Annotated in this window: 54 protein-coding genes and 2 pseudogenes; 21 read left to right on the forward strand and 35 right to left on the reverse strand. The window is 62.8% G+C overall.

Going from position 1 to position 56,172, the window contains the following annotated elements:
• Positions 1–456 precede the first annotated feature (456 nt).
• From AB0313_RS18620 to AB0313_RS18665, 10 genes are all read right to left on the reverse strand, one after another.
• Complete coding sequence (locus AB0313_RS18620; RefSeq protein WP_366307413.1) at positions 457–735, reverse strand: HPr family phosphocarrier protein; 279 nt, start codon at positions 733–735, stop codon at positions 457–459.
• Positions 736–795: 60 nt separating this feature from the next.
• Positions 796–1,644: a PRD domain-containing protein gene (locus tag AB0313_RS18625; protein ID WP_366307415.1), complete on the reverse strand. Its 849-nt coding sequence runs from the start codon at positions 1,642–1,644 to the stop codon at positions 796–798.
• 82 nt (positions 1,645–1,726) lie between these two features.
• On the reverse strand, positions 1,727–3,175 hold the full coding sequence (locus AB0313_RS18630) for a glycoside hydrolase family 1 protein (protein ID WP_366307417.1): 1,449 nt from the start codon (positions 3,173–3,175) through the stop codon (positions 1,727–1,729).
• Between the two features lie 16 nt (positions 3,176–3,191).
• The gene (locus AB0313_RS18635) at positions 3,192–5,162 is read right to left on the reverse strand and encodes a glucose PTS transporter subunit IIA (RefSeq protein WP_366307419.1); all 1,971 of its coding nucleotides are present in this window, start codon (positions 5,160–5,162) and stop codon (positions 3,192–3,194) included.
• Positions 5,163–5,366: 204 nt separating this feature from the next.
• The gene (locus tag AB0313_RS18640) at positions 5,367–6,698 is read right to left on the reverse strand and encodes an MFS transporter (RefSeq protein ID WP_366307421.1); all 1,332 of its coding nucleotides are present in this window, start codon (positions 6,696–6,698) and stop codon (positions 5,367–5,369) included.
• A 173-nt stretch (positions 6,699–6,871) separates the two neighbouring features.
• Positions 6,872–8,065 (reverse strand): MFS transporter, encoded by a 1,194-nt coding sequence (locus AB0313_RS18645; protein ID WP_366307423.1) that lies wholly within the window; start codon positions 8,063–8,065, stop codon positions 6,872–6,874.
• Positions 8,066–8,101: 36 nt separating this feature from the next.
• The gene (locus AB0313_RS18650; RefSeq protein WP_366307425.1) at positions 8,102–8,794 is read right to left on the reverse strand and encodes an NAD(P)-binding domain-containing protein; all 693 of its coding nucleotides are present in this window, start codon (positions 8,792–8,794) and stop codon (positions 8,102–8,104) included.
• A gap of 24 nt (positions 8,795–8,818) precedes the next feature.
• Entirely contained in the window at positions 8,819–9,226 is a 408-nt protein-coding gene (locus AB0313_RS18655) for a DUF2255 family protein (protein ID WP_366307427.1), read from the reverse strand.
• A gap of 8 nt (positions 9,227–9,234) precedes the next feature.
• Positions 9,235–10,257: a zinc-dependent alcohol dehydrogenase family protein gene (locus AB0313_RS18660; protein ID WP_366307429.1), complete on the reverse strand. Its 1,023-nt coding sequence runs from the start codon at positions 10,255–10,257 to the stop codon at positions 9,235–9,237.
• A 5-nt stretch (positions 10,258–10,262) separates the two neighbouring features.
• Positions 10,263–10,598, reverse strand: coding sequence for a carboxymuconolactone decarboxylase family protein (locus AB0313_RS18665; RefSeq protein WP_366307431.1), 336 nt, complete (start codon positions 10,596–10,598; stop codon positions 10,263–10,265).
• A gap of 283 nt (positions 10,599–10,881) precedes the next feature.
• Between AB0313_RS18665 and AB0313_RS18670 the strand changes: the two genes are divergently transcribed.
• The 4 genes from AB0313_RS18670 to AB0313_RS18685 all read left to right on the forward strand — a co-directional run bounded on the left by AB0313_RS18670 (position 10,882) and on the right by AB0313_RS18685 (position 14,832).
• Positions 10,882–11,790, forward strand: a complete 909-nt coding sequence (locus AB0313_RS18670) for a helix-turn-helix transcriptional regulator (RefSeq protein ID WP_366307433.1) — start codon at positions 10,882–10,884, stop codon at positions 11,788–11,790.
• Positions 11,787–12,209 carry a cupin domain-containing protein gene (locus AB0313_RS18675; RefSeq protein ID WP_366307435.1) on the forward strand — a complete coding sequence of 141 codons (423 nt, stop codon included), beginning with the start codon at positions 11,787–11,789 and terminating at the stop codon, positions 12,207–12,209. The genes AB0313_RS18670 and AB0313_RS18675 overlap by 4 nt, the downstream gene beginning before the upstream one ends.
• Positions 12,210–12,212: 3 nt before the next feature.
• Positions 12,213–13,199, forward strand: coding sequence for an aldo/keto reductase (locus AB0313_RS18680; RefSeq protein ID WP_366307437.1), 987 nt, complete (start codon positions 12,213–12,215; stop codon positions 13,197–13,199).
• Between the two features lie 583 nt (positions 13,200–13,782).
• Positions 13,783–14,832 (forward strand): Swt1 family HEPN domain-containing protein, encoded by a 1,050-nt coding sequence (locus tag AB0313_RS18685; RefSeq protein ID WP_366307439.1) that lies wholly within the window; start codon positions 13,783–13,785, stop codon positions 14,830–14,832.
• A gap of 62 nt (positions 14,833–14,894) precedes the next feature.
• On the opposite strand, the gene AB0313_RS18690 is transcribed toward AB0313_RS18685, so the two are convergent.
• Entirely contained in the window at positions 14,895–16,304 is a 1,410-nt protein-coding gene (locus AB0313_RS18690) for a hypothetical protein (RefSeq protein ID WP_366307441.1), read from the reverse strand.
• Between the two features lie 552 nt (positions 16,305–16,856).
• Between AB0313_RS18690 and AB0313_RS18695 the strand changes: the two genes are divergently transcribed.
• Positions 16,857–17,915: a hypothetical protein gene (locus tag AB0313_RS18695; protein WP_366307443.1), complete on the forward strand. Its 1,059-nt coding sequence runs from the start codon at positions 16,857–16,859 to the stop codon at positions 17,913–17,915.
• Positions 17,916–18,095: 180 nt separating this feature from the next.
• On the opposite strand, the gene AB0313_RS18700 is transcribed toward AB0313_RS18695, so the two are convergent.
• From AB0313_RS18700 to AB0313_RS18735, 8 genes are all read right to left on the reverse strand, one after another.
• Positions 18,096–18,527, reverse strand: a complete 432-nt coding sequence (locus AB0313_RS18700; protein WP_366307445.1) for a DUF4913 domain-containing protein — start codon at positions 18,525–18,527, stop codon at positions 18,096–18,098.
• Positions 18,520–20,283 carry a TraM recognition domain-containing protein gene (locus tag AB0313_RS18705; protein ID WP_366307447.1) on the reverse strand — a complete coding sequence of 588 codons (1,764 nt, stop codon included), beginning with the start codon at positions 20,281–20,283 and terminating at the stop codon, positions 18,520–18,522. The genes AB0313_RS18700 and AB0313_RS18705 overlap by 8 nt, the downstream gene beginning before the upstream one ends.
• On the reverse strand, positions 20,283–21,920 hold the full coding sequence (locus AB0313_RS18710; RefSeq protein ID WP_366307449.1) for an ATP/GTP-binding protein: 1,638 nt from the start codon (positions 21,918–21,920) through the stop codon (positions 20,283–20,285). The genes AB0313_RS18705 and AB0313_RS18710 overlap by 1 nt, the downstream gene beginning before the upstream one ends.
• On the reverse strand, positions 21,920–23,431 hold the full coding sequence (locus tag AB0313_RS18715; RefSeq protein ID WP_366307451.1) for an SCO6880 family protein: 1,512 nt from the start codon (positions 23,429–23,431) through the stop codon (positions 21,920–21,922). The genes AB0313_RS18710 and AB0313_RS18715 overlap by 1 nt, the downstream gene beginning before the upstream one ends.
• A 2-nt stretch (positions 23,432–23,433) precedes the next feature.
• Positions 23,434–24,687 carry a hypothetical protein gene (locus AB0313_RS18720; RefSeq protein WP_366307453.1) on the reverse strand — a complete coding sequence of 418 codons (1,254 nt, stop codon included), beginning with the start codon at positions 24,685–24,687 and terminating at the stop codon, positions 23,434–23,436.
• Between the two features lie 90 nt (positions 24,688–24,777).
• Positions 24,778–25,503 carry a hypothetical protein gene (locus AB0313_RS18725; protein ID WP_366307455.1) on the reverse strand — a complete coding sequence of 242 codons (726 nt, stop codon included), beginning with the start codon at positions 25,501–25,503 and terminating at the stop codon, positions 24,778–24,780.
• Between the two features lie 12 nt (positions 25,504–25,515).
• Positions 25,516–25,803 carry a hypothetical protein gene (locus tag AB0313_RS18730; RefSeq protein WP_366307457.1) on the reverse strand — a complete coding sequence of 96 codons (288 nt, stop codon included), beginning with the start codon at positions 25,801–25,803 and terminating at the stop codon, positions 25,516–25,518.
• A 14-nt stretch (positions 25,804–25,817) separates the two neighbouring features.
• Positions 25,818–26,411 carry a DUF6668 family protein gene (locus AB0313_RS18735; RefSeq protein ID WP_366307459.1) on the reverse strand — a complete coding sequence of 198 codons (594 nt, stop codon included), beginning with the start codon at positions 26,409–26,411 and terminating at the stop codon, positions 25,818–25,820.
• A gap of 167 nt (positions 26,412–26,578) precedes the next feature.
• On the opposite strand from AB0313_RS18735, the gene AB0313_RS18740 reads away from it, so the two are divergent.
• The 6 genes from AB0313_RS18740 to AB0313_RS18765 all read left to right on the forward strand — a co-directional run bounded on the left by AB0313_RS18740 (position 26,579) and on the right by AB0313_RS18765 (position 33,856).
• On the forward strand, positions 26,579–26,848 hold the full coding sequence (locus tag AB0313_RS18740; RefSeq protein ID WP_087874229.1) for a helix-turn-helix domain-containing protein: 270 nt from the start codon (positions 26,579–26,581) through the stop codon (positions 26,846–26,848).
• Between the two features lie 30 nt (positions 26,849–26,878).
• Positions 26,879–27,961 carry a CHAP domain-containing protein gene (locus AB0313_RS18745; RefSeq protein WP_366307461.1) on the forward strand — a complete coding sequence of 361 codons (1,083 nt, stop codon included), beginning with the start codon at positions 26,879–26,881 and terminating at the stop codon, positions 27,959–27,961.
• Positions 27,958–28,473 (forward strand): hypothetical protein, encoded by a 516-nt coding sequence (locus tag AB0313_RS18750; RefSeq protein WP_366307463.1) that lies wholly within the window; start codon positions 27,958–27,960, stop codon positions 28,471–28,473. The genes AB0313_RS18745 and AB0313_RS18750 overlap by 4 nt, the downstream gene beginning before the upstream one ends.
• Before the next feature lie 9 nt (positions 28,474–28,482).
• Positions 28,483–29,922 carry a chromosome partitioning protein ParA gene (locus AB0313_RS18755; protein ID WP_366307465.1) on the forward strand — a complete coding sequence of 480 codons (1,440 nt, stop codon included), beginning with the start codon at positions 28,483–28,485 and terminating at the stop codon, positions 29,920–29,922.
• 643 nt (positions 29,923–30,565) lie between these two features.
• On the forward strand, positions 30,566–32,200 hold the full coding sequence (locus AB0313_RS18760) for a hypothetical protein (RefSeq protein ID WP_366307467.1): 1,635 nt from the start codon (positions 30,566–30,568) through the stop codon (positions 32,198–32,200).
• Between the two features lie 885 nt (positions 32,201–33,085).
• On the forward strand, positions 33,086–33,856 hold the full coding sequence (locus tag AB0313_RS18765) for an AAA family ATPase (protein ID WP_366307469.1): 771 nt from the start codon (positions 33,086–33,088) through the stop codon (positions 33,854–33,856).
• 698 nt (positions 33,857–34,554) lie between these two features.
• On the opposite strand, the gene AB0313_RS18770 is transcribed toward AB0313_RS18765, so the two are convergent.
• From AB0313_RS18770 to AB0313_RS18785, 4 genes are all read right to left on the reverse strand, one after another.
• The gene (locus tag AB0313_RS18770; RefSeq protein WP_366307471.1) at positions 34,555–35,784 is read right to left on the reverse strand and encodes a GAF domain-containing sensor histidine kinase; all 1,230 of its coding nucleotides are present in this window, start codon (positions 35,782–35,784) and stop codon (positions 34,555–34,557) included.
• Between the two features lie 278 nt (positions 35,785–36,062).
• Positions 36,063–36,293, reverse strand: coding sequence for a hypothetical protein (locus AB0313_RS18775; RefSeq protein ID WP_366307473.1), 231 nt, complete (start codon positions 36,291–36,293; stop codon positions 36,063–36,065).
• A 9-nt stretch (positions 36,294–36,302) separates the two neighbouring features.
• Complete coding sequence (locus AB0313_RS18780; RefSeq protein ID WP_366307475.1) at positions 36,303–36,557, reverse strand: hypothetical protein; 255 nt, start codon at positions 36,555–36,557, stop codon at positions 36,303–36,305.
• Positions 36,558–36,815: 258 nt separating this feature from the next.
• Positions 36,816–37,238 carry an Hpt domain-containing protein gene (locus AB0313_RS18785; protein WP_366307477.1) on the reverse strand — a complete coding sequence of 141 codons (423 nt, stop codon included), beginning with the start codon at positions 37,236–37,238 and terminating at the stop codon, positions 36,816–36,818.
• 434 nt (positions 37,239–37,672) lie between these two features.
• Between AB0313_RS18785 and AB0313_RS18790 the strand changes: the two genes are divergently transcribed.
• Both AB0313_RS18790 and AB0313_RS18795 read left to right on the forward strand, forming a co-directional pair.
• Positions 37,673–38,545, forward strand: coding sequence for a polysaccharide deacetylase family protein (locus AB0313_RS18790; protein ID WP_366307479.1), 873 nt, complete (start codon positions 37,673–37,675; stop codon positions 38,543–38,545).
• A 156-nt stretch (positions 38,546–38,701) separates the two neighbouring features.
• Positions 38,702–38,995, forward strand: coding sequence for a DUF3040 domain-containing protein (locus AB0313_RS18795; RefSeq protein WP_366307481.1), 294 nt, complete (start codon positions 38,702–38,704; stop codon positions 38,993–38,995).
• Between the two features lie 121 nt (positions 38,996–39,116).
• On the opposite strand, the gene AB0313_RS18800 is transcribed toward AB0313_RS18795, so the two are convergent.
• The 3 genes from AB0313_RS18800 to AB0313_RS18810 form a co-directional block, all read right to left on the reverse strand.
• A complete protein-coding gene (locus AB0313_RS18800; protein ID WP_366307483.1) occupies positions 39,117–39,305 on the reverse strand; it encodes a hypothetical protein in 189 nt (62 codons plus the stop codon).
• Entirely contained in the window at positions 39,295–39,894 is a 600-nt protein-coding gene (locus AB0313_RS18805; RefSeq protein WP_366307485.1) for a recombinase family protein, read from the reverse strand. Before AB0313_RS18805 ends, AB0313_RS18800 begins: the two co-directional genes overlap by 11 nt.
• Positions 39,895–40,402: 508 nt before the next feature.
• On the reverse strand, positions 40,403–40,831 hold the full coding sequence (locus AB0313_RS18810) for a hypothetical protein (protein ID WP_366307487.1): 429 nt from the start codon (positions 40,829–40,831) through the stop codon (positions 40,403–40,405).
• Positions 40,832–41,258: 427 nt separating this feature from the next.
• Here AB0313_RS18810 and AB0313_RS18815 point away from each other — a divergent pair, with 427 nt between their 5' ends.
• Complete coding sequence (locus tag AB0313_RS18815) at positions 41,259–41,486, forward strand: CopG family transcriptional regulator (protein ID WP_366307489.1); 228 nt, start codon at positions 41,259–41,261, stop codon at positions 41,484–41,486.
• A gap of 1,020 nt (positions 41,487–42,506) precedes the next feature.
• Positions 42,507–42,803 carry a hypothetical protein gene (locus AB0313_RS18820; protein WP_366307491.1) on the forward strand — a complete coding sequence of 99 codons (297 nt, stop codon included), beginning with the start codon at positions 42,507–42,509 and terminating at the stop codon, positions 42,801–42,803.
• 255 nt (positions 42,804–43,058) lie between these two features.
• On the opposite strand, the gene AB0313_RS18825 is transcribed toward AB0313_RS18820, so the two are convergent.
• From AB0313_RS18825 to dcm, 3 genes are all read right to left on the reverse strand, one after another.
• Positions 43,059–43,382 carry a hypothetical protein gene (locus AB0313_RS18825; RefSeq protein WP_366307493.1) on the reverse strand — a complete coding sequence of 108 codons (324 nt, stop codon included), beginning with the start codon at positions 43,380–43,382 and terminating at the stop codon, positions 43,059–43,061.
• Positions 43,383–44,106: 724 nt separating this feature from the next.
• A complete protein-coding gene (locus tag AB0313_RS18830) occupies positions 44,107–44,916 on the reverse strand; it encodes a GIY-YIG nuclease family protein (RefSeq protein ID WP_366307495.1) in 810 nt (269 codons plus the stop codon).
• Positions 44,916–46,076 (reverse strand): DNA (cytosine-5-)-methyltransferase, encoded by a 1,161-nt coding sequence (dcm, locus tag AB0313_RS18835; protein WP_366307497.1) that lies wholly within the window; start codon positions 46,074–46,076, stop codon positions 44,916–44,918. Before dcm ends, AB0313_RS18830 begins: the two co-directional genes overlap by 1 nt.
• Before the next feature lie 120 nt (positions 46,077–46,196).
• On the opposite strand from dcm, the gene AB0313_RS18840 reads away from it, so the two are divergent.
• On the forward strand, positions 46,197–46,652 hold the full coding sequence (locus AB0313_RS18840) for a very short patch repair endonuclease (protein WP_366307498.1): 456 nt from the start codon (positions 46,197–46,199) through the stop codon (positions 46,650–46,652).
• Here AB0313_RS18840 and AB0313_RS18845 read toward each other — a convergent pair.
• The 6 genes and pseudogenes from AB0313_RS18845 to AB0313_RS18870 form a co-directional block, all read right to left on the reverse strand.
• Complete coding sequence (locus tag AB0313_RS18845; protein WP_366307514.1) at positions 46,623–46,766, reverse strand: hypothetical protein; 144 nt, start codon at positions 46,764–46,766, stop codon at positions 46,623–46,625. The two genes, AB0313_RS18840 and AB0313_RS18845, sit on opposite strands and share 30 nt — an antisense overlap.
• Positions 46,767–46,865: 99 nt before the next feature.
• Positions 46,866–47,195, reverse strand: coding sequence for a hypothetical protein (locus tag AB0313_RS18850; protein WP_366307500.1), 330 nt, complete (start codon positions 47,193–47,195; stop codon positions 46,866–46,868).
• A 36-nt stretch (positions 47,196–47,231) separates the two neighbouring features.
• A complete protein-coding gene (locus AB0313_RS18855) occupies positions 47,232–48,512 on the reverse strand; it encodes a Y-family DNA polymerase (RefSeq protein WP_366307512.1) in 1,281 nt (426 codons plus the stop codon).
• A 10-nt stretch (positions 48,513–48,522) separates the two neighbouring features.
• Positions 48,523–48,972, reverse strand: a pseudogene (umuD, locus tag AB0313_RS18860) (translesion error-prone DNA polymerase V autoproteolytic subunit).
• A 270-nt stretch (positions 48,973–49,242) separates the two neighbouring features.
• Entirely contained in the window at positions 49,243–49,386 is a 144-nt protein-coding gene (locus AB0313_RS18865) for a hypothetical protein (protein WP_366307502.1), read from the reverse strand.
• 51 nt (positions 49,387–49,437) lie between these two features.
• Positions 49,438–49,716, reverse strand: coding sequence for a hypothetical protein (locus AB0313_RS18870; protein ID WP_366307504.1), 279 nt, complete (start codon positions 49,714–49,716; stop codon positions 49,438–49,440).
• Positions 49,717–51,993: 2,277 nt separating this feature from the next.
• Between AB0313_RS18870 and AB0313_RS18875 the strand changes: the two genes are divergently transcribed.
• The 5 genes and pseudogenes from AB0313_RS18875 to AB0313_RS18895 all read left to right on the forward strand — a co-directional run.
• Entirely contained in the window at positions 51,994–52,422 is a 429-nt protein-coding gene (locus AB0313_RS18875) for a hypothetical protein (RefSeq protein ID WP_366307506.1), read from the forward strand.
• A 74-nt stretch (positions 52,423–52,496) separates the two neighbouring features.
• Entirely contained in the window at positions 52,497–52,847 is a 351-nt protein-coding gene (locus tag AB0313_RS18880; RefSeq protein WP_366307508.1) for a hypothetical protein, read from the forward strand.
• Positions 52,848–53,438: 591 nt separating this feature from the next.
• On the forward strand, positions 53,439–54,425 hold the full coding sequence (locus AB0313_RS18885; RefSeq protein ID WP_366307510.1) for a DUF4192 family protein: 987 nt from the start codon (positions 53,439–53,441) through the stop codon (positions 54,423–54,425).
• A gap of 211 nt (positions 54,426–54,636) precedes the next feature.
• Positions 54,637–54,792: a hypothetical protein gene (locus AB0313_RS18890; RefSeq protein ID WP_366307516.1), complete on the forward strand. Its 156-nt coding sequence runs from the start codon at positions 54,637–54,639 to the stop codon at positions 54,790–54,792.
• A 613-nt stretch (positions 54,793–55,405) separates the two neighbouring features.
• A pseudogene (locus tag AB0313_RS18895) lies at positions 55,406–56,113 on the forward strand (DNA-processing protein DprA); the annotation flags it as partial.
• Between the last annotated feature and the right edge of the window lie 59 nt (positions 56,114–56,172).

Here is a 56,172-nt window from a genome sequence, read left to right on the forward strand (position 1 = left end):
GACACGCAACTCCAACCTCGACTGGGCAGACGCCAAGGCATAACAGCGCCATGAAGAGGATTCAAGGCACCAACCGCGGAAACGACAAACCGCTCACGCCCTCTGTCCTCACCATGCACGGTCCCCGCGGCGTGTACTAAGCTCTCCCAGGGGGCCTGACGCGAAAGCGGTACGGATGTGGGCGGCTGTGGGCGGCTGACAATGGCATCCCGGTGATCACCTGCGTGCGGATTCAAACGAAAGTAGCGGCGAAGTACGAAGCCGTTCACTAAAAGCAGCAAATAACAAATCAGGGCCGGAATTGATCGCTAATTCCGGCCCTGATTTTAGTTTTGCAGCATCCTTAACCTGACTTGGTTCATTTCCTGAAACGATATGAAGGGGAACGGATCACCTGGTCCGCCGGGGATCGGCGATAAGGGCATTTCGTGACATCTGGCACCGGCCAACTCCGCCTCATCCAGCGTCCAAGTCCGTTTCAAGAAGTGCGGCCAACTGCGCCAAGGCTTCTTCGGCACCATGGCCTTCGGCGCGGAGCACGACCCTGTCACCGCTTTTGGCACCTAGGCTCAGCACGGACAGGATGCTCGAGGCGTCGATCGCATCCTCACGCGGGGTGCCGTCGTGGGTGATGGTTACCTCGGTGTCGAGGGCGGCGGCGGCTTCGGTGAATATGGCGGCGGGGCGGGCGTGGAGGCCGGAGGTGCTGGCGATGGTTGCTTCGCGCTCGGGCATGATTGCTTCCTTTGATAGTGCTCGTTGGTGAATCGGGGACGCCTTGGGCGTGCCAGTCAGTCAGCCGGGTACTTTGACGTCCGTGACGAGGCGGGCGATGTGGAGGGCGAGGTATGCGACTTCGTCGCGGGTGAGGGTGGTGTTGAGGCCCATTTCCAGGAGGTACTGGATTTTGGCTGCGCACACGACTGCTTCGGGGTGGCTTTGGATGATCGCGTCAACCAGCAGGGAGGACTCTTCAGAGATTTGCTTGCCGGAGGCCACCCGGCTGAACAGGTAGCGCAGGTGCGTGACGAAACGGGCGGCGTTCATGGACTGCTGGTCTACGTCGATACCGAAGGTCCGGTCGACGAGTTGAAATGCTTGTTGTATGACGCCTGTCATTTGCATGGTTTTCTCCATGCCTTGGGTGGCGAATTGGGCGTTGACGAAGTGCATGGCAAGGGCGACTGCTTCGTCGTCGGGCAGGCGGATACCCAGCGAGGTGGCAACGAGGGCCAGGGCTTCCCGGCCTGTGGCCAGTTCCTTGGGGTAGAGCTGGGATACCTCCCAGGCGAGGGGAAATTGGGCAGGAATGCCTTCCTCAAGCCGCTGCACCGCGAAGTGAAGGTGGTCAGCCAGGGGTACAACCAGCGCCTGGCTGACCCGCAGCCCGAGCAGTTCCTGCGCAAGTGCGGCAACGTCGCCGGCAGCGCTGAGATAGTCGAGCGGGATGTCGTTGAGGAACCGCGCCAATCGGTCCATGTTGGTGTTTTCCGCGGCCACGAATACCTGGTCGGCGGCCTCACGGCCAATGGCATCCCCGGGTTTCCGGCCGTGCCCGAGTCCACGGCCGATCGCCACAAGGTCCTTGCCGTCGTCATCGACGGCCAGCACGGCGTTGTTGTTGAGTACGCGCTTGATCTGCACGCCTCACCATTCCTTCCTAAAAAAGTCGGTTGCTTGATGGTGCGGGGCCACGTGCCCCGCACCATCAAGTGCTGCCCGCCAGTTAGCCGGCGGCTTGAGCCGCTGACGCGGCCGTGGCTTCCAGGCGCTCCCCACCGGAGGCGATGACGTCCCGGTACCAGAAAAAGCTGTCCTTGCGGACCCGTGTCAGGTCCTTGAGATCATTCTCTGTCCGGTCCACAAAGATAAAGCCGTAGCGCTTGGAGATTCCCTGGTGCGTGGAGACCAAGTCGATGGCAGTCCACGGGCAGTAGCCAAAGACCTCCACGCCGTCGGTGATCGCCAGCCGGATCTGTTCCAGGTGCAGGCGAAGGAATTCGATCCGGTAGTCGTCATGGACGCGGCCGTCAACGAGTTCGTCGAAGGCGCCCAGTCCATTTTCGGTGATGATGAGCGGCAGCCGGTACCGGTCCCAGAGCCGCCGCATGGTGGTACGGAAGCCTACGGGGTCGATTTCCCAGCCGAAGGCGTTGACGGGCAGGTGTTCGTTCTTCTCCGCCCGGTACAGCCCGACCTCGCCGCGTGTTATCTGCTGGTCCCCGCCGCGGATCTGGATGTCGGAGGCGTCCCCCCGGGACGCTCCCACGGTCTGGGTCGAGTAGTAATTAAAGGCGAGGAAGTCCGGCCTGGCACTGGCGAGCAGCTCCAGGTCGCCGTCCAGGATTTCCGGGTCCCAGCCCTTGGCCTTCAGGTACGTCCACGCCAACGGGTGGTAGCTGCCTCGGATGGACAGGTCCGTGTAGAGCAGGTTCCGAATAGCGTCCCAATCGTCCGCAGCGACCACGTCCTCCGGTGCGCATGTCGCCGCATAGACCGAGACAATGTTCGGCGCGGGCCCGATCTTCGCCCCGGGCAACATCTGGTGGCACAGGACCATGGCCTTCGCCTGGGCGAGGAACATGTGGTGGTTCTGCTGGTACAACTCCCGCCCGGAAACCTGGCCACTGCGCCCGGTGGTGCCGATAGCCCGCCCGTGCAGGATCATCATGTTTTGTTCGTTGATGGTGAGCCAGTACTTGACCTTGGAACCGTACTCCTCGAAGAGGATGCGGGCGTATCGTTCGAACGCGTCGATGGTGCTCCGCCGGGACCACCCGCCGCGCTCATCGAGCGCTGCGGGCAGATCGAAGTGGTACATCGTCACCACCGGTTCGATCCCCCGGGCAAGGAGCGCGTCGATCACGTGGTGGTAGTGCGCGATGCCGGCAGGGTTTACCTCTCCGTCGCCGTCCGGCACGATCCGGGTCCAGGCGATCGAAAACCGGTACGCCGTGAGCCCCAGTTCGGCGAAGAGTTCCACGTCCTCCTCGAAGCGGTGGTAATGGTCGGCCGCGACCGTGAAGTCGGTGACTCCTTCCGGCCGGTGCATGTGGATATCTATCACGGACGGACCCTTGCCGTCCTCGTCCCAGGCGCCCTCCACCTGGTAAGCAGAGGTGGACGCTCCCCAGAGGAAATCGGTGGGGAACGGGGTGAGTTGTTCGTGCTGCATGTGGTGCTCCCTTCTTCTAGCGTCCGACCGCGGCGATCAACGTACCGGGGGTGACGGCGCCTTGGGCCAGTGGCTGGACCGGGGCGTCTTTCGGTCCGTTGGTCACCACGAGGAGAACGGTGGCGGGATGGCCGGCCTCACGGATGGTCTTGAGGTCGGCGGTCACGAGGCGCTGGCCGGCTTCAACCCGGGCGCCGCGGGCGAGCGGATTATGGAAGCCTGCCCCCTGCATGGTGACGGTGTCGATGCCTACGTGGACCAGGACCTCTGCTCCGTCGTCGGTTTTGATGCCGAAGGCATGGCCGGTCTTCATGGCTACCGCTATGGTGCCGCTGACCGGGGAGACGATGGTGTCCTCGGATGGTTCCACAGCGATGCCGGGGCCCATGGCGCCGGAAGCAAACACCGGGTCGCTGACCTGGGAGAGCGGTACCACGGAACCTGCGCAGGGCGCGGCCAGCTGGATGGTCTCGGTCCGTACCAGTGTCGCGGTGGTGCCGGAAGCTGCAGCCGATCCGTGGCGACCCGAAGACGAGAAGGCTTCCTCCTCCAAGGATGGGGCCGCCTCGGTGGCTGGGTTGTCGACTGTGGGCTTTTCGAACTTGAAGGACAGGAGGAAGGTCAGAGCACCGGACACGACTGCGGCGATGACCAGGGCGATGATGATGTTGATCATGTTCTGCAGGGAGTTATCGCCGATGTAGAGGAGCACGGCGGGCAGTCCGGAGGAGCCGGTGGCGAAGCGGTGCGTCTGGGTCAGGCCGGCGTACAGGCCGCCGGCGCCGCCGCCGATCATGGCCGCGATCAGCGGGTAGCGTTTGGGCAGGGCAACGCCGTAGAGGATGGGTTCGGTGATGCCCATCAGGCCGGTGATGCCGCCGGCGGTGGCGATCTGGCGGGTCTTCTTGTCCCGTACCCGGAAGGCGACGACGAGGGATGCGACGCCCATGGCGATGTTGGATACCAGGGCGCCCGGGCCGAAGATGCTCTCCTTGCCGGTCTGGGCGAGCTGGAGGACGCCCAGGGGTGCCACACCGTTGTGCAGGCCGAACATGACCATGACGGGAAGGGTGGCGCCTATCAGCAGGGGCGGGGCCCAGGCTGCGTTGGTGCTCAGGAACCCGAAGAAGGAGCCGAGGTAGCCGCTGAGGATGCTGCCGATGGGGCCGAGGACAACCAGGGCCAGGGTGCCCATGATGAGGAATGTCAGCATGGGTACGAAGACCAGGTTCACGGACTTGGGCACGACACGGGTCAGGAAACGCTCAACGTAGGCCTGGGCGAGGATCACCAGGATGATCGGGATCACCGCGCCGGAGTAGGTGGCCAGCGGGACCGGCAGCACGTCGAAGAAACTAACGGGGTCCTTCTTTGCGACCATCGCCGTCCACACCGGGTGAAGCATCATGGCCGCTACCGCTGCGGCCAGGATCGGGCTGATCTTGAGCTTCTGCGCGGCCGTGAACGCCAGGAGCACCGGAAGGAAGTAGAAGACGGCGTCGGCGAACATGTTCACCAGCGCATAGGTCTGCGATTCCCGGGACACCAGGTTCAGGACCACCAGCAATGCCAGCAGCGCCTTCACCATGCCCGCGCCGGACAGTGCGGGGATCACCGGCTGGAAGACGCTGGCGACGAATTCGATCACAGCGGTGCCGGGATTCTTCTTCTTGCCGGCCGAGGCTTCATCGGCCGCGGCAGCAGCTCCGTTGTGGGCGGCCGCGTTGGTTGAGAGGTCGCCGAGTTCGCGTTCGACCTCCTCGAACACGTCCTGGACGTGCGTCCCCACCACGACCTGGAAGACGCCGGCATTGGACAGGGATTTGGCGACGCCGTCGGTGGCGTTCAGTTCGTCGACGGCGACAGCGGACTCGTCCCGCAGCACGAAGCGGATCCGGGTCTGGCAGTGGTAGGCCTCGATGATGTTGGCTTTGCCGCCAACCAGCCGCACGATGTCGGCGGCCAAGGGAGCATATTTGGTGCTCATGATTTTCCTCGCGTTCTTCGGACTGCTCAAAGGAGCAGTCGGGGAAAGGCAACGCGGCTCGGGAAGCTTTTTTTGGGCACAAAAAAAGCTCAAGCCGGTTGACCAATGAAGGTCGAAGAGCTTGAGCCTTGCCCCGCCTGAAGCGGGTTACATACCCAGGTCTCGAAAGAACCAAAAACAGTGTGACAGGTGATTCCCGTCACGTCAAACCCCTACATTGCGGGGTTGAGGGATGAAAAGGCTTCCGGCGGCCGCAAGAAGCAGGGCGGCCGCGGCAGCGCCGAAGCCTATCTGCAGGCCGGGGATGAAACCCATGGGCGATGCGAGGAGGCTGCCGAAGACCGCGATGGCCACAGCCCCGCCGACCTGACGGAAGGTGTTGAAAATGGCGCTGGCGGTGCCGGCCTGTTCCCCCGGGACGCTGGCGAGGACGACCGAGGTAATCGGCGGCATGGCCGTTGCCCCGCCCATCCCGTTGAGAATCATCAGCGCTGCCACCAGTGGAGGCGCTCCGAGGGGCGCGGTGAGGAGCAAGGCGACCATCCCGGCGGCCATGGAGCTCAGTCCGAGTACTGCAGGCAGGCGTGGGCCGAACCGGTTCGCGAGCCTGCCGCTGACGACGTTGCCCAGGATGCTGAACGCCGAGGACGGAAGGAACACCAAACCGGCGGCAAGCGGGGGCAGGCCAAGGTGTTGCTGGAGGAACAGACTGAGGGTGAACACGCTGCCGAAATTTCCGACCATGAACGCGAAGCCTGCCACGAGTGCGATCCGCATCCCGGCAGGGGCGAAAAGTCGCAGTGGCATCATCGGATGCTTGGCGCGAGCCTGGATACAAATGAACACGGCGATCCCTGCGGCTGCAAGAACCAATGCGGTGATCGGCACGCCGCTGAAGCCGTGCGCCCCGCCCATAATGAGCCCGTACATCAGGGCCGTCAGGGCGATCAGTGAGGCCATCTGGCCGCCCCAGTCGAAGGGCGCCGGGCGTCTGGGTGACGGGGCGACGTTACGCACGAGCACCAGCATGGCGATGCACACCGGCAGATTGATCGCGAAGACGAACCGCCAGTCCCACGTGGTCAGCAGACCACCGAGGGCCGGGCCGACGGCGCCGGCGACAGCCCCGCCCACTGCCCAGATTCCCAAGGCACGGGTTCGTTTCCGGGCATCCGGGAACGCCTCACGGATCAGGGCCATGGATGCCGGCAGCATACCTGCCGCGCCGGCGCCTTGAAGGACCCTGGCCGTGATCAGGACGCCCAGAGAGGGAGCGGCCGAGCAGCCGATCGAAGCCAGCAGGAAGAGCAGGATGCCCCAACTGAAAGCGCGCTTGGCTCCAACCCGGTCGGACAAATTCCCGGCGAACAGCAACAATGCGGCAAAGGTCAGTGTGTATCCGTCGATGACCCACTGCTGCCCGGAGATGTCTCCTCCGAGGTCTTCTCTGATGCTCGTCAGGGAAACGTTGACAATCAGGATGTCCAGCGTGATCAGGAAGAAGCCGAGCGAACCCAGCAAAAGCGCTATCCGCACACCAACCGGCTCCTTCTCCCCCGCGCTGGTGGTGGATGGTCTTGTCGTCCTGGGCGTGGGCCGCTGCAAAGGTGTCCTCTCAAAAATTCGAAAACGAAAGTGTCGGGCCCAGGCATTTTCAGGCCTGCGATCCGTGGGAAAGCGGACGCCAGCTGCGAGCAGCCGGCGTCCGGTCACGTGTGAGCGAGGCGATCCCGCGACGTGAACCAGATCAGCAAGGCTGCAAGGGTAAGAGCGATGGCTGCACACATGATCGCTGCCCACCCTCCCGCAGTCCAGAGGGGACCTGAGACAGCGGACCCCAGCGCGCCACCGATGAAGTTACTGACGACCAGCGCCGTGTTGAGCCGGCTGCGTGCTGAACCCGGCAGGGTCAGGAGGCGCGTCTGGCCGAGAACTGAGTTCGCCTGCGCTGCGGCATCGAACAGGATCACGAGCACAACCAAGGCGGTGATTGAGCTGCCCGCAAGCAACGCGCCCACGAGGGTGAAGGCGAGCAGCACCAGGGCGATCCCCGAGGCGGGGACGGACCAGCCACGGTCGTGGACTGCGCCGGCCCTCCTCGCCGCGAGGGCACCGGCCAGCCCGGCCAGGCCCACCAGGCCGATCTGCCCGACGGAGTACGAGAACGGTGGCGCCGCCAAGAGGAACGTCAGCGACGTCCAGAACAGGGAGAAAATCGTGAAGCCCAGTGCGCAGATCAGAATGGTCGGCAGTGCAGCCGGATACTGACGGACCGTGGTAAACACGGAGGCCAGTAACCGGGGGTAGGGAACCCGCTCCCGTGGCTCCAGATGCGGAATGAGTGCGTACAGCACGACGGCAAGGACGACGGTGAGGATGGCGGCGATGACATAAATAGCGCGCCAGCCAAAGGCTTCGGCCACCAGGCCGCTCACTGTCCGGGACAGAAGGATGCCGGTCAGCACCCCTGAAGCAATCGTTCCCACAATCCGGCCACGCTGCTGGGGTGCAGCGAGCTCGCTGGCCAATGGTACGAGGAGCTGGGCAGCAATGGTGGTGAAGCCAACTGCGCCCAGGGCAGCCAGGAGAAGAGAAAAGGTGGGTGCGGCGGCCGCCCCGAGGAGCATGACCGCGGAAAGGCCGAGGACGGTGGGAATGAGCCGGCGGCGGTTCAGTACATCTCCGAGCGGAACCAGGAGGAAGATGCCCAAGGCGTAGCCGATCTGGGTTGCGGTGACCAAGGCGGCTGCGATCGAACGGGAGACACTCAGCGAGCTGGCTATCTCTTCGATTAACGGCTGTGCCCAGTACAGGTTGCTGACGGCGAGCCCACCGGCGATGGCAAAAGCAAGTGTCCGGGGCCGGCTCATGCCGGCAGTCGCAACGGCAGGGGCAGTAGGCATGTGCGCTTTCATTTCAGTAGTTCAGGCCGCCGGCCTTTAGTGGGTTCCACGGATGACCTGGATATTTAGCTCGAAAGTGCCCAGGGCACCAACGAGGGTGAAGTACAGCCGTGAGTACATCTCGGCGCCGCGGGCACCGGTGATATCGCCAAGGTCAAGAATTGACCCTTCGGACCAACCAAAGCCGCCCAGCAGGCCCCGGACCGTTTTCTTGGCTTCCGAGTCATTGCCTGCAACAAAGATGGTGTGCTCACCCGGGACACGGCTGGGGTCGATCATCACTTGCCAAAACACGGTGTTCAACGACTTCACAACCCGTGCGTCGGGAAAAGCACGCTGGATCTGCTCGCCGAGGCTGTCCGTGTTGGCGACTGTGAGGGTGGGGGGCATCCCTTGGGACAGGTCCAGCGGCAGGGCCAGATCCAGCACGACTTTCCCGGCAAGGTTCTCCGCGCCCACGGCTTCGAGCGTGTTAAGGGCGTTCTGTCCGTTGGTGGCGTTGAGAACGACCTCACCATGCTCACCGGCCTCGGGAAGCGCCACCAGGCGGACAGCGGGATTGGCTTTCTGCCAAGTGGCGTAGGGTTCGTACCCCACCGAGTCTGGTCCGGTGCGAGCGAGCGTCTGTTCGACGTCGCGGGTGCCTATGACGACGTCATAGCCGAGGCCGGACAGCCGTCCTGCGAGGGCCTGGCCGACCTTGCCGGTTCCCAGGACTGCGATCTTCATAGATGCTCCTTCTCGTGGTTCTGCTCAGCTGGCATTCGCGGGAATGATCTCGACGGTCGCAGATTGCGGGCCCGATGCGAGCATGGGCGGCAGGTAGAAGCTGGCTGTGTACTTCTCCCGGTAGGCTGCGTCGATTCGGTCCCTGAGGGACTGGTCGGCGGCGGGGGCGAACTCGACCTCGAAGGTGGAGCCAGCCGTGGTGATGCGGCCGGCCCGCTGGCGCATCGCCGATTTGTACCAGCGGGAATTCGTACCGTTCCATGCGCGAACGAACAGCCGTCCGTCGACCACGACGGACCAGATCCACGTCGGCGTGCCATACGTGAAGCCGTCATCGCGCAGCGGTGCTATGTGAAGGTCGTCGGTGGCCGCAATGCTCCTGATGTCTGCGGAAGACCATGAGGTCATGACGTTCTCTGCTTCCTTTCTCACCCTGGCGCCTAGGGCAGGAGAAGTGTCTTGATGGCCCGGCGCTCGTCCATGGCCTTGTAACCCTCGGCCACCTGGCTCAACGGAAGGGTCAGGTCAAAGACCTTCCCCGGGTCGATTTCCCGGCGCCAGATCCGGTCGATCAGATCAGGCAGGAAACGCCGGACCGGTGCCGGGCCGCCGTGAAGGTGAACGCCGGAGTAGAACAGCTCTTCACCGGGGATGTTGATGCCGTGCGCGACACCAACGAATCCCACATGCCCACCGGCGCGGGTAGACCGGATCGCCTGCATCATCGCTTCCTGGGTGCCCACTGCCTCGACAACGGAATGCGCACCGAGGCCACCAGTTAGATCCTTGATCTTCGCTGCACCCTCGTCGCCGCGTTCGGTCACGATATCGGTGGCGCCAAATTCACGGGCGAGTTTCCGCCTCGATTCATGGCGGGACATCGCAATGATGCGTTCGGCCCCGAGCTGCTTGGCTGCAAGGATCGCGAGCAGCCCGACCGCCCCGTCACCGACGACCGCTACCGTCTTGCCCGGGCCGGCTTCGGCGGCGACCGCGCCGAACCAGCCGGTACCCAGCACGTCGGAGGCCGCCAACAACGATGGAATCAGCTCCTGCTCGGGCATGCCCGGGGTGGCGACGAGTGTTCCGTCGGCAAGCGGGACGCGCAGGAGCTCGGACTGTGCACCACCGGCGCCGGCGAACTCCCCGTGGGCGCAACGGGACTGATAACCGGCCTGGCAGATTTCACAGGTGTTGTCCGAGGCCATGAACGAGCCGACCACGAATTCGCCGACCTTAACGTTTCTGACCTCATCACCGATCTGTTCGACGACACCGACATACTCATGCCCGATAGGTCTGGGCTGGCTGACCCGATTGACGCCCCGGTAGTCCCACAGGTCCGACCCGCAAACGCAGGCCGCGGCCAAACGGATGACAGCATCGGTGGGGGCGAGAATCTGCGCGTCCTCTCGCTGCTCATACCGGACGTCGCCGGGGGCGTGGATAACGGCTCCATGCATGATCGTCAGTTCTCCTTCGTGAAAATGTTCTTGGCCACGGCCATCGCACTCATCCCGTTCGGCCATCCTGTGTAGAACGCGAGGTGGAGGATCGCTTCCTTCAGTTCTTCCTCCGTCACGCCGTTTTGGCGGGCGTAATCCAGGTGGAAGTTGAGTTGATCCGCCTTCCCTGTCGCGATCAACGCAGCGACGGTGATCAGGCTCCGGTCCCGCTTGGACAGGCCCTCACGTTCCCAGACCTCGTCAAACAGCACCTTGTCCGTGTAGTGGACTATTCCGGGTGCGAAGTCACCGAACGCCTTTTGGCCGCCGGTCCAGCCAGCACCTGTGTTCTCGGCCATGATCTTGTCCTCTCATCGAATCCTTCTTCTCTTCTCCCGCACTCCGGGACGCCCCTGGCGTAGGTTCACAACCAAACAGCGCAGCAGATCCTCGGTGACGGTTCACGCGTCTACGGCGGCACCCTGCCAGCAATGGCTGCTGCTCTGGCGGGGCTGAAAGCCGCCGCCCTGAATCCTTTGGGGATTCCATAACATCTGAGAAATATCTTTGGAGGGAGTCACTGATGAGGGGTGTACCAACAGGGCATCCCTGCCCGCTCCCCCACGCCGTAGCCTTGGAGGCGTGGACAACCGGAATGAAGTTCGGGACTTTCTCATGTCCCGACGAGCGAAACTTACCCCCGAGCAAGCGGGCCTCCCCATCTCCGGGCAACGGCGCGTGAAGGGCCTGAGACGCAGTGAAGTCGCAATGCTCGCCACCGTGAGCATCGAGTACTACGCCAAAATCGAACGCGGAAACCTTGCCGGGGTGTCCGATGCCATCCTCGATGCGGTAGCAGGAGCCCTCCAACTCGACGACGCCGAACGCGAGCACCTATTCGACCTCGCACGCGTCGCCAACGGTGCGGCCCAGCCAGTGCGCAGACGCACACCACAGAAGTGGACGGCCAGAGACAGTCTGACCAGGGCCCTCGACGTCATCACGGACGGGCCCGCATTCGTGCGCAACGGCCGGATGGACATCCTCGCCACCAACCCGCTCGGCCGCGCATTCTACGACCACGTGTTCGACGGCCCCGGACAGGGCAACCTCGCCCGGTTCTGTTTCCTCGATGAACGCGCCAAGGAGTTCTACCCCGACTGGGAAGCTGCCTGCGATGTCACCGTTTCCATCCTGCGCACCGAGGCCGGCCGGGATCCCCGCGACAAACAGCTGCACGACCTGGTCGGGGAGCTCTCCACCCGCAGTGACGCGTTCCGCACCCGATGGGGAGCCCACAACGTCCGTCGGCACGGCTCGGGCACCAAGAACTTCCACCACCACGTAGCCGGCGAGCTGACCCTGACATACGAAGGGATGGAGCTGACCGCCGAACCCGGGTTGTCGTTGCTCATCTACACAGCCGACCCAGGCTCTGCCAGCCAGGAACGCCTCCGGCTGCTCGCCAGCTGGGCGGCCACCCCGCAGCAACAGCACGACACGGACCTAAACATGACAATGGCCGCCGAGCCAAAGGAAACGAAACGATGAAACTACTCTCCCTGCCAGCCACCACGAAAAACCCGCCGGAACAATTCACCGGCGATGTCTGGATGGACCCGATAGCCGTCCCCCAAGAGCCCGGCCAGCGAATGGTCGTAGCATCTGTGCGGTTCGCACCCGGAGCACGGACAGCCTGGCATTCCCACGAGAACGGTCAGACGCTGCACATTACCGAAGGCACCGCCCTGATCGGCACCCGCGACGGAACCGTCATTCGCGCCACACCAGGACAGAGCATCTACACCCCGCCGGGAGAAGAACACTGGCACGGCGCCGCACCGGACCGGTTCATGACCCACGTTGCAATGCTTGAGAACAGTGAGGATCCCGCCACCACGACGGCCTGGCTCGAGCACGTGACAGACGACGAATACACCAGCGCAGACACGCACACCAAGGAGGCGTGAAACATGCACACCAGGACACTCGGACAAGGCCTCGAAGTATCGGCGATCGGGATCGGCGCGATGGGGATGTCCCAAAGCTACGGACCCAACCCCGGTAGCCGGGAAGAAATGATCAATGTGCTCCGGTCCGCCCTCGACCACGGCGTTAACTTCTTCGACACCGCCGAAGTGTACGGCCCCTACGACAACGAAGAGCTCGTCGGTGAAGCCCTCCAACCGATCCGCGACCGGGTCGTCATCGCCACCAAGTTCGGCTGGGACATCCAGGACGGCCAAAGCGTGGGACTGAACAGCCGGCCCGAACAAATCCGCCGCGTCGCTGATGCATCCCTCAAGAGGCTGCGCACCGACGTGATCGACCTGTTCTACCAGCACCGCGTCGATCCCGACGTGCCCATCGAAGACGTCGCCGGCACCGTCAGCGAGCTGATCACCGAAGGCAAAGTCCGCCACTTCGGCCTGTCCGAAGCCTCCGCCAACACGATCCGCCGCGCGCACGCCGTCCAACCCGTCACCGCGCTGCAAAGCGAATACTCCCTCTGGACCCGCGACCCTGAAGCCGACGTCCTCCCAACACTGGCCGAACTCGGAATCGGCCTCGTGCCGTTCAGCCCCCTCGGTAAAGGCTTCCTCACCGGTGCCGTGGACACGTCCACCACCTTCACCGACGGCGACATCCGCAACCGCGTACCCCGATTCAACCGCGAGAACCTCGCAGCCAACCAAGCACTCGTCGAGCACGTGTCCGCCCTGGCCAAGGCCAAAGAAGCGGCCCCGGCGCAAATCGCTCTGGCTTGGCTGCTCGCCCAACAGCCATGGATCGTACCGATCCCCGGAACCCGGCGCACCGCCCGCATCAAGGAAAACGCCGAAGCCACTCAAGTTCCACTCTCCGCCGACGAGATCGCTGACCTCAACACCCTCGCCGAGCGCGTCGGTGTCCACGGCGACCGCTACAACGCCAGCCACATGGGCTACGTCAATCGGTAGGCATGACCGTCACGGGCAAAAGCCGAATCAGAGGCAACACCCCACCGCCACTGACGCCACTGATTCCGGCCGGACCGACATACACAAAGCAGCGTATGGCTGACTACACCCCAACCTGACGTCAGAGACCGAGCACAATGAATGTCAGAACAGGATCCAACTCGTCCTTGTCTGACGCTGGGTCAAGAATCTCTTAGAGATCAATCTGACGTTGACCGCCGTGATTGAAGCGCTGTTGCGGGTCATGATGGTTGGCTGGTTACAGTCAGCGGGGCGAGGACTGCATGGCGGAGGGTGGGTACCACGTTCTGATATGGAAGGGACGTGGACGTTGCCCGACTGATGATGACGGGAGCATGTTCACGTGTCAGGTGGCGGCCTCAATTGTTCGGCGACCGGCAGCCGCTTTGCGTTGATTCGTATTTCATTTGAATTCGTCATGTTGCCTGAGGTCTTGCCGGTGACCAGCGCCAGGATCCCCGGAGGTCGACTGCACCAAACATTCCTCAACTCATGAACGACACGTACGCAACTAACTGAACTGTTTTCGCGTTGCGCGGCAATCCAGTGCAATTATCTGACCGTGGATCTTGATGAAGACAGCCTCTCTCCCTCGACGATCAGCCAACTCAATTCACTGAGTCGGTTTGGGCTTAGCGAAAAGGCCCTCGTTCTGTATGGGCGGTGGTGGCAGTTCGAAGATTGGCTACGACAACTCGCTTACGTCGAGCTCAGGTCGAAGTATGGGCGTTCCTGGTCCACGCACATACGTGGGTCTACATTGAACCAAGACAGGGACGCAGAGTGGACACACATGCTCGCGCGAGATAACGAGAACCCCCTTGCCTACCTCGATTTTCCCAAACTCTCGGATCTCATGATCGCGGAGTGGGATATCTTCAAGTTCGCCCTTCCTAGGCTCGAGACCTGGAAAAGCCACGTGAGCGAACTCAACATGGTGCGGCGGAGAATAGCGCATCTCCGTTTGGCTCATTCAGATGATTTGGCCCGCTTGGAGCAGGCTCTTCGCGACTTGGAACGTGGCGCCTTCATCACATTAGCTACCTACAACTCTCGCTGGCGGCCGCAGGGCACCAGTTCCGACCCCATAGTCGACGGCTGGATCAATAAGAAGCATGACGATGCTCAACGTCTGATTGATCATGCCTACAGCCAGTATGAGGTTTCCTTTAACCTTCGAATCAGCCATCGTCCATGGGCTGGATCCCGAGGAGTTTCCCCGGTGCCTGGACCGGGAAAACTGTGGCACGCAGAGTTCTATTCGCTCCGGATTCCCATCGACATCGCTGAACTCTGGCGCAACGGTTACTTCCATGAACCGCAAGATCTAGTCCTACACGTTGAGGTGAATTCCCCCCATAGCGTGTCGTTCACCTTTGCTGATGTTGACGACCATAGGGAGATTGCCGATGCCATCGGGAACACATTCGATGCCATCCTTACGTCTCGCAGCCGGATTGATGACACCAGCCCTCATGATTGGCAGCGTGCAGCTCGCGAACTCAACTACAGGATCACAGCTGGAACGGGGTGGAACGTCGTTGATGAAAGCACGCTGCCTATTTCGCTCTTCGGAAGTGGTGGCAGCGTGCAAGAGTTTCCACGATGGTAGCCACCATCTGCGGCCTCCGGCGACGTGCGGTGCGTCCTCGGTGGCGATGGGAAAACGACTGACTATCTAGTTTGGCTTTCCTCCTCCGGGATAAGCATGTCTACGGCAGCGCGGGCGCGTTTCGCGGATTCTCCAACGCCGAGTGCAATCAAGCGGTCGTGCCAGAGCTTCCGCCATGTCCGGCGTTGGTCATCGTCAGAGAGCTGCGCGTCGACGGCGACGCCACCTGCAAAGGGCCATTTAGGCTGTGGTCCCTCAGCAAGGCACAAGCGTGCCAGTATTGCCCGGCGAACCAGGTCGCTCATTCGGTCGACTGCGTGTGCGAGTGCGATACCGAAGTGCCCTTCGATTCCATGCTGAGGCATAGTGGACAGCTTCTTGAATAAATTGCCGAGATCCTTTTCGCTTATCTGCCCGCCGTGCACCAACTTGGAACGGATCAGGTAGAGCTGTTTAACATCGTTGAAGATTGCTGTGCTGGAGTCATCCGTCTGAGACAGAAGAGCAGCGGCGCGACTGCACAGGCGCAGGGTGAGGCCCTCGCCTTCGTTCTCCCCTATCAAGGCCGCCTCAAGAGCTGTAGCAAGGTCCACAAGCTGATCGAAAAGGCTCCCTTGAACATGGGCCGCATTGAATTTTTTCATCGCAACGTCGAATGAAGTCGCGACAATTCGGTCCCGTTTAACCTCGGCGGAATCGATGATCTTTCCGATGGCTTCGATCGCTTGAGCCTCATTACCGGTTAGCTTGACCTCACGGCGCACCAAGGCACGACCCATCAGGGTAGTCTTCCCGAACTCGTGCAGATGGGGGCTCATAGGAGATGTGAGTGTGGATGGGCCGGTAATTTCAAACGCGGTTTGGACTGTTCCGGAGGTGAGGATGCGTATGGTCCGGAGGAATCGTTCCAAACGGGCCGAGAGCAGTCGTCCAGCCCCGTAGAAGTCTCCCGGGTCCTCAACTGACTCTCTTGTGACAAGCAACGCATGTGGTGGGTCGAAGCGCCATGGAAGTTCGCGATTCCAAGCCGATGGAGCCCCTGGGATTTCCCCACAGACATGCTCTGCCGAATCGTCGTATCGTGCAGATTCCGGGATGATCTTGATGCCGCCTATCTCGAGCTCGTTCCCGTCCACAGTCGTCAGGTGTGTGACGCTCCTAACGCAGATGATCTCCTGGCTGCTTGCATCCAGCACATTGATTAGTTCAGTGATCGATTCAATGACGCCGGAACTGCCCGCTTCGAAGTCCTCGGAGAAAGCACAGCGGGCTATTGCGGCCTCTAGGAAACTGAATATGAATGTACTGGCGAACTGGGCATGCTTCCGAGTGAGTGGATCCTGGAATCTGTTCGGGTACTTGTCGTTAAGCTGGGCCTCGAGCGTCTTGTACTCAGCGAGACCCATCAGGTCGGGTCCGAAGTAGTCGCGCCCGACAGCAAGATGACGGTGGTACTTGGGGGTGGGGAGCACGTGATCTTCTGCGAGGATGCCGAACGCTGCTCGCGCGAAGTCTAGGCATGCTCCGCGGAGCTCATATTGTTCATTCACCGGTCCATTGTCGTTCGTCTGTCCGGTTCATGTGCGAACCGATGCGGTCAGCGCCGGGGCGTCCGTGGGCCGGTCCTGAACCGGTCGGATAGTGGCCTGGAAATGGACGTGGGCTGTGCTGAAAGAGTGTCCCGTTCGGTTGGCCGGGTGGACTGTTCTGGCATCTAACCAGCAGATTCCGAACGCCCAAGCCATGCAAGCCAAGTGATCCTTTTCCGCTCACCTGGCCGAGCCGCGGCGCGGGTCGAAACCACCCGATCATTCTGAGGTGCGTGTCCTTGTGGCTTTCTCTCGTGCAGCACGGCTATCGTTGCATCAACGGATTGGCGTTGCGGTGGTGCCGCGAAGCTACCGAGTCTCTCATCATCCTTACCGCGACCCGCCCTGCTTTTCCTCGTGCCCGGCCATACGTACGCGCGCAATTGGAGGATAGGTAGCGGAGGTCCGCCAACCAACGCCCTATTGGAGAACACCATGACGCTTTACAGTTGCCTGCCTACTCAGGGCAAAACCACCGTCATCGCAACCTGGCCCGGCGAGTACGCCGACTCTCACAGCGCAAAGGTCACCAGCTTTACCGATGCCGGTCAAGCCTCTCGAATAGCCGAGGACCTAACTCGAGTTTCAGAGTCCATGTGGGATGCCGCCGCGTGGCTTGACCTTTACGATGAGGCCGAGGCGCGTCTCAGGACCATCATCGACGCCACCCGTGGTACCTCTGATATCCCGACCTTCAGCGCATCAGCCTTCGACGGCTACCGACATGCGGAGTCTTGGACGGGCATGGACCTAGTCAATACGCTTGGCATGGGACTGCCTGAGGCGCTGAACCCACTCACACGCGCACAGCGCCTATCGGTAGCCGAAGAACTCGTCGCCGATGCCACAGCCAGATCCGAGTCACTGCGTCTGTTGCCGACCGGCAGCGGGCCCGTCGATCCCGCATCGCGCATCTGGCAGGCTGCAGACATTACACGAGCCACCAAAATGGGTCTCACCGGAAGTCTGCCTGATGGTGCCGCCGGCTGGTTGGTTCGGGTGTTCGACACCGATCACGGTCCGGCTGAGCGATGGGGTGCACGAAATCTACTGCACCGGCTCGAGCAATTGGCGTCCGCGGCGAAAACCATCAACGCACGCGGGAGCGCCGACCTCGACCCTGTATCCGGATTAATGGACCACCTCGTTTTTCCAGCAGAACTCTTCGGCGTGCGCATTGACCATTCCGGTTCCGCGAACCCGACACTTAACGACGACATCCACCCCGCCGTGGCGCGGAGCTCCCTTGCCGATGCCTACCGCGCCTATGCTGCAAGCGCAGAGCTCGGGTGTGGTGACGCCGTTCTCTACATCAGCCCTGACATCGCGATGCGCAGTACGGCCCCTTGGGATCGCGATGTATTCGCCAAGATTGACGTCGAACTAAGCACGCGGGGCGGCACAGTTACTTTGGCAGCGCTCGATGCCTTGGACACAGCCGGATTCGTCGCCGCTCTTGGAAACTGGGTTACAAACACGGTGTTCCGCGCCTGACCAGGTTGCCTCGCTAGCCAACCCAGCCTGTCCACAGCCGGGGACAATCCTGAGAGGTTATCCACCGCTACTGCTGCTGAGGGGAGCTTTCCCGATGGCTCCCGGTTTCCAGCTGTGGATAACCCGGATTGACCCCAACTGTGGACAGCCCGCATGGTCGCCCTGGGGCGTTGGGTGATCTCATCTGGTTTGGAACAGCCCTGCGGGTGGTTCCTCACAGGGCAGTGGGGTGAGCTTGGCGCGGTGGCCGTCTTCGGGGTTGCAGCCGCGGAACGGTCCATCGGTGGAGAGCAGGACGGACATGTGGTGGTCTGCGTGGTCGCGCCACCAGACGCTCATGCCTGTGGTGCCGTCCAGGCGCAGGAATTCCCAGGCGCGCCAGAGCGCTTCGAGGCGGCTGATCGCTTCGGCGTGTTTCCACCACTGCGGGCACCAGGTCACACCGCCCTGGACATTGAGCTGCCGCCGGTAGCTGGTGGCCAGCTTGCCGCTGACGAATTCGGCCACGTTCGGGTAGAACAGCTCAGGTGCGTCGGAGTCATCCTCGGCCGGCTCCGTCGGGGTTGTGGTGTCGTCGAGCTCGTCGTCCCACTCCCCCAGGCCCTCACTCATGAGAGGCACCCGCAGCGATCCAACGGTTCCCCACCGCCGGCCTGTTGGCCGGGTCGTGTGCGGCGATGGAGGCCCGTACAGCATCCGCCTGCGGACCACTCATCCAGGGCACCGTTTCCAGCAGCGCCGCTGGGGCGCCGGAAGCAAACATGATGGCCCGGCCACGAGGGAAGGCGGCTAGGTCTGACACATCCAGGGTGCGTTCCTTGCGGTCGTCGTCATGGCTGTACGAAGTGCCCTGTTTGGAGCGGCTTCTGGTCATGTTGGTGTACCGGTACTCCCCTACCAGTTGCGCGAGTTCGTTAAGGAATTCGGCTTCGGCGACGCCGCCGCCGTAGACCTTGATGTTGGAGGCGGACCAGAGTTTGCGCATGCCGTCGCGGCCCCACACTTCGACGCCTTGGGACCAGGACTGGAGGATGGTCATCAGGACGATGCCCCGGGAGCCGTAGTGGCTGTAGAGGTTCGGCAGTTCGCGCCAGCGGCAGACGTTTGCCGCTTCGTCGAGGACGCCGACCATGGGCGTGGCGAGCCGGCCGCCGGGCGAGTGGACGGCGAGTTCTTCTGCGGCCTCGACCGTGGCCACGGTCAGTGCGGTGACGAGTGGGCCGGCGGTTCCTTTGCCTTCCTTGGAGAGGCTGTACAGCGTGCCCTTGGAGCGGACGAATTCCGCGGGGTCGAACTGCGGCCGGTCGTCCTTGTCGCCCTGGGGCGTGACCCATCGGGCGACTTGGCGGTTGGTGAGGCAGGACGCCATTTGCAGTGCCGTGCCGTACACGCCGCCACGTTGCTTCTCGGGTGCGTTGATGACGCCGCCGACGGCGTTCGCGGTCTGGGTGAAGCCGTGGGTCTTGAGGATGTCCACTGCTTCGTCGTCGGCGGGCCGGGTCAGCCAGGTGTGGACCTGCGTGATCGGGCGCCCGTCAAGGGCCGCGGCGAGCAGGAGCCCGGCGAGGAGGTCCTGGCCGGCGGGGTCGAAGTATGCGTCGGTTTTGGCGTCGGGGCCGCGCGAACCGGCGGCGAAGTGGTCGGCCAGGCGTGCCGCCTTCACTTCGTCGGTGACGTAGGACAGGGGGTTCCACCACCAGTTGGGTTCTTCGAGGGCGACGGACTGGGGGTCGAAGACCCATACGGGCCCTTCGGCTGCGCGGACGTCGCGGGTGCCGTCCACGATGTCGCGCTTGTTGGAGGTCACCAGGGCGGCGCCGGGTGCGGCAAGGATCGCGGGGATGGCCCGGGATGTTGTTTTGCCTGTGCGGGGTCCCCAGATGTCGATGTGCATGTCTTCCCAGGAGCCATAGACCATCTGCCCACCCAAGACGGTCTTACCGACCGGGACACCGGGTGAGCCTTTCACGCCGAGACGCTCGGCAGTGGCCGTCGCCCCGCGCAGGCTCAGTGCCCGCAGATCACGGCCTTTGGCCATGTGCTGGGCGGCTGCGTCCACCCGGGACCGCTTGGACCGTCGACGCAGCACCCCGCGGACCACCAGTACTGCGAGGACGATGATGAGGACGCCGAAGCCGGCCAGGACCCAGGGGGCGGCCGCCGGCCAGGTGACCTTGTGGGAGAGCAAGCCGAAGACCAGCTCGAACGGATTGCCCGGGAGCTTCTGTCCGTCATTGGACAGCATCGACCCCAGGTGCACGGCGCCGGTCACCGAGCCGACACTGAGCACGACGACGGTGATGAAAACCCAGAGCAGGATGGTTTCGCCGTCCATCCCCGAACGCTTGCCGCTGCTTGGTGCACCCATCAGCTCTCCCCCTCGCCGGCCCCGATTTTCGACCACCGTTTGTTGGTGTCATGCAGGGATTCTTCAACGCTGGTCAGCTTGAGCGCGACAGGGATCCCGGGCCTGCCGCCGACTTTGAAGAGGAATTTGCCCAGGCCCGGGCGGACGCGTTTGCGGGATCCGCCGACGTCGGTCCATGACCCGGGGTCAGCCCATGAGATGAGGCGGGCTTGTTCGGCCCGGGAGAGGGTGACGGCTTTGTTGAGTTTTTCCATTTCGGCGCCGGGGAGTGCGCCGCAGACGACCATGCCGGAGCGTTCGACGAAGCCGCGGGCTTTCATTCGTTCGGCTTCGGTGGGCAGGGCTTCGAGGTCGCTCATGGTGTGCGTGATCATGGCCTGTCCGACGCCCTCCGTACGGTTCAGCCGGGTGAGCGAGTCCACCCGGTCCACCATCCCTTCACCGGAGCGCAGGGCCCGCCACAATTCATCCATGACGACGAAGTAGTTACGGCGCGGCTCCAGGCCGGCATCGGCCAGGGTGTGGGCGACCTGGACTGTGGCGAACCCTGTTGACCAGCAGGCCAGCAGGCAGGCCGCCTGAATGTCCCGCTGCGTGTCGGAGATCCCTGACAGGTCGAAGACCACGGGTTTGGTCAGGTCCATCGGCTGGTCGGTGGGCTGGGAGAACATGTCCGAGAACCGGCCCGACCCGTCCAGGGAATACAGGGACTGGCGCAGCTGGTCGGTCGCGTCGAGGTAGCGGCTCATGTCACCACGGTCCAGGGCGATCGCCCGAAGCTCGTCGGGGGCATCTTTGATGACCTCAATCAGATCCCCGACCAAGGGAACACGGTCCAGCCGCTCGTCCAGGATGTGCAGCGCCCGGTCAATCAAGGATTCCTCGTGCGCGCTGGGCTTGGCGTTCCGCACGATGGTGATCAGCGCCGTGATCATGTTCAGGCGCCGGTTGTGCGAGTCGGCCATCAGCTGTTCGGCCAGCTTCTCCGCCTTCACAGCGGCAGCCAGCAGCTGCACGGCCGCGGCCTGCTCGCCATCTGGATCATTCAGGGCCCGGTTCGCGTTGGCCCGGTGTTCCTCGGCGGAGGCGAGCAGCCTGACGGCGGCTCCTGTGGCCTCGCCGGGGTCCAGGACGTTCAGGTGCCCGCGCCCGGGCCCCAGGCTGATGACCTGCCCGCCGAGGGCTTCGATGAGGTCAACGTAGTCCGGTTTCAGATCACCGAGGATCAACGGGTTAATACCGCGCCCTGCCAGGCCCAGGACGATGTGCCGGACGAGCGTGGACTTGCCGTAGTGCGGCAGGCCCAGGACGAACATGGAGGGGTTGTTGATCATGCCGTGCATGAACCAGCTGATCGGATCGGCGCCGAAGGGCGCCCCGGTGTCGGTGTGGACGCCGATCGGCACCCCGAGGATCGGAGTGCCGGAGCCGCCCACGAATGGCCAGAGACCGCAGACCTGGACCGAGGTGCCGCGCCATTCGTCCGCGGCGGTGACGTAGACGGCTTCGCCCTGGCCGCGGCCGCGCCAGCCGCGCAGGCTCGGGCGGCGGGCGACCGCGGCCGCGAGCTTCGTGGCAGGGGCCTGTTTCGTGGCAGGGGCTTGTGTGCGCTGGTGTTTGGTCTTGCTGCCGAACATCACATGGCCTCGCGGATCTCTTCGGGGACCTTCAGGTGCTTGGGCAGGACCAGTCCGAGCGGCAGGGACGCGGCGAAGGCAGAGTCCTGCGAGCCGTACGCGCGGCGCAGCAGCAGACGGGCCGAGGGGCCGAGGTTTCCCTCGACCACGGCCACGGCGTCATCGAGGTCACGGGAGGACAGCACGGTGGCGGTGACGACCATGCCGAAGTTGACCAGCCCGGCGCCCTTGGCTTCCTCTGCTGCGGTGGCCTGCGCCGCACGTGCGTCGACCAGGGCGCGGGCTGTGGGCCGGGTGGTCGAGGAAGCCCGGGTCAGGGCGTTCGTCTGGTCGGATTCGACGATGGCGGCCGCGCGGCCGGCTTCGATCGGCCGGTAGAGCAAGGTGACGCGCTTGCGGGCAATCTCCCCGTGCGGGGCGACCAGGCGGGCCAGCGCTGATGCCAGGATGTGGCCGCGGGGTGCGCCGGTCATGGACCAGGACACCGAGTGCCCGGAATCGTGGCGGTAGGCGTCCCAGTCGGCCTGATGGGCGGACGGCCCGACATCACCCCAGTCCAGGTCAACGGAGGTGCCCTGGTAGTGGGCTTCGTCGATGAGCCGTGCCGCTGCGGGGTCGTACGCGACCCGGATAAGCTCACACAGCTCCTGTGCGTTCAGCGGTGCGCACGCGCCGGCACCTGTGGATTCCAGCCGCTCGGTCAGGCTGGGAAGCCGCGAGGCGAGATCCCGTGCGATCTCGTCAGCGGTGCGCCGCTTGCCGCCTGCCCGGGCAGCTGCGCTAAAAGTCAGGGCGACCCACGCCCGGATCGTGGCCGATCCCTGCGGATAGGTCTCCAAAGCTTCCCGGAGCATCGCCTTAGCAATCGCGGGGGCGTCGTCATGGATGTTCGATTCAACTTCCCGGCGCAGCCGGGCCCCGGAATCGGGTGCGGTTTCCACCGTGACGGACGCCGCCACGACGGCCGGTTCGTTCGACAGCGAAGCCAGCCAGCCACCCCAGTTAGCGACCCAGGCATCAATCTGCTCGGGATCGACCAGTGACGCCCCGTCGGGCTGGGTGCCGAAGACAACGGTGTAGTGGGCGGTGGAGGGAAGGTGGATCAGCGCGAACGGGCGGCCATAGGAGTCCGTGAACTCGTACAGCTTGGACCCCGCAGAGATCCCTGGCAGTTGGAACTCGCCCCAGGGCGTGAGCCCCAGCGGGCCGGAGCGGTAGATGTTGGCCTTCCTGCGCCGTGCCGCGCGGAACGCAAGGCGGGCGAAGACCCGCTCCCCTACGGACTTGTTGTGCTTGTCGGTCACCGAGACGACGGACAGGACCACACCAAGGATGAGCAGCGAGACGAGCCCCGGGAGCCAGCCGCCGACGAAGAGACAGATCACCGTGATGATCAGGCCAACAAACAATCCAGCGGTGGCCAGGCCACCCAGCGTTCCGATGCCTGCCTTCCGCGGACGGCGCCAGTTGCCGTAGGTCGGTTCCCTGTAGGTGTTTTCGATAGCTGCCACTGTCAGGCACCCCCCGTAGATTCTTCGCTCATGTTCTTGATCGCCCCGGAAGCGGCCTGGCCTGCTTCAACGCCCTTCTGGGCGGCCAGCACGGCGACGCCACCAGCACCCGCTGCCGCGGCGGCACCGCCGGCGGCCGCTCCACTAGACGCAGCCCCACTGCCTGACGCAGTACTGCCCGCGCCGGTAGATGCTGCCGGGCCAGCCCCGGGCTGCACGCCCGTGGCTGCCGAACCCCGTCCGCCGGCATTTCCAGCCGTGCCAGACGATCCCGTGGTGCCCTGACTTCCAGTCCCCGAGGGACCCTGCGACCCAGGGGTCTGGCTCGCAGGGCTGTCGGCTGTGGCCGCCCCGTTGGTGGCGGGGCCGCCGCCTCGTCCGGCGCTGCCCATGCTGATAGCACCGGAAGCCAGTGCCCCGACCGTTCCCGCCGCCAAGGCCCCGCCACCGCCAGCAACGGCACCCACCATGGGGGTAACGAACCGCATGAGCGCTGGCATGGCGAACAAAGCAATGACCATCAGCGCTAACCCTGTGACCGTTGTCAGGAGCGCGGAGCCAAAGTCCTTGCCCTCACCAACGTTTCCGAAGATCCTGGTGCCGCTCAGTTGGAAGGCCGTCGCATAGACGATGGCGGCCGCGGGCTTGTAGAGAATGAAGGCGATCAGCCATGCCGTGCACTTCTGGAACCATCCCTTGCCGGCCTCCGTGTTGGTAAAAGCCGCAGCCGTGGGGAAGATGCCCGTCAGGATGACGAGCAGGCCACCGCGGATGATCATCAGGACGATCTGCATGACGGACGCCAGAATCGCGATCAGGCCGAGGAGGATGATCATGATGGAGCCGATCGGGCTGGTGGCCGAAAGTGCCAGCAGGGCCGTGATGTTCTCGTTGAACGACGTTCCATCGGTGGAGTTCTTGATGATCCAGCCAGAGAACTGATCCGCCGCGACCGTCAGCAGACCCACCGCGGCTACGCCCGCGCCGGATACAACAATCAAGGTCGCAAGTGAACGCGCCACATCGCGCAGGGGTGCGCCCCTGCGTTCGATCACCATCTTTGCCGATCCCACAAGGACGGACAGCACAGCAAGGGCAGCCGTCCAAAAATAGAGACTGTTCTGCAGGAACAACACCGGATCACTCGCCGTGGACGCACCCGGAGCGGAAGTTAGTGCGGGAGTTCCCACATTCACCCAGAACGTCCCCAGCGTCTGTATGGTCTGTCCGACGGCGTCAGCGATCGCTTTGGCCATGTTCTTGATTGAGTCGTTCGCCGCGTCCTCAATTGCCGCGCCAGCTTGGCAAAAGGGATTTATTACATTCAGGCCCGAGCAGTCAGCCATTTAGACGCCGGACCATTCGATGTATCCGCCAAGGTCTGTAATCTGCCGGGCGCCTGTGTCCCCAGTGGCCGGGACAACGAACTTCCAGTCGCCCTGGTACCACTGAAGCGGAACTGGAATGGAGACAAAGGTTCCGTTGGATCCCTTGAAGGCAAGATCAATGACAGCCCGGTCAGCCTCATAGGAGCGGAAAGTGAAGCCGGCCAACTGTGCGGTGACGGAGCTAGGGGCAGCTGTAGGCGATGACTTCAGCACGGCATCCCGCTCCGGGCTTGGGACTGCCAGCTGTTCATAAACGAGGGCTGCTTTGCCAGTTGCCGACAGCGCGGTCATGTTTGCCGCTGCGTATAGCGCCCCGGTGGGTGAGTGTGCGAAGCAGGAGCGGAGGCCGTTGGCTTCGGTCTTGCCGGGTCCGAACTGTGCTGGTGATGTTGGGGCGGCGATCTTGCCGACCAGTTCCCATTTAGTGTCAGTGGGGGTGGTGGCAGGTTTGGCCTGGTCGCCAGAGGGCAGGCCACATATGCTTGGGGCCGCCGTTGCGGTGGGTTGCCCGCTGGCCATGGTTGATCCGGCATTGCTTGGTTCGGCTGTCGGGGTTCCTCCCCCTTTGGGGAGCAGGGCCAGGATGATCCCGAGCGCGACAATGATGGCCACGACAACGGCCGAGATGATGAACTTAGGTTTGGTCAGTGGGTTCTGGTCTTCGTTCACTGTCGGTTCAGTCATGGCTGAAGCTCCTTAGACCAGGGCGCCTACGACGCCGCCGGCGGAGGCTGCCAGGATGCAGCCGCCGAGGACCCAGGCGAGGCGGCCGGCGTGCTCGCCGCCTTCACCGCGTCGGTTGTTGATCATCATCGTTCCGGCGGTGATCAGGATGCCCGCGACGGCCAGGCCGAAGACGATCCATGCGACCCATTTGAGGATGGTCAGCAGCCCTTCAGAGCCGGGAGGTGCTTCACCGGTGCCCGGGTTCGGTATCTCGGTGATGGTAAAGCTTGACCATTCCATGGCCTTGGAGAAAAGCATTGGGTTTCTTCTTTCTACTTGGCCGGGAGTCCGGCAGTGGCAGTTATTGCGATGTGCACCTGCTCCAGGGCGGTGCGGGCTTCTTTGGGAAGTTCTTCGGGGGGAAGGTCGTGGCCGTAGCGCCATCCGTCGACCCAGGGGAAATGCCACATGTGGGGCACTCCGCCGGCGACGACGCGGGAGAAGTCGCGGATCTCTTTAGGGAGTCGGCCGGGAGTGTCGGCCATGACCACGAGGCCGGCGACGTGGATCCCGGGAAGTGAGCCCGAAGCCCATTCAGTTGCCGCCAACCGGGCTGCACGCAGGCCCGGGATATTGGAACGGGCGACAAGGACTACAGCGGATCCTGCTGCGGATATAGGCCAGTGATGTTCGGCTGCCCCGGTGTTCTTGTCCAGGCGTGCAAGCGAGGTCTCGCCCGCGCCGCCGTGGACACCAAGCCACCAGAACTCCGGTTCCCTCCCGGAGACGTTCCTTCTCGGGAGCCTGTCCGCCTGATCCGGTTGCGGCACGCTCAGTTGCGGCCTTGAAGCCCCTGTGGGAACGAATGAAACCTGTTCCTGGATGACTGGAACAGGTTCGTCAATGGTTTCTGCCCCGAACGTCACCCAGCGATTCTTTGAGACCGGCATTTCACATCCCCCTGTAATGTCCGCAAAGATCGTATCGGTACCATCCGACACGAAAGGCCAAAAGTGACCCCCAACAACAGCTTTAGTACCTTTCAGTCACTTCCAGTACATCACAGTACCAATTTGTGGTCTACGATGGCTTCATGCGGTGGGACGGACTGAGCGTGGACCCCAAGTACCTGGAAGCACTCTTCGCCAAGTACCCGGAGCGTCTGACGCCTCAGGACCTCGAAGAAATCTTCGGGCTGTCCCGGAATACCGTGTACCGCTGGCTCCAAACCGGAGTGATTCCTGCCTACCAAGTCGAGAAGACATGGTTAATCGCCAGAGATCAAGTCAAAGACTGGGTCTGGGAGAACCGGAACACCCTCAGGAAGGGCCAGACACCGGAAGTAAACGAGGACCAGCCGTAAGGCGCAGCAGGACAGATGTGAGGGGGACACATGCAAGCACGAACGAGCGGGCCTGTGCTGGCCGCTGGTGCCGTCCTCGCACCCATCGGGCTGGTGCTCTCCATCATCCTGTTCGGCGGAGGCTCCCCGGCGGATGCCGACGTCTGCTCACCCACGGCCGGCAGCGTCAGCGTTGACGAGGCCCAGCTGCCCAAGGTCGCCATCGCTGGCTACCAAGGCGAACAGCTCCGCAACGCGGCCTTGATCATCAACGCCGGGAAAGCCATGGGCCTGTCCGCCAGGGCCCAGACCATAGGGGTCATGACCGCCATGGGTGAGTCCGGCCTGCGCGTCCTGGACCACGGTGATGGCCCGGGCCCGGACTCCCGGGGCCTTTTCCAACAGCGCGACAACGGCGCCTGGGGCACCTACCAGGACCGCATGAACCCTACCGTCTCCGCCACCAACTTCTTCACAGGCCTGACGAAGATCAACGGGTGGGAACAGCTCGAACCCACCACCGCCGCGCACAGGGTCCAACGCAACGCCGATCCATTCCACTACCAGACCTATTGGCCTGCAGCCGTGGAAGTCGTGGCCGCCCTGGGCGATACCAAGATCACCGATACCGGAGGGACAAGCTCCTGCGGCATCCCCGGCGCATCCGGAAAAGGCGACGACCTGCCGTGGCGCGCATCCCAGGTCTACCAGCCCTCTCCCCTGGGCATGTTCAACCGCGAATGCGTTGACTTCGCCCTCTGGCGCATCAACCAGCAACTGGGCAGCACCACCGCCCCCTACAAGATCCTCAACGGCACCTTCCGCCCCGACGGCGCCCTGCTCGGCTCTGCCCTGACCTGGAAGGACGGCTGGGACGCCAAAGGCTGGCCCACCGGCAAAACACCCCGAGTCGGCGCGGTCGTCTGGTACTCCCCCGGCACCGGAGGCGCGGACGGCACCTACGGCCACGTCGCCATCGTCAAAGCCGTCAACGGCGACGGTAGCTTCCTCGAAGAGGGCTACAACGGCAACCCCGCCCCCAACGACCACACCTACTACACCCGCACAGTCCAGAACGGTACTCCCAGCGCCTTTCTCTACCTGCCCGGAAGCAACTCACCGGAGGAACCATGAAACGCACCCTGACAGCCCTCACGGCCCTGCTCATGTGCACCGCCTGCGCGCCGGTATCCAACTCAACACCAGCGGAACCATCGGTCAGTACGTCCGCCACGAGCCCCGCCACGCTCAGTGCCGGCGGCAAGCCCCAAGCTCCCGGCGGCACAGCCCCGGCCACCCTCGGCATCGCCTGGGACGAGGCAAGCAAGACAGCCGCACTGGACACCGCGACCAAGGCCATGACGCTGTACGCCCGGCCTACGGTCACGGACAAGGAATGGATCCAGGACCTCGGCCAAATCCTCACCACCCAGGCCACCGCCGATTACCAATACGTTGACCCCGCCAACATCCCGGTCACAAAGATCACCGGAACAGGCCAGCTCAAGATCGATGAGAACAACGGTTTCGGCTGCCACGTCGTGGTCCCCACCGACGCCGGCGACTACGACGTGCAGCTGCTCCGCAGCGCCGCCGACAAGCCCTGGCAGGTCAACCGCTTCACACCCCCGAACGGCACAAAGTAAGGACAGAAGATGGAAACCCAAGCACTCGACTTCCCCAAAATCAACGCCGTTCTCCGCGCCAACGGAACCGGCGAAGTCACCATCAACGGGACCTCCCACGCGATCGAGGCCGCCGACGAAGCCGCCGTGCTTAGCAAGGCGCTGCGCCTTATCACCGAAACCGCTGCCCAGCTCGGCCGACCCGTCCAGGTCAGCACCACCGACCCGGACGGACAAGGCCTCATCATCGTCTCCCCCGAAGGCGTCGTCAGCGAAGCCACCCCGACCAAACCCGCCCCCCGCCGGCAACTGGATTCATTGCTCGTTAAGGCCGCAGCGCCGACCCAGACGGCCACCAAGGCCGATGCCACGGTTGAAGCTGCCACGGGTGCCGTAGCCACCCCGCCGGAAGACGCCCCAACAAATGCCGCCGGTGCTGCACCCGAGACTTTCAGTGCCGCAGCGACGCGCCCCGAAGTGGCCGCCTCCGCAACCGCTGAACCGGGGCCTTCCACTCCTCGCAGCCTCAAAGACACCTCATTCCTCATCAGCGCCCCGGTTCTCCAGCCCGCCACGCGCGGCTGGCGCGGCGTTCTCAGCCGGCTCGGCTTCCGCATGGACCCATCAGCCGACGAGCTCTCCGAACGCGAGGACATCCGCATCGTCAGCCAGCACTGGCCCGGTCCCCGCACCGTGGCCGTGGTCAACCGCAAAGGCGGAGCAAACAAGACCCCCACCGTCGTCATGCTCTCAGCGATCCTTGCCCGCTACAGCGGCGCGGCGACCGTCGCCTGGGACAACAACGAATCACAAGGCACACTCGGCTGGCGCACCGAACAAGGCGGCCACAACAACAGCGTCCTTGACCTCATCGACTCATCCCAAGCCCTGCTCTCCCCCAGTGCCCAAGCAGCCGAGATCGCCCAGTTCGTCCACCACCAGACATCCGACAAGTTCGACGTCCTGCGCTCAGACGAAAACGACGAGGGCGACCACGAAGTCACCGCAGAGGAAGTAGACATCGCCCACCAGGTACTCACCCGCTACTACCGGCTCATCGTCATGGACTCCGGAAACACCGCCCGCGCAGCCAACTGGCGGAGAATGATTCACCACACCAACCAGCTCGTCGTCCCCGTCACCGCCATCGAAGACCGCGCCGAAGCCGCACGCCTGACCCTCCAAACCCTCGAATCCCGTGGCGGCCACGACGCCGAACTGGCCCGCAAAGCCGTCATCATCGTCTCCGAATCCACCGACGCCAAACGAAGCATGAGCGGCGACGCACTCAAACGCGCCAAAGACGAAGCCCGCAGAATTGCCGACGGCTTCACACCCCACGTGCGCGCAGTCGTCCGCATCCCCTACGACCCCGCCCTGGTCAACGGCCCCATCCGCTACGACGCACTCCAGCCCGCCACCCAACGAGCCTGGCTCGCCGCAGCCGCCGCCGTGGCCAAAGGTTTCTAGGCGACACGCCGCAGATGCTCCCGACTCTAAGAAACTGTTACCGCTTGAATGGGCTCATGGCTGGTAAAGGAAATAACGGAGGCGGCCGCCGCAGCAAGGGCGAACGCCGACTTGTTGGTACCCGCATGCCCATTCCCGACGCCGATAAGCTGGCTGCAGTCGCGGAAGCCGAGGGCATGACAGTTAGCGACTACGTAGCGAACTTGGTGACGAAGCACCTGAGCCACATTCAGTTGGACAAGATTAGCCATCAGGAGGCTTTACCAATCCCGCGAGCCTCTTAAAGAAGAAGGCCCGCACTAGGCGGGCCTTCATAAACATATGTAGTTCAGATCAATGATCTTGGCGGGTCGCGATCTGAACTTTTATCCAACACCCACCCAGTGGGTGGATCTTGTCATATCCATCCCCGAGAGGAAGGCTACTGCAGTCCATGGTACCGGACCCCGAATCCGCGTCAACACATGCCCTTCAGAGTGTCGGAAGCCAAACAACACCCGAGCAAGCCTGGCTTCTCGCGCCGCTCATCGCCGGGCAGCCGACCTACAGGCTTGGCCGATGGGTCGGCTCTAGGTTCCAGTATCCGCGTCCGACAAATGCTTCGAAGATCACGGCGTCACTGCCGAAGAGCCCCGCAGCAGTCATGATCCATAGCTCAGACGGCAGCGTCGCAACGCTGTGTCTGGACTTGGATACATCCAAAGCGCTCCAAGCCGTCGTTCATTCGGATGCAGCACAACTGCGGGCCATTTTTTCAAGCTGCGGGATCCTCTTCGTCGAAGACTTCTCTCCGAGCGGCGGTCGACACTTCTATATCCCCCTACGGGACCGTTTGGATGCGGCCGAAGCTAGGGAGCTGGTGGAAGCGCTGGCGCTGACGGCGACGAGCCTGGACCCGAGTCCGCACCAGAACGTCACAGACGGATGTATTCGTGTCCCTGGATCGGTGCACAAGGCCGGCGGCCATCAAACCTTATTCACGCCACTCTCTCAGGCCTACGACATCCTGCGCCGCCGAAACCCGGCCTCTGCGCTAATGGAACTTCGGGGCGCTCTGGCTCCGGAGCTAGCCCGGAAACGTGCACTCAAAGCTAGGGCTGCCAAGACTTTGGCCGCGCAACGAACCGGCTCCCTGCCGCAGCTCTCACTGATAAAGGCCAGTGAGTCTCCGCTTCGCAGGGTGGCACGGACTGGCCTGTATGACACGGCCAGGTACAAGAGCCCGTCCGAGGCTCGAATGGCTGTCCTGACTCACTTCAGCGCTTGCGGCTGGTCCCTGCAGCACGTCGAGAACGAGCTCACCGGCCAGTTCCCCGGGCTGGCGGCCCTCTACGGCTCCCCGGAACGCCGTGCACGACTCCTACCCGCTGAGTGGGCCAAGGCCCAGGCATTCACCTCCAACCAAGGTCACGCGAAACGAGATTCCCGTAAACATGGGAAAAAGAGTGCCCCTATTAACAACACAAGCCCAACTTTAATCACAGGGGGGGCAGGGAAACTTAGCAGCGCTGGCCTGCACCAGCTCGTGAACGATCTGGAAAATGTCCTCTACGCAGTCCTCGACCACAGACTGCAAGCCAGAGGCCGACAAGGCCTCAGCCTTCGTCTCCTCATTCGCGGATTACTCGGCTACATGCGAGCCAAAGAAACCGACATCCTCGACGTCGGATGCCGCACGCTGGCTGCTGCCATGGGCAAACACCACGTCACCATCGCCCGGCTCCTTCCTGTGCTTGTCAGTGCTTCAGACGGGATCCTTACCAAGATTGCCGACGCACGCCACAAAACCGCCGACATTTACCTCATCCAACTCCCTGAGCACTACCAACAACTCGCCAGGGAATTGACTTGGCGAAAAGGAAAAATCCACGCCATCCGGCCCGTCTTCCGCGCGCTCGGAGACGCCACGGCACTGGTCTACGAAGCAATCGAACGGGGACGTCACTCCCCCACCACCGCAGATCTTGTACGTGCCACCGGTGTCAGCAGGAATGCATGCTCGGCCGCGCTGTCGGAGATGGAAGCCTTGGGTATGATCCAACGTCGGGGACAGGCGTGGAAGACCACCACAGTCAACCTTCGCATGCTCGCCGCACGACTGGGCGTTATGGACGACTACCTCGAACAGATCAGCCGTAATCGGCAAGAACGGGCTGCGTGGCACGCCTACTTAGACCGGTTCTTGACGCCCCCGGCTGAAGAAACCGTCCTGTTTGACCCAGAACGAGACGAGTACTGGCTGCCACCCGACGATGCCGCAATCTGGCATGCGGCTTGAGGCGACGTGCCAGGAAAGAGCAGTAGGCTGAACTACTTTCGACGCTTGGAAGGACGTTGAGACCGATCCCTATGGTCTGAGTAGGCACAATATTGGCTGGATTTCGCCGAGGACTTGGACGTATGGACAGCCTCCTTTGACCTCCTTGGATCTTGCCGTCTGACGTGAGACGGAGCGCTGGAGAAAAAGCACATTCTGAGGGAATAAATCTTGACGTATTTATTCCGTGGGCCGAATCTTGCATGACGCATCTTGCCCTAACTGATCCACTCCTGCAGAGCGGTTCCGATAGGTCCGTGACTGGAAGGGAGAGTAAGCCGGGAAGCGGGTACTAATCGGGTGCTATTCAGCAATGGCGATGGAATTGGGGGTTGGCTTGTCCCGGCTATTCATGTTTTGGTTTGAGCGCCTGTCAGACGTTCCTCCCCTGGCTCTGCTGCTGCTTCATTTTCGCAGCTGGCGCGCTGAAATAAATACGTCATGACGTAAAGATAGATGGATTTGTGTGAGGGTTCCGCCTAGCCGGGGCAATTCCAGGACGCCTGCGCTCCCACCTGCGATACCCCTCGGCGGCCCTGCCTGGCGACTGGCCGGCGATCGCCTTGGTCTGTGTTTCTCCCGCGCGCTCACCGGAAGTCGGAGTGGGGGAGATGTTCACACGCCTCATTCTTGCTGCCTTCAGCTTTCGGCAACGGCGCGCCGCGATAAATACGTCATGACGTAAAGAAAGATGGATAGATTGATAGGCAGATGGCGGGACTTGGCCCCGCGCGTATCTAGGCCGAGAGCCGGCAGGATAAATACGTCCTGACGTAAATATAGATGGATAGACGGATTGATAGATTGGCGGATGGACATATCTATTGATCATGATTGAGGAGACTTGTGAAAGTAACTGCGATAGGGAACCGAAAGGGCGGAGTAGGTAAGACTTCTGTGACCCTCGGACTTGCCACCGGGCTCAAGTTGATTGGAAAGAAGGTGCTGGTCATTGACTTGGATCCTCAAGCCAATGTCACTGAAGCACTTGAGGGCTCGGGCGAGTTCGACATTTTCGACGTTCTGTACGGGGGAGATGCCGGCACTCTGGGCGAGGCTATCACCGAGACTTCTTGGCCAGGCATTGATCTGATCCCCAGTTCGGAGTCGCTTGCGCGGCTGGAATCGGAAAGCCTCATGACTCCCGAATTGCGGTTGAAAACTGCCGCATGGGGCGCTGAGGAATTGGCGGCCTACGATCACATCCTTATAGACCTTCCTCCGGCGCTGGGTCGCCTTACGCTTAATGGGCTTATCTGGGCTGATCGAGTCCTAGCCATAACGGAGCCTGCGGCCTTCTCCGTTAAAGGTGTCACCGAGTTCCTGGAGACAGTGAAGAAGGTGCAGTCGCTACCACATCTGAATCCGGCACTTGAGTTCCTGGGAATCATCATCAACAAGACCAGTTCACCCCTCACTGGCGAGCATGCCTTTCAAATCGGTGAACTGGAGGCTGCCTATGGCAAGGACGTGAGGAGCCCGCACCTGCCGCTCAGGACTGCCATGCAGGACTCAGTTAGCTCCAGAGCGCCTCTTACAAAGCTCAGCAGCAGGGGAGCTGTAATCATGACCGAAAAGTTCGTCGAGCATGCTCGCTTTATCGATGGAGCCAACTGATGCCAGTAGAGAGAAAATCAGCAATCCGCAAAGCACCCGCTGCGGACGTAGTCGATGTTTTGACTGCCCGAAGCGATAGTCAACAAGTGCCTTCCGCGGAAACTTTGCGTACGCAGTCTCGTGAACCGCTTGAGGATGCTCCTCGACCATCCTCAAGCAGGCGACCCGGACCGGGCCGTCCTCGGAGCAAACGTCGAATGGAGCCGTTCTCCTCAAAGATAGAAATCGGCCTTAGGGACGAGATGGATGACTATGTGGCTGAGCACGGACTTTCGATCATCGACTTCCTTGACGAAGCAGTCAGGGATCGACTCAAAAAATAATTATGTCTTGACGTAATTATCAGCACCAACTTCCTAGGGAAGGTGAATCAATGACGACCGTTTCTGACCGGCGCTCGGCAAGCCTCCGAAAAAGTTATGACTTTCGGCGCTATTTGGCGGCGTTCTGTGATCGGTAGATGGCACGTGGAACCACCACGGAACGTGGCGGCGGATGCTGCGGTTAGACCAGCTTGAGTGCCGGTAAGTGACGGTGGGTAGGTCGGCTGCTGAACCCGGGCCGCTAACTGGCCCACAACGCGCCTGTCCCGTCGCTGGATTTCACTGGGCCAGCCGGCTGGCGCGCCCCTACCTTGCTGAGCGGGCGCTGAGGTGTCAGTGGAGCGGTCCAGGGAGTCGGTGGAGTTGGTGTGGTGGCTATGTGCCGGTTGGGAAGCTGAGCGCGACGGTGGTACCGCCTCCCGGGGTTTCGGACAGCGTGAAGTCACCGCCGTGGGCTTTCATGATGGTGCTGCAGGTGGCCAGGCCCAGGCCGGTGCCGGGGCCGTCGCCTTCCCGGTGGAGCCGCACCAGTGGTTCCAGGACTTTCGCCCGGTCCTCGGGTGCTATGCCCTTGCCGTTGTCGGCCACTAAAACGGTGGCGCCGTGGTAGTTGGAGATTCCGCTGATCCTGATGTGAAGGTCCCGGTGCGGGCTGCGGTAGTTCATCGCGTTGCGGAGCAGGTTCTGCAGCAGAGTGCGGAACTGTCCCCGGTCTGCGTACACGAGCAGGTCGTGTACTTCAATCATCTGCTGATCGTTGATGCCAAGGTCCTGCATGACTTCGTTGGCCGTTTGTTGGACGGAGACGTAATCGGGCTGGATTCCGCCACCGACGCGGGAGTAGGTCAGGACGTCTTCGAGCATCCCGAGCATCCGGCGCCCGGACGCGTCGATCTTCTCCAGGTCGCCCGATGCCCCGGGGACAGCCTGGATCCTGGAATCATCCTGCAGCATTTCCAAGTAGCCCAGCATCGTGGTCAACGGGGTGCGCAGGTCATGGCTGACACGGCCGGCGAAATTGGAGAGCCGGGAGTTGCTCTCCTCCAGCTCGGTGTAGGCCCTGTCCAGTTGGGCCGTCCGGTGCTGTAGCTCCAACAGCTCCACAACCTGCCTGGCGAGGACCTCCAGCATGTCCACCTGGGCGGGGTCCAACTCCTGGGCAGCTTCTGAGAACACGCACAGTGTCCCGGGCACGAACCCCGTGGACGTCTCCAGCGGGACAGAGGCGTAGAAACGCACGCGGCCGATCTCACCGGTGACAAATGGGCTGTCGGCAAAACGGGGGTCGCGGGACGCGTCCGGAACCACTGTCCTCTCCCTGGACAGGAAGACCTTGGCGCACATCGAGTCCTCGCGGGAACACACGCCCGGGTCAACACCCCAAGCGCCAATCTGGTGCTGGTACCCGGCACTGATGATATTCACCACGCCAAAGGGTGCACCGCACAACTGGGTGGCCAGCCGGACCAGGTTCTGGAGAGCATTCAGCACCGACGCGTTGGGCAGCAACGGTGAGTCCAGGGACGGGTCGAGCCCGTACTCCCGCAGATCCAGGTCACGGCTGACGTCCTCGCTAAAACCCAGTTGACCCGCTATACCTGTCATCAAACAACCCCCAGCACCCTAAAGAAATCCCTTCGCGACTATACCCACGCATTGCCCGAACCTCCACGCATCGGCGCAGCCATCCGCCCCTGCTTCTGCTGCACCGCTTAGACACCCCTGGCCTCGGCAAAACGGGAACCCTCCCTCGCCCGGGCTTTTGGTCAGGCACCTCGGGCTGGGGAAACGCGTATCTAATACTCGGGCGCTTCCAACGTAAAGGCCTCCACCGTGATGACAGGAGCCGGCGGCGTCGGCATTTCCTAGAGTGTGCCGGTCCTCTACCGGTAGCGTCCCTGCCTATCGAGGAGCCAGGACGGGTCCATGTCAGCTGCCGGGCGCCGCCGGAGTTTCCGGACCAGGAAAACGAACGGAAGCAGCACCAGCTGCAGCAAGCCAGCCGCGATCAGCAACGCGACGAGCAGAATAATGTCCGGAAGGTACAGGAGGAAAACTCCAACCCCGGCGGCTATGTAGCCGGCAGCGTAGGCGAGGAGGGTCCCGGTATCCATGATGGCTCCCTAGTGCTGGTGCGGCCGGCGGACTCTTTGAAGCCTCAGCCGGCGACGTGGCACCGGGCTTTGTCCTGTCACGGACGGAACACGCCGCCACGGCCTGTGCGGCCTGGCGCTGATGGGGTCAGGGAGTGGGGGAGCGGAAGCAACAACGGAGGACCCTTTCCTGCGGCGGCGCAGCGTCAGGAGAACAATCAGGGTCAGGCCGATCCACACGAAGGCGGCAACGAAGATCAGCGCCACCGTCTGGGCTGTGCTCATGACCGGAATCGCCGGGAAGGCGCAGTGTGCCGCAAGGGCAGCTGAGGGGGACGAGTGACGGTCAGCGTTGGACATGGTGCCCCGGCTCTGGATAACTACCGTTGGGCTGGCTGCATAACTCGGTAGAACAAGTGTCCGCCGAACAGGACGGAGCAGCAAGGGACTCCGCAGGGGACACCGCCCGTTCCGGGTGTGGGAACCAAAGATACTGGTCTCGTCGCTGACCGTTGCCGGCCTGCGTCCGCTTGATTCCCCGGTTCATTCATCCGACGCGTATTTTTCGAGCTGATCGGTGGTTTGACGGCTGCATCGTTGGATCGCTTTGAGGTGGGTTGCGGCGAGCCAGGGCAGAAGATGGTTCGGGTCCGCTTCAGGGTCGGTGCGGATTGCCTGCTCCAGGTCGAGGGCACGCCCGGCCAGGCCTTCGGCGCCGACCATTTGGCTGGAGGTCTTGAGGCTAAGGGCAGCGTCCAGGGAGCCAGCCAGGTCTCCGGTGGTCAGGGCCACGCGGAGCCGCTCAATCCGGTTGGGAAGGAACGCAACGAAGTTTGACACGAAAACCTTCCACAGGCCGTCGTCGTCCTCGAGTTCCTCGCGAAGCTTCTCCAGCACGGCGGGGTCCAGGAGAGGAAGAGCAACGCCGTCCGGTGGTGGCTGTTCCTGGGAAGACGGTTCCTGCATCTTCAAACCCGGGATACCCGCGACACGGGCGGTGGCTGGGGGCGGCGCCCTCCGCAGGACGCCACCGTTTCCTCTGTGCCGTCCCTGACAACAGACTCACTTGGGGCGCCGAGTTTAAACAGCTCGGATGTCATGCCACACCCCCTGGTCTTCTTGCTCGTGGCACCGTGCCGGGTTCCAAACAGAGGCTACGTGGCAGGGATAAGGAGGGCCCGAGTGATCGGTACTCTATTTCCGTGCGGGGGTCTGCCCGCTGCCCTTGTTTGTTGCGGACCCGCCGGCTTTGCCTGATGGGCGCGGGCCAGAACACGCGACCGGCGACGATATTCAGGTTCCCGTGTCTATGATCTACTTCGGCGTTGCATGCTTTCATGTCGTTGTCCGAGCGAAGTTTTCCGCCTGTTCCCTGTCCCCTTACTTTGAAATTGATCGTATTGACTGCGCTTCTGAGTGTGGCAGCGGTTCTTCCAGGCAGCAGCCAGAACCAGAACCACGCGGCGCGGGTTGCGCCGGCGGACCAGCCGCCGGTCCCTGCCTCTGAGCAGTTGGTCCTACCTTCACCATCGGCCCCGCCGGTCCTGTCCGAGCAGCCCGACCAAGGAAAGCCGCTGCTTCTCTCGCGTGCTGAGGTGGTCAACGCGTTTGGTTGCAGGACCCCGACCTACTGGGGCCTAGAAGCTCCCGGTGCCATGTCCCGGCTGTCCCCCGGAACGCCGGGCATAGCCGTGACCGTCGACTTTTGCGGCGGCGCCAACGGCAGCGACTTCGACCGGGGCCTCATCGGAGTCCTCCGCGAGCGGCGTGTCCCGGCGACACTGTTCCTGAACTCCAGATGGATCGCGGCCAACCCGGCGACGGCCCGGGAACTGGCCGCTGACCCATTGTTCGAACTGGCAAACCATGGCACCACGCACCGGCCCTTATCCACGACGGGTAGATCCGCCTACGGAATCCCTGGCACTCAAGGCGTTGGTGAGGTCTACGACGAGGTAATGGGCAACGACTCCACGTTGACGGAACTGACCGGGACCCGGCCCCGTTTCTTCCGCTCTGGGACCGCGTACTTTGACGACGTCGCTGTCCAGATCGTCAACGCCCTGCAGATCACCCCGGTCGCGTTCAGCGTCAATGCCGACGGCGGCGCCACATACCCCGCCGCGACCGTCGCCCGGGAGGCGGCGAAGGCCCGGCCCGGTGACATCATCATCTGCCACGGCAACCATCCCCGGGGAGGCACCGCCCAAGGCATGGCACAGGCCCTGGACACCCTCGCAGCCCGCGGCACCCCGTTCCTCCACCTCCACTGACCTCTTGCAGAGGCCGCAGCGTCCCTCGGGACACTGCACCGGAAACGGGGGCAGACACATAATGGTTGGAGTTGCCGCGGTGGCGCCCAGGGCAATGCCGGCTCGGGTCCTGCTGCAACAACGGTGTGGTGCCTGTTGGAAGCGGAAGGGGTCACGATGGCTCTATCGGAGGAGGAGCGACGGCGCCTTGAAAAGCTCGAGCAGGAACTGGCAGCCGCGGATCCGGATCTTGCCCGCAAACTGCAGGCAGGAGCATTGGGCAGGCCAACTTCACGCACGATATATGCCGTCCTGACCATGATTGCCGGCACTGCAGTGCTGGTCGCAGGCATCGACTCAAAGCTGACCGTCATCGGCGCCGCCGGGTTCCTGCTCATGCTCATAGGCGGCTATTGGTTCGTCAGCCGTCGGAGTCGGCGTTGGTGTCGGAAGTTCAAGCCGAAACCATAAACACCGGCACAACCAGTGCATCGGACGGTCCGGCGCTTTCCCATGGTGTCAAAGGATGCTTGCCCTCCGCAGGGCATGGGCGCCGGACCGATCCATTTTCAAAGAATGGCATCGGCCATTTTCAGGTTTGTTCAGGTCTGTTGAATGATCGCGCGATCGCCCGGATGGGGTAGGCGGTCAGCCGTGTGATCCCGGCAAGAATGAGAAGAATCGCCACGGCGGCGAGTTGGCCGATAACCATCAGCAGCGCCACGACCAATGTCCCGCCATAGGTCAGGGCGTAGCTGAGAGTGTCCGGATTAGCGGACATGGGTAGCTGATGCGTCGGCCGTTGGGGAGCGGGGTGGCAGGTGCCGGTACAGGGTGGTGCGTTTCAGCCCGGTTTTGGCGGTGATCTCTTTCATGGACAGGCCTTTGTCCCGCAGCAGGGTGGCGTGTTCGAGCTGGTCGGCATGAACCACGGAAGGCCGTCCCGTGCGACGACCGTTGGCGGATGCCACCGCCCGGGCGTGTGAGGCACGTTCGGCCGCGTAAGTCCGCTCCATCTGTGCGAAAAGTGCCAGCAGAACAACCGCCAACTGTGCCATAGGGCTGTCCGGGTTGGCAGTGTCAATAGGCAGGGGATCAGCCAGTGTCCGGACACCGACGCCGCGTTCCTTCAGATCGTGAACCAGGTTCAGGGTGTCCCGCACGGTCCGCCCCAAACGGTCCAGCGTGTGGACCACAAGGACGTCCCCGGCTCTGGCATGACGCAACGCATCATGAAGCCCCGGGCGGTCCGTATTAGCGCCGGATCTCTTATCGGAGAAGACGGTCTCGATCCCTGCGGCCCTCAGGGCATCCAGCTGCCGGGCAAGGTCCTGCTTCGCCGTTGATACCCGCGCATAACCGATCTCCATGGCTCAAGCGTACCGAAAGTTATCCCTGTGACGGCGAACGTTGGCCTGACTTTTGGAACAACATTCGGGACAGGTGAATTACCTGACCTTCAGGCGATTCGATCTGGGGTCGAGCGTCCCACCAGGGGTGTCCCGTTTCCAAGGAAATGGAACACCTTTCTCGCAGCCGGGTTGGACGCCGATCTGTCTTGCTCGAAGGCGTTGCTCTTCTAGACTTCGGACGCCGACGTCCGTCCCACCAAACGGTCCGCGTCGGCGGAACTGTGGAGGAAGAAACTACAGGGAGAGAAGATGAAGATGAGTTCTGCAACACGATGCCAGCTGGCCGGCTGCGGGGAGAACGCCGTTACGTCGCGGCCGGTGCCGTGACCTTTTTTGCCAAGGTTGTGTTTGAGCAACTGGAGAGACCAACGGGTGCTGGGCCGTGTTGGAAACGAGGGATTAATGGCACGACGGCAGGCCGACCAGTGAGCTTAACCGTGTCCTCTGTGGCATCCAGTGGTACGCGCTATTCCTTGGGATCGCTTTTATCCTTGCTGGTTGTTCCGAAGTAGAAGCCCATAACTGCGGCGGCGAGGCCTTGTAGCCCTGAAATGCCCGCAATCGCTGCGGCGAGATCTTCTGATGAAAAGAGATCGGACCTACTCCACAGGCGGGCTCCCACAAACGTTCCAAGGGTGATCAGGTACGTGGCCAGAAGAAAATACATAATGGGCATCGCCAGATCACGACGAACAAAGTCCGGATGGCTTTTATTTTTTTCCACTTTGAAAGTGGGGCCTGATCCGGGTGTCTCCAGCCTGATCACGGCCCCGCTACCTGGGACTGTGAGGTGGTCGTCGATCTCATCCTGAAAGACGGTTATTTGGTCGTCTGGAAGTTCTGGCGGCAGCTCAGGATTGCTCTTGAAGCCTGGGATGAAACGCTTAATCCACATCAGGAAGATCCCTTGCAATGAAGGTTTGCTCGTTCGACGGTGATGCTGTGTCGCCGAGGCTTGGGGCTGAGGTCCCATTGGGGTTTTGAGTGGCTGACTCTTCTTCTTTGGTCACTGAGACTGTCCAACCGAAGATGCCGACATCGTCCAGATGAGAGGAGAGATAGGCTGCTATCTCCCTTCCTGAGGAATGCGAGCCAAGAGAGATTCGCATGGGTCCTCCCCTCCAATGGAGACAGCACGTGGCATTGTGCCTGTATTCAGCAAAACGTAGCCGGTCTTTTGTTCGATCACAACGGAGTATTGGAACCTATTGGGCCGACCATGCGTTTTACATGTTGACATCATGCGTATGATGTGTGTAGATGCAAGCCCAGGCCCCCAAGGCCCATGACTCGAACGCTCGGAAGAATCAAGGAGCCCAACTATGCCCGCAATCGCACAACAGCAGATAGTCCGTCTCAATGTGAATATGAATGAGCAGACGGCGACAGACCTTAAGGAACTTGCTGAGCGGGATGGTCTGTCCTTCACCGAGACAATCCGTCGCGCTGTCGCCATCTATAAGTACATCCGAGATGAAGTAAGGAAGGGTCGAGTGGTCATGACCCAGGACCCGGACGGTCGAAATAGGCGTGAGATAGTACTCATGTAGTTCCCATGCTCTCCCATCTATGCATCGTGACAAGGCCAAGGAAGAGCTGATTAAGGTTCAGAAGCGTCTGGACCAGCCCGCTCCGCCCCTGGGTCAAGGACGTCATAGAGCCTCGCCCGGCAGCGCATGCCTTTACAAGGCCGAAGAGGATCGCCGCTGAAGCGGCGATCCTCTTTTTGTGATGGCACTTGGCGCGCGGTGCGCCGCAAAATTTTCTATGTGCCCGCCTATTGCGAACCGCTGAAGTTCACCGACTCTGACCGCCCTACCATCTTGTACAGCCAGATAACTAGACATGCGACGCCGATGAGCGTGAGAACGGCGGCTACCACACCCCACATCCAAAGTTGATCGAGACATGAGGCGGTCTCATTCCAACCGGAGTTGTAGTCCCTGCCCTGCACAGTGCTCAGGTCTGGGGCGAATGAGGCACCGCACTCGAGCGGAAATGGTGCCCCACTTATATTCTGCGTAGTGATTGTCCGCTGGCTGAAGCCGACAACTAAACCGAGAACCGTGCTTGCAAGACCTAGAAGCAGGAAGGTCAACCGCGATTGGGGGGTGCCGGCGGAAGCCAGCGAACGTCCATTAGCCATGCCTCATCAAAACATGATTAGCCCCTCCACGTGGCAGCTGCTGCATTTCTTACTTCTGCTAAACCTGCAACCCCCGGAATCGGGAGTGCAGACGATTCCGAAAACTGAGCAAGTGATCAACGTGGGGCTGATCCCGCTTCCAAGGAAGTGTGACACGGTAATTGGACTGGAATGGCGTCCACTTGGAATCTCCGCAAAGATCGTATGCACTGCCACGGACGGGCATAGATGATCCCAGGCAACATCATTGATCACTCTGACTCGCTCTCAGTACAGCCACGGTTGCCGCCGCGTTCCCTAAGCTCACGCTTTTCCAACGCGTCTTGGCAGCTGCGGTGTCGTGGTGTTTCACCCGACTGCAGGGCGAGCGAGCGATCGCCGGATAGGCTCATTCAAGGTCAAAATGCAGCGAAGGAGCAACGCCGTGGGGAAGAGAACGAAGTGCTACATCGAAGAGTACAAGAATGAACAAGGCCTGCTGAGTGCTCGCCTTCGGGAGAAGGGGACGGGCCGCAAGGTTGATTTGGGCATCACCTTGGACGGCAAGCAGGACTTTCTTCGGTTCCTGAGCGCAGCGGGGGCAAACAAGGGGGTCATGCCGGACGTCTTCGCTAAGGACGGTGGGGAAGACTGTGTCATAGTCTCAGGCGACCTCGACTTCGATTCTCCCGATGAGATCAGATTCATTTACAACGGGAAGCTTTCCTACACGTTCGCCTGATAGATGGACGGCACCCGTATATAGCTGGACTTGCTCCTGAAGGAACCTCGGATCAGTTTGGCTATACGCGAGAGCAGAAGCGATACTGATGCCGCTGTGTAGCAGCGCGCGGCGTATCAAGGGCGATGCCTGAGGTTCCCGTCGCTGCAGCAAACCGGCGGCGGGAGCACCTCTGCGGTAGGAGCGCCGTCTGAGCCGCCGCTTCCAGGGGGCGTCATCAAACGGCAGCTGCGATCGTGCGGCCCGACGCAACCATCAGACTTCATTTGATGAAGATTTTGGCTGCAGTCCCGCCAGTGCGTCGATCCGGGCCAAAGTTTCCTCGTAACGATCGACGCCACCCGGATACGGCACAGGGAGCCAAGGAATTCCCTCTCTATCGGCAATCCGCTGCGCGACGGTTTCGGCCTCCCAAGTGCGGTAGACGGCAGGGGGGATGCCAGGCTCGACTATGCGAAAAAGTGTGGGGGAGTCCTCCTCGCCAATTTCCCACGCAAGCCAACCTTGATCTTGCAGAAAGTCTAGGAAATCTCCTAGATGCTGTTGGCGGTGGGTCTTATAGGGTGCGCGCGCGGCCATTTCTTGCTCTTCCGGGGTAGAGGCTGCACTCTCATAGCGGAGCAGACAGTGGCTCCCCCAACTAGAGGTTGGCGAAAAATTTAGACGGATCTGCTTCCACACGATCTACTTTTACCGATGAGCACCTTTGTGGGAAGCGGTCATGTGGATGAGGCTTCACCGTTTGTCGCCTGGTTGCGCCGGCGTCTCTTGTAGTCGCGGGACTTCTTGTTGTGCGCTGCTTTGCACGCGTGGCAGCGGCATCCAGAATCGTAGCCCGCCGCGGTGCCGTGCCTACCAAGCACACGGCCCTCGGCGCGCACTCGTTCCATGTATGCAGCATGAGCCAATCTATTAGCTTCCCGGCACCGATCACACCGGCAATTGAGATTGCCGTATCCGTTAGGAGTCCCATGCCGGCGATCGTCAGCGGGGAGTGTAGTCACCTATGTAGCATAAGGCGCCGAGGAGGTAACCTCGGTGGCTAGGGGAGAGGACTCCTCTGAGAGGGATTGTGAGGTATTCCTTGGCAGGGAAAGATGAGCAGCACCGCGCGGATTTCACGCCGCTTGGAACTTTTAGAGCTGTGAAAACACGGGATGCGGTTGCCCGGACGCGCGACGGATGGCCCTACTTTGAAGCCAATTTCCAAGGCATGAGCCCTACGGGGGAACCGCTGTATGAGATCCGCTTCGGGGACGGGCAATGGATGCTTGCCGCCGCCGAAGATCTGATCACTCACTAGTTATAGAGAGTCGTCGTCTTCACCGGTGTCGGGGGCCTCCGCGAGTACAGAACCGACCAGTTGGCTTACATTGATGGAGTCGGGGGTTGGTAGAGGACGCCCTTCAGCAACAGCCAGGCGCTGGGCGGACAGGAAGGCAAGGCGCACGGCCTGCACGACCAAAACCCGTCGAAGCCCAACAGTGACTTTTCCGCGTTCTCGCACGACGTCGGCCAACCGAGAGACAGTTTCAGCCCTGCGTGCGATCCGGATGTCCGCATGGCCTCTTTCGACGCGGTGCAGCTCAGTGACCAGCGACGCCTTAAACGACGGAGGGAGAGGAACAGGGGCGGACACCGGGGGAATCTTCTCGTTGAGAATCGCCTTGAAACGGCTGTCCTCGATGGCCTTCAGGTAGGCCGAATACTCATAGGCATCGAGAAGCCGTGCCAGCTCCTTTTTCTCTTCCTTTGTCGTCGCCTGACGAGCCATCTCATCGAAGTCCCACAACGGCCACACTTCCACTGCCGCGACTTCCAGTGGGTCCAGCACACGCATAGCCACAGCATCGGTCCGTTGATTGGTCAAATGCCGGCCAACTCGCCCAGAGAGCTTTTCCCGCGTTTGGCCGACGTAGATCGGCTCGCCGTCATAGTCGTAGAACGCATAGATCCCGTACTTGGCCGTGCCGATCTTGCGGCCCTCATCGTCCAGGCTCTCCATGAAGACTTTGAGTTCGGACCGGAACTGTCGAACATCTTCTGCAGGAAGGGATTCAATGGGAGCCGCAGGCCCGGTGCCGGGCAGCGTTGCTTCCCCGCGAGAAGACACTAACCAGCCACCCGTTCCAAAAGGGCAGGCTGCGCCAGTTCGCCGCGGATCAGAGGTGCCAGGTAATTGTCCCCAACCCATTGAACGGCCGGGACAACGACGGCGTCACCAAAGCCAAAAAGTATTTGGCTTTCGCGCAAACCGCCAAGGTTATAGTCAGGTGCTCCCATGAGCCGCGCATACTCGACTGGCGTCATCCAGCGCACAGCAATCTTTCCTTGGCCGGCCATCACAACCGCTTGCTTTGACGAGCCGCCGCGCGCGGTGCGCAGGCACCCCGAAATCTCATCAGCGCGGATTTCCCATACGGGAACCCCGGCCCGGGTGCGCCGGTAAGCCGTCCTATAGGTGACGAGCTCCGAAGCTTTCATTGCATCCAACCGCGCGCGCTGAACCACGGACAATGAATCGAGGAACTTCTTTTTGCGCTCCGCTTCCCACCAGCGACCATCGCGCGGACCCATCGCCTCGATCGCTTCTGAGAGGCCTACAGTCAACATGGCGGGCGGCTCCGGGAGAGCCGCGCGGTGGGTTACCAGGGTCTCATCTTGGAATACGCTTTGCAGCCATTCAGGCCGCAGCGTGGAGACAGGTTCGGTGTCTTCGACAGGAACGTCCATGCTGCCGACAATGAAAATTCGGGGCCTTGACTGCGCGACGAACCGTCGGCCGTCGAGTGCCATCACATCCACGCTGTAACCGAGGCTGTTTAGCTCTCTGACGAGGGCTGCCATGTCGTCACCACCGTGCGACGTCGCTAGGCCGTTCACGTTCTCCAGAGCGATGACGCGCGGCTTCTTATCCCCAAGCTCAGCCAAGATGCGAGTGAAATGGAAGAAAGTCCCCGATTGCTTCCCGGCCAGGCCGCGCCGGTCACCGGCAAGGGAAAGGTCCGTACAGGGGAAGCTGGCCCAGGCCAAGTCCAGGTCCTCCGGAAGATGAGAACTCTTGACCGCGGCGACGTCCCCTAGGGCGAAATCATGGTCGGTCCCGAAGTTCCCCTCGTACATCTCCTTTTTCGACGGTTCGAAGTCGTTTGCCCAAACGACTTCGAAGCCAGCCGGTTCCAGACCTGCCCTGACCAGGCCGATACCGGCGAAAAACTCAGCCGCGCGCAACGGTGCGCGCGAAAGAGGAGGAAGAGAATGGACGTGATTCATGGGCCTAACGCTACTTGCGCGCCCATGGCTAGAGCCAATTTCCGGCTACAGACATCTGCGTGTCTTTGCTTACGGTGAAGTTGGTTGGCTCGCACCGTCGCGGCGTCATAAGTTGGCAGGGTGGAGAACTCCTGGGCAACGACGCCAGCCACCAGGAAAGCGATGCAGGGCAATCGGTCTCGAGACACCAAGCCTGAAGTGGCTGTGCGGCGCCTGCTTCATGCCGCGGGCATGCGTTACCGGGTCAACTTCCGCCCGGTCCCGCATCTGCGCCGAACCGCTGACATCGTCTTCACTCGTGCGCGTGTAGCGGTATTCATTGACGGGTGTTATTGGCACGGATGCCCCCTGCACTATCGTCCCCCGGCTTCCAACGTCGACTACTGGAGTGCGAAAATCACTCGCAATCGTGCCCGGGACATTGAGACAACCGAACATCTCAAAGCTGCGGGCTGGTCAGTTCTCCGCTTCTGGGCCCATGAGGACGCCGCAAAAGTTGCGGATCAAATCGTACAGGCCGTCCTGCCCTCAACCGTTGCTGCCAGGCTACGGAGTACGGATTGCGATTGCTTTTGAATCCGTCGGGATTTGGGCCTCTGTAGCGGCTTTGGCTGTTTCGTACGTCGCGCTTTCGGCTTCGGCGAAGCTGAGCCGCCCGTCGCCGGCCTCTACGGTCAAGGTTACTTTCACGCCCATCTCCTTGGTAACTTCGCTATACAGGGTGCATCCGGACCGTGGGGATACCTGCATCTGCCGCCTGATTAATCCACTGAGGCGCAGCTTTGTGGGTCAGGTGGCGGCGGCCGTCCCGACGTCCGTGATGGCCGCGAGCAGCCATTGCTCGGACAGCGGATCGCGGCGCAGCTCGAAGGTGCGGAGCGCTGAGGTCGAGGTCAGGCGACCCTGAACCCGCCAGTGTTCGGTGTCGACGACGTTCCCGACGCCTACGGGAACGCTTTGGCGGGTCTCCCACCATGAGTCCCTGGTGAACCAGTGGACAGGTTCTTCGGTTACGGCCCAGATACGTCCGTCGTACCGGACGGCCAAGGGAGTGCCGGCCTTGGTGAAGCGAACGTCCACCGGGACGTTGAGGGTAGGAGCTTCTGGGGTGATGGTCATGAGCTTGTTGTCTTCCTGGATGGTGCAGAGGGCTGGTCAGGCGGCTTTGACGAGGGGGAGTTCATCCCAGTGGGTGGTGTATCTCGGGGAGAGCATGTCCCGTTTCATGGTCCAGTCCGGGCCGCCCCGGATCCCGCCATGCCCCAGGCCGATGGACCCGCGTCCGTAGCGGCGGGTGACGTCCTCCAGCAGGGTCCCGATGTGCCGTTCCTCGTGGGGGTTTTCGAACAGTGACAGGGGTGCCTGGTTGCCGCTCGGGCGCAGGTCGGTGACCATGATCCCTGCCCTGGCGTACCGGACGCCCTCGACAATCCGGGGCAGGAGGGCGTGGCCGGCTTTGGTCAGGATCACAGGGTCGGCGGTCGGCATCGGCAACGGCACACACACCGACGGGTACGAGGTGTCTTGGGGGTTAAAGTGCGAGGTGCCGGCGAACGCGGTCAGGACCTTGGCCTGCAGCCCGTGTTTGGCCAGCCGCGCCGAGGCCTGCTGCCCGTACACACTCATGACCTGCCGGATGCCCGCCGCGGTGGTGATGGGCTTGGCGAATGACCGGGAGAAGATCAGCTGGTCCCGCCCGATTCGTTCCTCTTCCATAGGGATGCAGGGGGTGCCCTGCAGCTCCAGGACGGTACGCATCACCACGACGTTGAACTTGTCCCGGATGGCCACCGGATCGGCCCGGACCAAATCAGCGATCGTGAAGATACCCATCCCGTTCAACCGTCTCGTCAGCCTGCCGGCGATGCCCCACACCTCCTCGACGGACAGCCGGCCCAGCAATGCCTTCCGCTCCTGTGCGGGGACGGAGTCCCAGTGGCACACTCCGCCGAAGGCTTTGTTGTTCTTCGCCCATTTGTTGGCCAGCTTCGCCAGCGTCTTCGTCGGTGCGATCCCGACGCAGACCGGCACTCCGACGTTCCGCCGGACCGCGGCCTTCATGGACCGGCCCATCGCCAAAAGTTCCGCCGGGGTGCCTTTGACGCCGAGGAAGGCTTCGTCGATGCTGTAGGACTCCAGCCAGGCCGAATACCGGCCCAGCAGCTCCATCACCCGGGCGCTGATGTCTCCGTAGAGCTCGTAGTTGCTGGACAGTGCGACCAGGCCCCATTCCTTGGCCCGGGGAGCGAGCTTGAACCAGGGCTCACCCATGGCGATGCCCAGGGCTTTGGCTTCGGGGGAGCGGGTGACAGCGCACCCGTCGTTGTTGGACAGCACGATCACGGGCTTCCCCTCGAGGGAGGGGTCGAACGCCCGCTCCGCGGAGGCGTAGAAGCAGTTCACGTCCACGTGCGCGATTTGCGGCATGTGCCGCATCAACGCCGGCTTAGACATCGCCCCGGCCTAAAGCGTGGTGGAGGCATCGGGGTGCGACGCTCCAAGTAGTCAGGTCGGACAGGGCCGGCACTTCGATGTTCGGGTAGGCAGGGTTCTCCGCCTGCAGCACTACCCCTGTCGGGGTGATCCGCAGCCGCTTGATCGTCAGCTCCCCGTCCAGTACCGCGACGACCACACGCCCGTCATGTGGCTCCAGGCCCGGTCCACGATCAGCTCGTCTCCGTCGCTGATTCCTGCATCTTTCATGGATTCCCCGGAGACCCGCACCACGTAGGTGGACGTGATGTCCTTGATCAGGTGTGCGTTCAGGTCGATCCGGCCGTCGAAGTAAGTCCTGCGGCGGCGACGGGAACCCCGCCGCAACCGGCATCGGAGAGACCAGCACCGACAACAACGAAACGCCCGCGTCTACCACACGGGGACCGACAATGACGCCCACAACACACCTTTATTCGAATATATGTTCGATTCATTCGATGCTACTCGCTGGGGCCGACAAAGGAACCATCGCCTGTGCGAGGGGGCAGGAATCGGGCGGGTTGTACACGGTGGGGACAGCTTTGAGCTGTTTGGAGGGCTCCACCTGCCCGCCAGTGTGCACAACCCGCCCAACCGTGGCTTCAGAGGCATGGCATCCTTGGGGGGCTGGGACGGTCTCGTTGCGGTGAAAAGCGGGACATGCCTCCTGCTGTGAGCAGGCGTGGTTGGGTCAGGAAAGGCGGCGGAACTGGCCGGGTTTCACCTGGACGAGGATCGGGAGCGCCAGCTGCACGGGGGTTTCACCGATCGGTTCGTCGAGCAGCTCGTTTACCGATGTCTGCCCTTCGAGCTCCCCAAACCCAGTCCTGTCCATATCTTTGATCCTAGGCCGGTGGCCAGCTTTAGATCCTTGGAGTGCGCGTGGCTAATGGTTGGCGTTCTCCGCCCGGACTTCCCGGATTATGGCGGCGAGGCCGCGGACGGCTTCCGGGTCTTCCTCCCAGCGCCGTCCATTGCGGGAGCAGGCGTGCAGGCCGGTGAGGCCGGAGCCTTCAGCTGCCTTGGCGAGTTCGGCCCAGGCGTCCTGCAGCTGTGCCAGCTGCTCAGGTGTCGGCAGCTCCTGCGCCTCCGGCTCACTTACCCGGCCTGCAGGAGCGGCGGTGCCGGCTGCGCGACGTCGTCTGAAACTGCTCAGCAGATCCATGCTTTACCCCCTGGTGAATAAGGTCCCGCCAGGAGTGCACGGCGAGATGCGCTGCGACTGGCGGGACCATTCCACCGTATCAATACCGCTGCATTCCTTGCGGAACAACAGAAGACCCGGTTCCCAGGGAACGCGGGCCTTCCATTTGGTAAACATCCTGCTGCTTACACCGTCAAGCATCCCACGAAACGGGACTTGCGGGGAGTTTTAGGCCCCGCCACCGGGAACGGCCAGGTGACGGGGGAGTACAAGTTTACCGCCGTAAGGCGAGGGTTTCCCTTCCGCTGGTGCCTCCTCCGTCGCGCGTCCGCTGGCGCGGCCATCGGCCATGATGCTGCCCATTCATGGCACGTCTCCTGCCCGTCATCACGTGCCTCGTCTCCGGCTGGGATCCTATGGGCGCCACATCATGGAAGCGGAGTCCGAAGCGCGGCGCAGCTGGTCGGGCGGGTGGATCCTCCATAATGGGCAGACCAGATGGTGACGGTTGAGGGGGACGTGTAGTGGAACCAGTGCGCTTTATCGATCCGTTTGCAGCTGAGGGACCTGCTGTGGTGGCGCGGCCGGACAAGCCCGCCCCGGTTCCCGCTCCGTCCACGAGATCAGGTCCGTTGTCCAGTGTCGTGTTTTCCAGCGGCCGCGAACGTGAAGTGCGGCAGCTCATAGACGACCTCGCCGTTCTGGCCGCAAAGCAAGACCCGACAGTGCCGTAAGCGGCAGCCTCCTGCCTGCCCCGGGCGGCCATCAGATCAGGTCATAGTGCCTGTGGTGAGCCATGTCATGGCTTCTGCCCGTGAGGTGAAAAAGCGTTTGGGACGGCCTGTCTTATTTATTGCCAAAACAAAGTTGGCGACGACCTTGTCGACCGGTGAGGCGCCCAGAAGCGCCACGCGTGATGCCTGACAGGTCCGGGTGAAGACCCGCGGGCTCCGCGGCTGACCGCGGACGTGTGGCCATGTCGACCAGCAGTGGGCGTTCAGTATCTGCGCAGAACCCGTTGACCATGTCCGTGGCTGCTTCGGCGTCACGTTACGGACGATGGAGTGGCGGGCCCACGTCAGCTGAAGAAGGCCGTGTTCTCCCAAAACCAGTTCAGCTTTGCCTGATGTAACGGATGCCATCACTACGTTCCCCCAAAGCCTTCGACGGTCCCACACCTGATGTGAACCGACTGGATGAAAATCGTCGGCGTATGGGCTGCCTCCGTTGCTCCTGACTGGAAAAATCCATTGGGCCGTGAAGTTGCGACGGCAGCGGCAAGGCTCCGGCCCGTTGGGACCTGACCAATACCGTCCCTGTACCTGACAGAGGCTGTGCACAGCCACCGTTCACCCGGGCGAACACGGGCAGGGTGGTGACGTGGTGGTTGTGTACAGGCGGTCCGGTGGGTCCCGTCCTCCCCATGGGTGCGGGAAAAGCAGCGGAGCGGGTGGGCTTTTGCCGTGCCCCTGGAGGCGAGAGGCAAAGTCACGCTGCTGTGTTGGTGCCTGCGAGGACAGTGGCAGCCGGCGCTGGCGTCGCGAGGCGGTTTTGGCTGTTGCGCGGCCGGTCGCTGGCCCTGCGGGCTGGGGCGTCTTTCCTTCACTGGGGGTTCTCGCCGGGAGCGTTCAACTGCCTGTGTCCCGCTGTGATCGGCGACTGGAATTCCGCGGCACCAACAGCCCAGGCAGTCGTGGAGGGCAAGGCAGAGGGCCGCAAGCGGTGGGAAAGCGGCCCTCTGCCCTGGGTGTAAACATCCTGCTGCTTACGCCTTCGAGCATCCCACAAAAAGGGTCCGGCCGGAGAGCTTTTTAAGCCTCACCGTCACCGACCTACTGGGGGAGGGGCCGGTGACGGGGGCAGTACAAGTTTACCGCCGCAGGGACTGGTTGCCGCTGCGCAGCAACCAGTTAACGGGCGTCCACTCCGCAGGCTCCGCGGCCGGCTGTTGGGGCCTGGGGGTGCCGTCGCAGGGCTCCGGACCCCCTGACCCTGTCCTTGTCTGCGACGCCTTTTTTGGCTGCTGTCCTGACGGATTGTACGTGCCCGCTCCGGCCCGTCCAGCCCCTCCTTCGTCGGGGCCTGCGGCGGGGAATTCTTCGACGGCGCTCCTGCGTCGCTGATTTCCTTACGAAGGTTCCCGCCACTTGCCCTTCGGGTGGACGGGCGCTCCGTCGGGCACAGCTCCGCAAGCTCCGCCAGCAGCCAAAACAACGCGGGGGAGGGGAAGGGGAGCTGGCCGGTCACCACAGGGCCGCCCCACCCACCCCCACTTCTCGGACAAGAAGGAACACCACCATGAATGCAGTGATCAGGAAGACCGTGACCCTGGCCGACACCGGGGAAGCCATCGAGGACATGACCGTCCTGGGCGATTACCACATGAACGGCGGCTACGACTGGATGGATTTGATCGAACAGCACGGCTGGACGGTGCTCTCCTGCTGGGGTTCGGAGGGCTGGGATCTGGGGCAGTGGCCCTACGTGATGGTCGCCGCGACCCGCACGGCGGACCGCATCGGAAACCTGTTCGGCGTCGCCACGTACTGCGAGGGTGACGTGACCTGCACCTACTACCGGACCAAGGCCCGCCAGTGGGACGCGATCACCGAACAGCCGTTCTTCCACTGGAAGAACGGCCAGGCACACGGACCGGACGATCTGCCGGAAGCCGCCGCCGAGCTTCCCAGCCGCTACCGGATGCCCTGCACCGTCAACGTCGCCTAACCACCACCACACCGCTGTGCTGCCCGGCCCCAGGGCCGGGCAGCACACCCCCACAACCCGAAGGACATCAGCAGATGAGCCACGACACCGCAGCACCCAAAGGCATCACCGCCCTGATTTACCGCGACGACCTGGGCACGGACTTCTCCAACAGGGGCATCTCCGCCACAGTCATGGAAGTGACCGTCATCGGGGAAGGCATCGACCCGGTGTTTACCGCCACCGATGAACGACCCGCCGTCCGGCTCGTGAAGAACAAACACTTCAACGACGAGACCGTTGTCCACGCCGAACCCCTCACCCAGGAAAAGGAGCCCGCGCCGTGGTACATGTTCGGCGGCACGTTCATCTACAGCAGTGACGCCCGCTTCCGCCGCGCCGCCGGACACTACGGAGCGGTCCCGCTCCACGACCGCCGCGAATAGCCAGGAGGTGACCGGCCTTTCGGGGCCGGTCACCGCGGGCGGTCCGCCGCCGAGGTGGCGGGCTTCCGGAGGTGGTTGCCGGCAGCGGACCGCCCCTCGCGCAGGAGACGGGTGCGGGATGTCTGCCGCCCGCGGCCTGCCGGAGGTAACGGGGCTGGTGGGGTTGGTCGTGGCCCGGGGAGTGCGTTCGCCAGAGCTCACACGGGAACGGGCGTCCGCTCCGCAGGCTCCGCGGCCGGCTGTTGGGGCCTGGGGGTGCCGTCGCAGGGCTCCGGACCCCCTGGCCCTGTCTTGTCTGCGACGCCTTTTTGCTGCTGTCCTGACGGATTGTACGTGCCCGCTCCGGCCCGTCCAGCCCCTCCTTCGTCGGGGCCTGCGGGGCGGGAATCTTCGACGGCGCTCCTGCGTCGCTGATTTCCTTACGAAGATTCCCGCCCCTTGCCCTTAGGGGTGGACAGGCGCTCCGTCGGGCACAGCTCCGCAAGCTCCGCCAGCAGCCAAAACAACGCGGGGGAGGGAACGGGGAGCTGGCCGGTCACCACAGGGCCGCCCCACCCACTCCCACTTCTCGGACAAGAAGGAAACACCACCATGACTGAAAAACTGACGATCTCCGGTCCCGCTGACCTGCTCGCCGCCGTCCCGCACCTGCTGGGCACCGGACCGAAGGAATCCTTCGTCGTACTCACGCTCCGCGCGGGCATCCTGGGCGCAAGCCTGCGCATGGACGCACCGGCGGAGGCGGCCCCGGAGGATTACGCGCAGATGATGACCACCTACGCGGCCTACGACGAGAAGGCAACCGGCAGCGTCCTCATCGTGTACACCGACGAAGAGCCCGGCGGCGGTTACCCGTACGCCCCGCACGTCGCGGCGCTCACCAACGAGCTCGCCACCGCCCGAATGCCCGTCCGCATCGTCCTGCTGGTCACCGCCACCCACTGGGCACCCTACGGAACCGCCGAGACGAACCCGCTGGACGAGGTCCGGGACAGCAACGCCAACGCCACGCTGACCTACTTCGGGTCCGCCCCGGACCTTGACGTGTACAACGCGGAGATGCTGGGCACGTGGGCGGCACCGGTGCACGCCCCGGAAGGCACCGACGAAGACCTGGACACCGCCCGCCGGACGTGGGCCGCCGCATTGGATGGAGTGGATGGAGCACCGGCGCCGGACACGGCCCGGCAGCTGGCGGCAGCATTCCAGCACCGGCACATCCGCGACTACCTGTTCCGGGACACCATCACCACCCACAACGGCAGCTTCGAAGACGTGTTGATGGGCACGTTCACCGCCCGTCCCGACTGGGACCGCATCGACCGCGCGGAAGCCCTCGCCTTCGAGCTGATGAAGGTCGTGCCGGCCGGGCAGCGCGCCCCGATGCTGACCCTGATGGGCTGGCTTCAGTGGCTGAAGGGCCGCGGATCCCAAGCCGACCGGTACCTGAAGCTCGCCGCCGAGGACGTTTCAGGTTTCCGCCTCGCCGTGCTGTTGCGGGAAGTGATTACCCAGGGCCGCGTCGCTGACGTCGCCCGCGACCCCGGACGGTCCTACCAGCGCCGCATCATCCAGTAGGGGAGCTGCATCATCCAGTAAGGGAGAGAGCCGGGCCGGGATCACCACACGATCCCGGCCCGGTCCTTCCGACGGTGGCGGGGCGGCCTCCTCCGCTTGCGCTCCCCCGGCCGCCGTTCACGCTGACGCGGGCGCAGCCACTAATCCCTCGAGCGCGCAGAAACCACGGCTACAGTGAAAACCTGGAACACTGCACCGAACCAGGGAGCGCGTGAGCATGGCAACCGACTACATCCTCACCGAGGACGACAAACCCGGCGACGACGCCAGCCTGGCCGAAGACATCGTTGAACTGAGCCTGCTCACCGCCACCGATTCCGGGGCGTCGGTGGATATCGCGTGGGCCCAAGAACACCACAACTTTTAAACACCCCGCAGCACTGATGCTGCCCCTGGATCTTCCTTTGTCCGAGGAACACAAAGAGCCGGCCCCGCGGGGGCCGGCTCTTTGCGTCCTCCATGAACCCCTACCCGCAAGGGACAAGCTCCGGCAGAAGGACAGAAGGATCCCCCCGACCCGGACGTCAGACTACAGCCGGCGCAGGAGGACGGGACAACACTAGCAACACCCTCACCGAAACCCGGGAACCTTCACCGCAAGGTTCGGGCGTCCGCTGGCGCGGCCGGCTGTTGGGGCCTGGGGTGCCGTCGCAGGGCTCCGGACCCCCTGACCCTGTCCTTGTCTGCGACGCCTTTTTTGGCTGCTGTCCTGACGGATTGTACGTGCCCGCTCCGGCCCGTCCAGCCCCTCCTTCGTCGGGGCCTGCGGCGCGGAAATGCTTCGACGGCGCTCCTTCGTCGCTGATTTCCTTACGAAGATTCCCGCCCCTTGCCCTTACGGGTGGACAGGCGCTCCGTCGGGCACAGCTCCGCAAGCTCCGCCAGCAGCCAAAACAACGCGGGGGAGGGAACGGGGAGCTGGCCGGACACCGTAAGCCGCCCCACCCACCCCACTTCTCGGACAAGAAGGAACACCACCCATGAACGACCGCATTGCACGCGCAGCCCTGACCCGCCTGTTCGATCCCGGCGACCTGATCGGCCACACCCTCGTGGGCAGGCTCGGCGCGCACGCCGCGCTGCGCTTCGCCACCGGCGCACAACCCGCCCATACCCTCCCGGACGTGACGCCCGAGGAGCTGGCGGCCGCGTTGAAGCGCTGGGCGCCCCGCGTCCCGGACCTGAACCCGGAGAAGGACCTAACCACCATCGAACGCCTGGGTGGCGGCTTCCTGATCCCGGGCGACGAGCACTGGCCCAGCGGCCTGGACGACCTCCCGGACGCGCCCCTGGGCCTCTGGTTCCGGGGCAACATCGGCAACGGGATCCCCAACCCTGACAGCTGCGCGGCCCTGGCAGGCTCCCGGGACTGCACGAGCTACGGCGCTGCCGTCACCGGTGACATCGCCTACAGCCTGGCCCAGCGTGGAATCTGCGTGATCGCCGGACTCGCCTACGGCATCGACGCCCACGCCCACCGCGCCGCACTGGCCGGAAGCACTGGAGAAAGCTCGGCCACCATCGCCGTTCTGGCCGGGGGACTGGACCGGGATTACCCGTCCGGTAACGCCGACCTCGCGGCCGCGGTCCGCGCCAACGGCCTGACCCTCTCCGAACTGCCGCCAGGCTCGGCCCCCACCCGGTACCGCTTTCTTATCCGGACTACTGAGGCTGGGCGCAGCTGCCTTTAGGCCTCGTCAAGACTCCAGCGGTTATCCGGACGGCTTTCCCTTCGGGTGGGTGCGTC

This window comes from Pseudarthrobacter sp. NPDC080039 (assembly GCF_040702335.1).
GTDB lineage: Bacteria > Actinomycetota > Actinomycetes > Actinomycetales > Micrococcaceae > Arthrobacter > Arthrobacter enclensis_A.

Excerpts from the sequence above, each read along its gene's own strand:
- AB0313_RS18620 (WP_366307413.1), bottom strand. The coding sequence starts at position 735 with ATGCCCGAGCGCGAAGCAACCATCGCCAGCACCTCCGGCCTCCACGCC.
- AB0313_RS18630 (WP_366307417.1), bottom strand. The coding sequence starts at position 3,175 with ATGCAGCACGAACAACTCACCCCGTTCCCCACCGATTTCCTCTGGGGA.
- AB0313_RS18635 (WP_366307419.1), bottom strand. The coding sequence starts at position 5,162 with ATGAGCACCAAATATGCTCCCTTGGCCGCCGACATCGTGCGGCTGGTT.
- AB0313_RS18645 (WP_366307423.1), bottom strand. The coding sequence starts at position 8,065 with ATGCCTACTGCCCCTGCCGTTGCGACTGCCGGCATGAGCCGGCCCCGG.
- AB0313_RS18650 (WP_366307425.1), bottom strand. The coding sequence starts at position 8,794 with ATGAAGATCGCAGTCCTGGGAACCGGCAAGGTCGGCCAGGCCCTCGCA.
- AB0313_RS18660 (WP_366307429.1), bottom strand. The coding sequence starts at position 10,257 with ATGCATGGAGCCGTTATCCACGCCCCCGGCGACGTCCGGTATGAGCAG.
- AB0313_RS18665 (WP_366307431.1), bottom strand. The coding sequence starts at position 10,598 with ATGGCCGAGAACACAGGTGCTGGCTGGACCGGCGGCCAAAAGGCGTTC.
- AB0313_RS18675 (WP_366307435.1), top strand. The coding sequence starts at position 11,787 with ATGAAACTACTCTCCCTGCCAGCCACCACGAAAAACCCGCCGGAACAA.
- AB0313_RS18680 (WP_366307437.1), top strand. The coding sequence starts at position 12,213 with ATGCACACCAGGACACTCGGACAAGGCCTCGAAGTATCGGCGATCGGG.
- AB0313_RS18695 (WP_366307443.1), top strand. The coding sequence starts at position 16,857 with ATGACGCTTTACAGTTGCCTGCCTACTCAGGGCAAAACCACCGTCATC.
- AB0313_RS18700 (WP_366307445.1), bottom strand. The coding sequence starts at position 18,527 with ATGAGTGAGGGCCTGGGGGAGTGGGACGACGAGCTCGACGACACCACA.
- AB0313_RS18705 (WP_366307447.1), bottom strand. The coding sequence starts at position 20,283 with ATGGGTGCACCAAGCAGCGGCAAGCGTTCGGGGATGGACGGCGAAACC.
- AB0313_RS18710 (WP_366307449.1), bottom strand. The coding sequence starts at position 21,920 with ATGTTCGGCAGCAAGACCAAACACCAGCGCACACAAGCCCCTGCCACG.
- AB0313_RS18720 (WP_366307453.1), bottom strand. The coding sequence starts at position 24,687 with ATGGCCAAAGCGATCGCTGACGCCGTCGGACAGACCATACAGACGCTG.
- AB0313_RS18725 (WP_366307455.1), bottom strand. The coding sequence starts at position 25,503 with ATGACTGAACCGACAGTGAACGAAGACCAGAACCCACTGACCAAACCT.
- AB0313_RS18730 (WP_366307457.1), bottom strand. The coding sequence starts at position 25,803 with ATGCTTTTCTCCAAGGCCATGGAATGGTCAAGCTTTACCATCACCGAG.
- AB0313_RS18740 (WP_087874229.1), top strand. The coding sequence starts at position 26,579 with ATGCGGTGGGACGGACTGAGCGTGGACCCCAAGTACCTGGAAGCACTC.
- AB0313_RS18745 (WP_366307461.1), top strand. The coding sequence starts at position 26,879 with ATGCAAGCACGAACGAGCGGGCCTGTGCTGGCCGCTGGTGCCGTCCTC.
- AB0313_RS18750 (WP_366307463.1), top strand. The coding sequence starts at position 27,958 with ATGAAACGCACCCTGACAGCCCTCACGGCCCTGCTCATGTGCACCGCC.
- AB0313_RS18755 (WP_366307465.1), top strand. The coding sequence starts at position 28,483 with ATGGAAACCCAAGCACTCGACTTCCCCAAAATCAACGCCGTTCTCCGC.
- AB0313_RS18760 (WP_366307467.1), top strand. The coding sequence starts at position 30,566 with ATGATCCATAGCTCAGACGGCAGCGTCGCAACGCTGTGTCTGGACTTG.
- AB0313_RS18770 (WP_366307471.1), bottom strand. The coding sequence starts at position 35,784 with ATGACAGGTATAGCGGGTCAACTGGGTTTTAGCGAGGACGTCAGCCGT.
- AB0313_RS18775 (WP_366307473.1), bottom strand. The coding sequence starts at position 36,293 with ATGGATACCGGGACCCTCCTCGCCTACGCTGCCGGCTACATAGCCGCC.
- AB0313_RS18780 (WP_366307475.1), bottom strand. The coding sequence starts at position 36,557 with ATGAGCACAGCCCAGACGGTGGCGCTGATCTTCGTTGCCGCCTTCGTG.
- AB0313_RS18785 (WP_366307477.1), bottom strand. The coding sequence starts at position 37,238 with ATGCAGGAACCGTCTTCCCAGGAACAGCCACCACCGGACGGCGTTGCT.
- AB0313_RS18795 (WP_366307481.1), top strand. The coding sequence starts at position 38,702 with ATGGCTCTATCGGAGGAGGAGCGACGGCGCCTTGAAAAGCTCGAGCAG.
- AB0313_RS18800 (WP_366307483.1), bottom strand. The coding sequence starts at position 39,305 with ATGTCCGCTAATCCGGACACTCTCAGCTACGCCCTGACCTATGGCGGG.
- AB0313_RS18805 (WP_366307485.1), bottom strand. The coding sequence starts at position 39,894 with ATGGAGATCGGTTATGCGCGGGTATCAACGGCGAAGCAGGACCTTGCC.
- AB0313_RS18810 (WP_366307487.1), bottom strand. The coding sequence starts at position 40,831 with ATGTGGATTAAGCGTTTCATCCCAGGCTTCAAGAGCAATCCTGAGCTG.
- AB0313_RS18815 (WP_366307489.1), top strand. The coding sequence starts at position 41,259 with ATGCCCGCAATCGCACAACAGCAGATAGTCCGTCTCAATGTGAATATG.
- AB0313_RS18825 (WP_366307493.1), bottom strand. The coding sequence starts at position 43,382 with ATGGCCGCGCGCGCACCCTATAAGACCCACCGCCAACAGCATCTAGGA.
- dcm (WP_366307497.1), bottom strand. The coding sequence starts at position 46,076 with ATGAATCACGTCCATTCTCTTCCTCCTCTTTCGCGCGCACCGTTGCGC.
- AB0313_RS18850 (WP_366307500.1), bottom strand. The coding sequence starts at position 47,195 with ATGACCATCACCCCAGAAGCTCCTACCCTCAACGTCCCGGTGGACGTT.
- AB0313_RS18855 (WP_366307512.1), bottom strand. The coding sequence starts at position 48,512 with ATGCGGCACATGCCGCAAATCGCGCACGTGGACGTGAACTGCTTCTAC.
- AB0313_RS18865 (WP_366307502.1), bottom strand. The coding sequence starts at position 49,386 with ATGGACAGGACTGGGTTTGGGGAGCTCGAAGGGCAGACATCGGTAAAC.
- AB0313_RS18870 (WP_366307504.1), bottom strand. The coding sequence starts at position 49,716 with ATGGATCTGCTGAGCAGTTTCAGACGACGTCGCGCAGCCGGCACCGCC.
- AB0313_RS18875 (WP_366307506.1), top strand. The coding sequence starts at position 51,994 with ATGAATGCAGTGATCAGGAAGACCGTGACCCTGGCCGACACCGGGGAA.
- AB0313_RS18880 (WP_366307508.1), top strand. The coding sequence starts at position 52,497 with ATGAGCCACGACACCGCAGCACCCAAAGGCATCACCGCCCTGATTTAC.
- AB0313_RS18885 (WP_366307510.1), top strand. The coding sequence starts at position 53,439 with ATGACTGAAAAACTGACGATCTCCGGTCCCGCTGACCTGCTCGCCGCC.